Source organism: Pseudoduganella sp. jia 9 (assembly GCF_055502615.1).
The window spans coordinates 1-56,973 of the sequence record NZ_JBUPWE010000023.1 but is presented as its reverse complement, the minus strand read 5'-3'; the positions used below and the strand labels follow the sequence as shown (position 1 = coordinate 56,973).

Annotated in this window: 50 protein-coding genes (1 of these 50 only partly in view); 26 read left to right on the top strand and 24 right to left on the bottom strand. The window is 67.5% G+C overall.

All coding sequences use genetic code 11. The features are described from left to right. A protein-coding gene (locus ACY34H_RS26330; RefSeq protein ID WP_464980393.1) for a PAS domain-containing sensor histidine kinase crosses the window boundary here: on the bottom strand, nt 1-739 show its start. It extends 1,718 nt beyond the left edge of the window; only the first 739 of its 2,457 coding nucleotides appear in the window; it begins with the start codon at nt 737-739; its stop codon lies off the left edge, out of view. 64 nt (nt 740-803) lie between these two features. Further along, on the bottom strand, nt 804-1,355 hold the full coding sequence (locus ACY34H_RS26325) for a GbsR/MarR family transcriptional regulator (protein ID WP_464980392.1): 552 nt from the start codon (nt 1,353-1,355) through the stop codon (nt 804-806). Nucleotides 1,356-1,634: 279 nt separating this feature from the next. On the opposite strand from ACY34H_RS26325, the gene cydD reads away from it, so the two are divergent. From cydD to cydX, 5 genes are all read left to right on the top strand, one after another. After that, entirely contained in the window at nt 1,635-3,341 is a 1,707-nt protein-coding gene (cydD, locus tag ACY34H_RS26320; RefSeq protein ID WP_464980391.1) for a thiol reductant ABC exporter subunit CydD, read from the top strand. A gap of 35 nt (nt 3,342-3,376) precedes the next feature. Beyond that, on the top strand, nt 3,377-5,068 hold the full coding sequence (locus ACY34H_RS26315) for an amino acid ABC transporter ATP-binding/permease protein (RefSeq protein ID WP_464980414.1): 1,692 nt from the start codon (nt 3,377-3,379) through the stop codon (nt 5,066-5,068). 28 nt (nt 5,069-5,096) lie between these two features. Beyond that, nucleotides 5,097-6,689 (top strand): cytochrome ubiquinol oxidase subunit I, encoded by a 1,593-nt coding sequence (locus ACY34H_RS26310; protein WP_464980390.1) that lies wholly within the window; start codon nt 5,097-5,099, stop codon nt 6,687-6,689. Between the two features lie 4 nt (nt 6,690-6,693). Further along, nucleotides 6,694-7,851, top strand: a complete 1,158-nt coding sequence (cydB, locus tag ACY34H_RS26305) for a cytochrome d ubiquinol oxidase subunit II (RefSeq protein WP_464980389.1) — start codon at nt 6,694-6,696, stop codon at nt 7,849-7,851. A 65-nt stretch (nt 7,852-7,916) separates the two neighbouring features. Then, nucleotides 7,917-8,069, top strand: a complete 153-nt coding sequence (cydX, locus tag ACY34H_RS26300) for a cytochrome bd-I oxidase subunit CydX (protein WP_464980388.1) — start codon at nt 7,917-7,919, stop codon at nt 8,067-8,069. A gap of 101 nt (nt 8,070-8,170) precedes the next feature. Here cydX and ACY34H_RS26295 read toward each other — a convergent pair whose 3' ends face one another. The 3 genes from ACY34H_RS26295 to ACY34H_RS26285 all read right to left on the bottom strand — a co-directional run bounded on the left by ACY34H_RS26295 (nt 8,171) and on the right by ACY34H_RS26285 (nt 13,192). Continuing rightward, the gene (locus ACY34H_RS26295) at nt 8,171-10,237 is read right to left on the bottom strand and encodes a TonB-dependent receptor domain-containing protein (protein ID WP_464980387.1); all 2,067 of its coding nucleotides are present in this window, start codon (nt 10,235-10,237) and stop codon (nt 8,171-8,173) included. 200 nt (nt 10,238-10,437) lie between these two features. Continuing rightward, nucleotides 10,438-12,153: an amidohydrolase family protein gene (locus ACY34H_RS26290; protein WP_464980386.1), complete on the bottom strand. Its 1,716-nt coding sequence runs from the start codon at nt 12,151-12,153 to the stop codon at nt 10,438-10,440. Nucleotides 12,154-12,337: 184 nt separating this feature from the next. Beyond that, nucleotides 12,338-13,192 (bottom strand): amidohydrolase family protein, encoded by an 855-nt coding sequence (locus tag ACY34H_RS26285; RefSeq protein WP_464980385.1) that lies wholly within the window; start codon nt 13,190-13,192, stop codon nt 12,338-12,340. A gap of 198 nt (nt 13,193-13,390) precedes the next feature. Here ACY34H_RS26285 and ACY34H_RS26280 point away from each other — a divergent pair, with 198 nt between their 5' ends. Genes ACY34H_RS26280 through ACY34H_RS26265 form a run of 4 tightly spaced genes read left to right on the top strand, consistent with a single transcriptional unit; the run spans nt 13,391 to nt 16,022 of the window. Continuing rightward, nucleotides 13,391-14,092 (top strand): dienelactone hydrolase family protein, encoded by a 702-nt coding sequence (locus ACY34H_RS26280; protein ID WP_464980384.1) that lies wholly within the window; start codon nt 13,391-13,393, stop codon nt 14,090-14,092. A 36-nt stretch (nt 14,093-14,128) separates the two neighbouring features. After that, entirely contained in the window at nt 14,129-14,920 is a 792-nt protein-coding gene (locus tag ACY34H_RS26275; RefSeq protein ID WP_464980383.1) for a hypothetical protein, read from the top strand. 23 nt (nt 14,921-14,943) lie between these two features. Further along, entirely contained in the window at nt 14,944-15,498 is a 555-nt protein-coding gene (locus tag ACY34H_RS26270; RefSeq protein WP_464980382.1) for a cysteine hydrolase family protein, read from the top strand. Between the two features lie 11 nt (nt 15,499-15,509). Then, nucleotides 15,510-16,022, top strand: coding sequence for a DUF2306 domain-containing protein (locus ACY34H_RS26265; RefSeq protein ID WP_464980381.1), 513 nt, complete (start codon nt 15,510-15,512; stop codon nt 16,020-16,022). Between the two features lie 52 nt (nt 16,023-16,074). On the opposite strand, the gene ACY34H_RS26260 is transcribed toward ACY34H_RS26265, so the two are convergent. Beyond that, the gene (locus ACY34H_RS26260) at nt 16,075-16,419 is read right to left on the bottom strand and encodes a winged helix-turn-helix domain-containing protein (protein ID WP_464980380.1); all 345 of its coding nucleotides are present in this window, start codon (nt 16,417-16,419) and stop codon (nt 16,075-16,077) included. A gap of 58 nt (nt 16,420-16,477) precedes the next feature. After that, on the bottom strand, nt 16,478-17,920 hold the full coding sequence (locus ACY34H_RS26255) for a catalase (protein ID WP_464980379.1): 1,443 nt from the start codon (nt 17,918-17,920) through the stop codon (nt 16,478-16,480). 209 nt (nt 17,921-18,129) lie between these two features. Between ACY34H_RS26255 and ACY34H_RS26250 the strand changes: the two genes are divergently transcribed. Next, on the top strand, nt 18,130-18,834 hold the full coding sequence (locus tag ACY34H_RS26250) for an SDR family oxidoreductase (protein ID WP_464980378.1): 705 nt from the start codon (nt 18,130-18,132) through the stop codon (nt 18,832-18,834). On the opposite strand, the gene ACY34H_RS26245 is transcribed toward ACY34H_RS26250, so the two are convergent. Then, nucleotides 18,782-19,264, bottom strand: a complete 483-nt coding sequence (locus tag ACY34H_RS26245; RefSeq protein ID WP_464980377.1) for a winged helix-turn-helix domain-containing protein — start codon at nt 19,262-19,264, stop codon at nt 18,782-18,784. The genes ACY34H_RS26250 and ACY34H_RS26245 overlap by 53 nt on opposite strands. Before the next feature lie 232 nt (nt 19,265-19,496). Here ACY34H_RS26245 and ACY34H_RS26240 point away from each other — a divergent pair, with 232 nt between their 5' ends. From ACY34H_RS26240 to ACY34H_RS26220, 5 genes are all read left to right on the top strand, one after another. After that, nucleotides 19,497-22,625 carry a sensor histidine kinase gene (locus ACY34H_RS26240; protein WP_464980376.1) on the top strand — a complete coding sequence of 1,043 codons (3,129 nt, stop codon included), beginning with the start codon at nt 19,497-19,499 and terminating at the stop codon, nt 22,623-22,625. Nucleotides 22,626-22,723: 98 nt separating this feature from the next. Beyond that, nucleotides 22,724-23,245: a LuxR C-terminal-related transcriptional regulator gene (locus ACY34H_RS26235; RefSeq protein WP_464980375.1), complete on the top strand. Its 522-nt coding sequence runs from the start codon at nt 22,724-22,726 to the stop codon at nt 23,243-23,245. A gap of 107 nt (nt 23,246-23,352) precedes the next feature. Continuing rightward, the gene (locus ACY34H_RS26230) at nt 23,353-25,662 is read left to right on the top strand and encodes a DOMON domain-containing protein (protein ID WP_464980374.1); all 2,310 of its coding nucleotides are present in this window, start codon (nt 23,353-23,355) and stop codon (nt 25,660-25,662) included. Nucleotides 25,663-25,751: 89 nt separating this feature from the next. After that, on the top strand, nt 25,752-26,003 hold the full coding sequence (locus ACY34H_RS26225) for a hypothetical protein (RefSeq protein WP_464980373.1): 252 nt from the start codon (nt 25,752-25,754) through the stop codon (nt 26,001-26,003). A gap of 86 nt (nt 26,004-26,089) precedes the next feature. Continuing rightward, nucleotides 26,090-26,587, top strand: coding sequence for an arsenate reductase ArsC (locus ACY34H_RS26220; protein WP_464980372.1), 498 nt, complete (start codon nt 26,090-26,092; stop codon nt 26,585-26,587). A 46-nt stretch (nt 26,588-26,633) separates the two neighbouring features. Here the strand turns inward: ACY34H_RS26220 and ACY34H_RS26215 are convergent, their stop codons facing one another. Both ACY34H_RS26215 and corA read right to left on the bottom strand, forming a co-directional pair. Beyond that, a complete protein-coding gene (locus tag ACY34H_RS26215; RefSeq protein WP_464980371.1) occupies nt 26,634-26,921 on the bottom strand; it encodes a hypothetical protein in 288 nt (95 codons plus the stop codon). A 213-nt stretch (nt 26,922-27,134) separates the two neighbouring features. Next, on the bottom strand, nt 27,135-28,103 hold the full coding sequence (gene corA, locus ACY34H_RS26210; RefSeq protein WP_464980370.1) for a magnesium/cobalt transporter CorA: 969 nt from the start codon (nt 28,101-28,103) through the stop codon (nt 27,135-27,137). A gap of 498 nt (nt 28,104-28,601) precedes the next feature. On the opposite strand from corA, the gene ACY34H_RS26205 reads away from it, so the two are divergent. The 3 genes from ACY34H_RS26205 to ACY34H_RS26195 all read left to right on the top strand — a co-directional run bounded on the left by ACY34H_RS26205 (nt 28,602) and on the right by ACY34H_RS26195 (nt 34,672). Then, a complete protein-coding gene (locus tag ACY34H_RS26205; protein ID WP_464980369.1) occupies nt 28,602-31,814 on the top strand; it encodes a TonB-dependent receptor in 3,213 nt (1,070 codons plus the stop codon). A gap of 96 nt (nt 31,815-31,910) precedes the next feature. Continuing rightward, nucleotides 31,911-33,605: a glycoside hydrolase family 43 protein gene (locus tag ACY34H_RS26200; RefSeq protein WP_464980368.1), complete on the top strand. Its 1,695-nt coding sequence runs from the start codon at nt 31,911-31,913 to the stop codon at nt 33,603-33,605. A 20-nt stretch (nt 33,606-33,625) separates the two neighbouring features. Then, nucleotides 33,626-34,672, top strand: a complete 1,047-nt coding sequence (locus ACY34H_RS26195; protein ID WP_464980367.1) for a glycoside hydrolase family 43 protein — start codon at nt 33,626-33,628, stop codon at nt 34,670-34,672. A gap of 62 nt (nt 34,673-34,734) precedes the next feature. On the opposite strand, the gene ACY34H_RS26190 is transcribed toward ACY34H_RS26195, so the two are convergent. Further along, on the bottom strand, nt 34,735-37,317 hold the full coding sequence (locus tag ACY34H_RS26190; protein ID WP_464980366.1) for a family 20 glycosylhydrolase: 2,583 nt from the start codon (nt 37,315-37,317) through the stop codon (nt 34,735-34,737). A gap of 14 nt (nt 37,318-37,331) precedes the next feature. After that, nucleotides 37,332-38,690, bottom strand: a complete 1,359-nt coding sequence (locus ACY34H_RS26185; RefSeq protein WP_464980365.1) for a sugar MFS transporter — start codon at nt 38,688-38,690, stop codon at nt 37,332-37,334. Between the two features lie 321 nt (nt 38,691-39,011). Between ACY34H_RS26185 and ACY34H_RS26180 the strand changes: the two genes are divergently transcribed. Next, nucleotides 39,012-40,130 carry a glycoside hydrolase family 43 protein gene (locus ACY34H_RS26180; RefSeq protein WP_464980364.1) on the top strand — a complete coding sequence of 373 codons (1,119 nt, stop codon included), beginning with the start codon at nt 39,012-39,014 and terminating at the stop codon, nt 40,128-40,130. 48 nt (nt 40,131-40,178) lie between these two features. On the opposite strand, the gene ACY34H_RS26175 is transcribed toward ACY34H_RS26180, so the two are convergent. Together ACY34H_RS26175 and ACY34H_RS26170 are read right to left on the bottom strand one after the other, a co-directional pair. Then, nucleotides 40,179-41,477 (bottom strand): glycoside hydrolase family 28 protein, encoded by a 1,299-nt coding sequence (locus ACY34H_RS26175; protein ID WP_464980363.1) that lies wholly within the window; start codon nt 41,475-41,477, stop codon nt 40,179-40,181. Between the two features lie 126 nt (nt 41,478-41,603). Continuing rightward, complete coding sequence (locus ACY34H_RS26170) at nt 41,604-42,563, bottom strand: alpha/beta hydrolase (protein ID WP_464980362.1); 960 nt, start codon at nt 42,561-42,563, stop codon at nt 41,604-41,606. 306 nt (nt 42,564-42,869) lie between these two features. Between ACY34H_RS26170 and ACY34H_RS26165 the strand changes: the two genes are divergently transcribed. Then, complete coding sequence (locus tag ACY34H_RS26165; RefSeq protein WP_464980361.1) at nt 42,870-43,892, top strand: glycoside hydrolase family 43 protein; 1,023 nt, start codon at nt 42,870-42,872, stop codon at nt 43,890-43,892. Nucleotides 43,893-44,004: 112 nt separating this feature from the next. Here ACY34H_RS26165 and ACY34H_RS26160 read toward each other — a convergent pair whose 3' ends face one another. From ACY34H_RS26160 to ACY34H_RS26130, 7 genes are all read right to left on the bottom strand, one after another. Further along, nucleotides 44,005-44,295: a hypothetical protein gene (locus tag ACY34H_RS26160; RefSeq protein WP_464980360.1), complete on the bottom strand. Its 291-nt coding sequence runs from the start codon at nt 44,293-44,295 to the stop codon at nt 44,005-44,007. 194 nt (nt 44,296-44,489) lie between these two features. Then, nucleotides 44,490-45,161, bottom strand: a complete 672-nt coding sequence (locus ACY34H_RS26155) for a hypothetical protein (RefSeq protein WP_464980359.1) — start codon at nt 45,159-45,161, stop codon at nt 44,490-44,492. A 210-nt stretch (nt 45,162-45,371) separates the two neighbouring features. Further along, nucleotides 45,372-45,761 carry a hypothetical protein gene (locus ACY34H_RS26150; protein ID WP_464980358.1) on the bottom strand — a complete coding sequence of 130 codons (390 nt, stop codon included), beginning with the start codon at nt 45,759-45,761 and terminating at the stop codon, nt 45,372-45,374. Between the two features lie 206 nt (nt 45,762-45,967). After that, complete coding sequence (locus tag ACY34H_RS26145; protein ID WP_464980357.1) at nt 45,968-46,876, bottom strand: universal stress protein; 909 nt, start codon at nt 46,874-46,876, stop codon at nt 45,968-45,970. 64 nt (nt 46,877-46,940) lie between these two features. Continuing rightward, nucleotides 46,941-47,261 carry a nucleotide exchange factor GrpE gene (gene grpE / locus ACY34H_RS26140; protein WP_464980356.1) on the bottom strand — a complete coding sequence of 107 codons (321 nt, stop codon included), beginning with the start codon at nt 47,259-47,261 and terminating at the stop codon, nt 46,941-46,943. A gap of 39 nt (nt 47,262-47,300) precedes the next feature. Then, nucleotides 47,301-47,954, bottom strand: a complete 654-nt coding sequence (locus tag ACY34H_RS26135) for an N-acetyltransferase (RefSeq protein ID WP_464980355.1) — start codon at nt 47,952-47,954, stop codon at nt 47,301-47,303. 74 nt (nt 47,955-48,028) lie between these two features. Then, the gene (locus tag ACY34H_RS26130; RefSeq protein WP_464980354.1) at nt 48,029-48,889 is read right to left on the bottom strand and encodes a hypothetical protein; all 861 of its coding nucleotides are present in this window, start codon (nt 48,887-48,889) and stop codon (nt 48,029-48,031) included. Nucleotides 48,890-49,246: 357 nt separating this feature from the next. On the opposite strand from ACY34H_RS26130, the gene ACY34H_RS26125 reads away from it, so the two are divergent. Then, nucleotides 49,247-50,842, top strand: coding sequence for an ATP-binding protein (locus tag ACY34H_RS26125; protein ID WP_464980353.1), 1,596 nt, complete (start codon nt 49,247-49,249; stop codon nt 50,840-50,842). Further along, nucleotides 50,839-51,471, top strand: a complete 633-nt coding sequence (locus tag ACY34H_RS26120) for a response regulator transcription factor (RefSeq protein ID WP_464980352.1) — start codon at nt 50,839-50,841, stop codon at nt 51,469-51,471. Before ACY34H_RS26125 ends, ACY34H_RS26120 begins: the two co-directional genes overlap by 4 nt. A 17-nt stretch (nt 51,472-51,488) precedes the next feature. Here ACY34H_RS26120 and rnk read toward each other — a convergent pair whose 3' ends face one another. The 3 genes from rnk to ACY34H_RS26105 form a co-directional block, all read right to left on the bottom strand. Beyond that, complete coding sequence (gene rnk, locus ACY34H_RS26115) at nt 51,489-51,872, bottom strand: nucleoside diphosphate kinase regulator (RefSeq protein ID WP_464980351.1); 384 nt, start codon at nt 51,870-51,872, stop codon at nt 51,489-51,491. Continuing rightward, nucleotides 51,869-52,204 (bottom strand): hypothetical protein, encoded by a 336-nt coding sequence (locus ACY34H_RS26110; protein WP_464980350.1) that lies wholly within the window; start codon nt 52,202-52,204, stop codon nt 51,869-51,871. The genes rnk and ACY34H_RS26110 overlap by 4 nt, the downstream gene beginning before the upstream one ends. A gap of 373 nt (nt 52,205-52,577) precedes the next feature. Then, the gene (locus ACY34H_RS26105; protein WP_464980349.1) at nt 52,578-53,525 is read right to left on the bottom strand and encodes a LysR family transcriptional regulator; all 948 of its coding nucleotides are present in this window, start codon (nt 53,523-53,525) and stop codon (nt 52,578-52,580) included. A gap of 157 nt (nt 53,526-53,682) precedes the next feature. Between ACY34H_RS26105 and sdhC the strand changes: the two genes are divergently transcribed. From sdhC to ACY34H_RS26085, 4 genes are read left to right on the top strand one after another with little or no spacing between them, the layout of a single operon-like run. Continuing rightward, entirely contained in the window at nt 53,683-54,099 is a 417-nt protein-coding gene (sdhC, locus tag ACY34H_RS26100; RefSeq protein WP_464980348.1) for a succinate dehydrogenase, cytochrome b556 subunit, read from the top strand. Between the two features lie 3 nt (nt 54,100-54,102). Beyond that, a complete protein-coding gene (gene sdhD / locus ACY34H_RS26095; protein ID WP_464977291.1) occupies nt 54,103-54,465 on the top strand; it encodes a succinate dehydrogenase, hydrophobic membrane anchor protein in 363 nt (120 codons plus the stop codon). A gap of 3 nt (nt 54,466-54,468) precedes the next feature. After that, nucleotides 54,469-56,247 carry a succinate dehydrogenase flavoprotein subunit gene (gene sdhA / locus ACY34H_RS26090; protein ID WP_464977292.1) on the top strand — a complete coding sequence of 593 codons (1,779 nt, stop codon included), beginning with the start codon at nt 54,469-54,471 and terminating at the stop codon, nt 56,245-56,247. A 12-nt stretch (nt 56,248-56,259) separates the two neighbouring features. Beyond that, nucleotides 56,260-56,970 carry a succinate dehydrogenase iron-sulfur subunit gene (locus ACY34H_RS26085; protein ID WP_130184894.1) on the top strand — a complete coding sequence of 237 codons (711 nt, stop codon included), beginning with the start codon at nt 56,260-56,262 and terminating at the stop codon, nt 56,968-56,970. Nucleotides 56,971-56,973: the final 3 nt, after the last annotated feature.

Below are 56,973 nucleotides of genomic sequence, written 5' to 3'. Positions count from 1 at the left end.
CGTACAGCGTCCCGGTGGCGATCGCGTGATCGATCGCGGCCACCACGCGCGGACGGTCGTCCGCATGGATCATGTCGGTAAAGCGCACGAGGTCCGTGCCCGCGCGCGCGACGGCGGCGTCGACCTGGAACAGGCGCGCAAAGCGTTCGTCGACGTGGGTCGCCGCTGTTTCCAGGTCGACCGACCAGGTGCCGATATTGCCCGACGCCTCCAGCGACAACGCCAGCCGCTCTTCCGCATCCTTGTGCCGGGCCAGTGCCAGCACCTTGTCGGTGACCTCGATCACGGTGCACATCAGCCCGCGCACGATGCCGGCCTCGTCGCGCACAGGGCTGAACGAGAACGTGAACCACGTCTGTTCCGGCGCGCCATTGCGGTACAGCGTGGTGGCATAGTTTTCAAAGAAGAACGACTCGCCGGCCATCACCCGCGCCACGTAGGGCCCCAGGTCGGACCATACCTCGCTCCAGACTTCCTCGTAGGGCAAGCCCAGCGTGACGTCGGCCTTCTTGCCGAGCATCGGCAGGTAGGCGTCGTTATGGAACAGGTGATTCGCCGCGCCCCAGGTGACGAACGCCGGAAACGACGAGCCGAGCACGATGCCCAGCGTGGTACGCAGCGCCGAAGGCCAGCCTGGCAATGGTCCCAGCGCGTGGCCGGACCAGTCGCGCGCACGGATGCGCGCGCCGGTGGCGCCGCCGTTGAGGGTGAAGGCGAGAAGCTGGTCCTGGTCTGTCACGAAAATGGCCGGTGGATGGGAAGGCCCGATTCTACTGGACTGTTCGAGCGCGAGAGCACGGCGCTCACTCGTCCCGGGCGGCGGCGCCGAACAGCCTGTCCTTGGCCGACAGCAGCTTCTGCACCCTGCTGCCCATTTTCATCAGCTGCGCCATCGATTCGGGCGACAGTCGCTGCAGGTCGTCGAACCAGGTGTTGGCCATGTCGACCAGTTCATGCATCTCGCGCATGCGCTGCTGGGCAAACGCATCGTCCGGCGTGCCGGCCTTCACCAGCAGCGATTCGCGCAGCACGGACAGGGTCGGCAGGACTTCGCGGCGGCGCCGTTCGGCGGCCACCACGCGGAAGATTTCCCACACATCGCCCAGCGACGTGAAGTACTCGCGGCGGTCGCCCGGCAGGCGGCTCTGGCGCACCAGCCCCCAGGCCTGCAGTTCCTTCAGGCCGATGCTGACGTTGGAGCGGGAAATGCCGAGCTTCTCGCCGATGTCGTCGGCATGCATCGGCCGTTCGGTCGCGAACAGCAGCGCATAGATCTGCCCCACCGTGCGGTTGATGCCCCAGCGGCTGCCCATCTCGCCGAAGTGACTGACAAAGGTTTGGACAAGTGGCGTCACGGTTGTGCACTTTTCGAAGGTTCAGGAAATCCGATTATCTCACGGTACCGGCGGCACACGGCCCGATGGCCCCGGCAGCGCGCTGTCGGCTGCAATCACGGCCCGGCAAGATGGCCCGGCAAGATGGCCCGGCAAGATGGCCCGGCAAGATGGCCCGGCAATATCCGACTGTCCCGCTATGGCTTCCTGACAGCAATAAACAATTCAGGCATAATTTCACTAATTCCTGAAATTTCAGAATATTTGGCAAGTTCAAAACGATCAGTCGCGATACAAATCATGCGTACCCCTGCCCCAGATGTTCCCCCCGTGCCGCCAGTGACGACCGAAGCCGCGCAGCGCGCCACACTGGTCATCGCCGCCGCCGCACTGACGTGGATTCCCCAGGCCGCCCTGCTGGCCCATTCCGTGCAAAGCCTTGCCGACGGCGCCGGCCTGGCCGCGCTGGTGGCGCCGGCCATCGCCTACCTGCTGCTGGGAGTAGCGCGCGCCAGTGCCGAGGCCTGGGGCGGACGGCGGCTGTTCGCCGCGGCGCGCGAGCGCCTTGCCGGACTGCGCGCCACCGGCGCGCGGGCGCTGGCGGCCGGCTCGCCGCTCGACCGTTCGCGCCTGCCTTCCGGCGCGGCCGCCAGCACCCTTGCCGAGCAGGCCGAAGCCGTGCTGCCCTGGCTGGTGCGCTACCAGCCGGCGCGCTGGCGCGTCATGCTCGTGCTGCCGGCAATCGCGCTGGTGGTCGCCACGCAGTCCTGGGCCGCGGCGCTGATACTTGCCGGGGCGGCCCCGCTGATCCCCCTGTTCATGGCCGTCATCGGCTGGCGCGCCCAGGCCGCCAGCGCGGCGCAGCTGCAAGTGGCGGGCGGCATGAACGGCTTCCTGCTCGACCGGCTGCGCGGACTCTCCACGCTGCGCGCGCTCGGCGCCGTCGATGCCACGGCAAGGCGGCTGCGCGGCAGGGCCGAAGCGCTGCGGGCCGGGACGATGCGGGTGCTGCGCATCGCTTTTCTTTCCTCGACCGCGCTGGAACTGTTCTCCGCGCTGGGCGTGGCGCTGGTGGCCGTCTACATCGGCTTCCACCTGCTGGGCCAGATCGGTCCGGGCAGCTGGGGCGGCAGGCTCACGCTAGAACAGGGCCTGTTCATCCTGCTGCTGGCGCCCGCGTTCTTCGAACCGCTGCGCGAACTGGCCGCCGTCTGGCACGACAAGGCCGCCGGCGAGGCAGCCTTCGCGGCGCTCGATGCCCTGGGCCGCGACAGCGTGCCGCTGCCGGGTGCCCTGGCGGAGACGGCGGGCGCCACGACAGGTGCGCGGGACGCCGCACTGGCCAGTGCCGCGGCAGTGGACATCGACGACCTGCACTTCGCGCATGCCGGCGAAGCGCCGCTGTTCGACGGCCTGTCGCTGCGCATCCGCGCCGGCGAGCACGTCGCCCTCGTCGGCCCCAGCGGCAGCGGCAAGACGGCGCTGCTGTCGCTGCTTGCCGGCCTGCTGCCCGCGTCTTCCGGCACCGTGCACATCGGCGGTGTGGCACTGGACCAGGCCAGCGCGGCCGGCCTGCGGGCGCGCATGGCCTGGATCGGCCAGAAACCCCATGTGTTTGCCGGTACGGTGCGCGCCAACGTGTCACTGCACCGCCCCGGCGTCACCACGGCCGGCGTCGGCGCCGCCATCGATGGCGCGGGACTGGGCCATGTGCGGCACGCCACGCCGGACGACAGCCTGGGGGAAGGCGGCGGCGGCCTGTCCGGCGGCGAACTGGTACGGCTGGCACTGGCGCGAGCCGCCGTGGTGCCGCAGGCCGGCCTGCTGCTGGCCGACGAGCCCACCGCCCACCTCGACCGCGACACTGCCGCCGCCGTCATCGACGCGCTGCTCCGGCTGGCCGCGGGACGCACACTGATCGTGGCCACCCACGACCTGGCACTGGCGTCCCGCATCGGCCGCGTGGTCGATCTCGGCACGCTGCGCCGCATGAAGGAGGCGGCATGAAGAACCGGAACAAAGGCATCGGCATGAAGGAGGCCATGAAACACCTGTTCACGGGCGATGTGGCGCAGGTGCTCGCGCTGTTCGCCCGCGACGGCGGCCGGCGGCTGGCACTGGGCGCGTTTCTCGCCACGCTGGTGGTACTGGCCGGCATGGCCCTGCTGGGCACGTCGGGCTGGTTCATCACCGCCACCGCGCTGGCCGGCGCCGGCGCACTGTTCAATGTGTTCGTGCCCAGCGCAGCGATCCGCCTGCTGGCGCTGGGCCGCACGTTCGGCCGTTACGCCGAGCGGCTGGTGACGCACGATGCCACGCTGGCCGTGCTGGCAGCCCTGCGCGAACGCCTGTTCCGCGGCTGGGCCGAGCCTGACGCCGCGCGCGCCCTGCTGCGGCGTCCCGCGCGCCTGCTGTTCCGCCTGACGAACGACATCGATGCGCTGGAGTCGATCTACCTGCGCCTGCTGGTGCCGGCCCTCGCTGCCTGTGGCGCGGCACTGCTGGCTGGCCTGGTGCTGGGCGCCATCGACCGGCGGCTCGGCGCGGCGGTATTCACGTGGCTGGCCCTGTTCGGCATCGGCACCGCCGCCGCCGTGGCACGCCACGCACGGCCGGCGGCCCTGCGGCGGGCCCGCGCGCTGGAACGCCTGCGCGCCCAGGCGATCGACCTGGTCGCCGGCCAGGCCGACCTGGCAATGGCCGGCAGGCTGGCGGCGCAGTGTGACCTGCTGGACCGCCAAGAGGTCCGGCTTGCCGCCGCCGACGACGCCCTGCACCGCCTGGAAACCCGCGCCGGCTGGGCATTCGCGGTGGCCGGCCACTGTACCGTGGCCGGCGTGCTGCTCGCGGCAGGCGCCTTGGCGCAGCATGCCGCGCTGGGTGCGCCGGCCGCGGCGCTGGCCCTGCTGGTCGCACTGGCGGCGCTGGAACCGTTCGCGGCGCTGCGGCGCGGCGCCATGGAGGCGGGCCGCAGCTGGCTGGCGGCACGCCGCGTCGCCCCGCGCCTGCGTGCCCAGCCGGCCGCACCCGCGCCACTGGCGACAGGCACCGACGCCTTGACGCTGCATGACGTGACGGTGCACCACGCCGGCCGTGAAACCGCCGCCCTGCGCGGCGCCTGCCTGCGCATCGCCGCAGGCGAGCGCGTTGCGGTGGTCGGCGCCAGCGGCGCCGGGAAGTCCACGCTGCTGGCACTGGCGGCGGGCGAACTGCGGCCGATGTCCGGCACGGTGGCGGCGGCGCCCTGCACCTGGCTGACCCAGCGCACGGAGCTGTTCCAGGACACGTTGCGCGACAACCTGCTGCTGGCAGATACATGGTCCAACACGCATTCCAGTGACGAACGGCTGTGGGCAGCGCTGCGCGCCGCCGGGCTGGAACAGGATGTGCGCCGTTTTGTCCGCGGCCTCGACACGCCGCTGGGCGAAGGTGGCCTCGGCCTCTCCGGCGGGCAGTCGCGCCGGCTGGCGCTGGCCCGGCTGCTGCTGCGCGATGCCGCCTTCTGGCTGCTCGACGAACCCACCGAAGCGCTGGACGGTGCCACTGCCGCCGACGTGCTGGCGCGCCTGGCCCATCACGCCGCCGGCCGCACGCTGCTCGTCGCCACGCACCTGCGGCGCGAAGCCGAGCTGGCCGACCGCCTGCTGGTGATGCGCGATGGCCGGCTGGTCGCCGACGTGCGGCGCGGCACCGACGAATTTACCGTAGCGCTGGCAGCGCTGCGGCCTGATTGATTTTTGATAAACCTGGAAAGGATTCACCATGGATCTCGACGTTGTCGGGCTCTCCCGACTGCAGTTTGCGCTCACCGCGCTGTACCACTTCCTGTTCGTGCCGCTGACCCTGGGCCTGTCGATGCTGCTGGCCATCATGGAAACCGTTTACGTGATGACCGGCCGCCCGATCTGGCGCCAGATGACGAAATTCTGGGGCGTGCTGTTCGGGATTAATTTCGCGATCGGCGTGTCGACCGGCCTCGTGATGGAATTCCAGTTCGGCATGAACTGGAGCTACTACAGCCACTACGTGGGCGACGTGTTCGGCGCCCCGCTGGCGATAGAAGGCCTGATGGCGTTCTTCCTCGAAGCCACCTTCGTCGGCCTGTTCTTCTTCGGCTGGGACAGGCTCACGAAAACCCAGCACCTGGTCGTGACGTGGCTGACGGCTATCGGCACCAACTTCTCGGCGCTGTGGATCCTGATCGCCAACGGCTGGATGCAGAACCCCGTCGGCGCCGCGCTCAATCCGCAGACGATGCGGATGGAGGTGACCGACTTCTTCGCCGTGGTCACCAACCCGGTGGCGCAGGCCAAGTTCGTGCATACGGTGTCGGCCGGCTACGTCGTCGCCGCGCTGTTCGTGCTGGGCGTCTCCGCCTGGTACCTGCTGAAAGGCCGCCACGTCGACCTGGCGAAGCGCTCCATGACGGTGGCGGCCTCGTTCGGCCTGGCCGCTTCGCTGTCCGTCGTCGTGCTGGGCGACGAAAGCGGCTACCTGTCGACCGAGCACCAGAAGATGAAGCTGGCCGCCATCGAGGCGATGTGGCACACCGAAAAGGCGCCGGCGCCGTTTACCGCCTTCGGCTTCCCCGACCAGGAAGCGCGCGAGACCCATTACGCCATCCACATCCCGTTCGTGATGGGCCTGATCGGCACCCGCTCGCTCGATACCGAGATCCCCGGCATCCACGAACTGGTGGGCGTGGCCGAGACGCGCATCCGCGAAGGCATCCAGGCCTACGACGCGCTCGAGCAGATCCGCGCGCTGGGCGGCAATGCCCCGGTACCGGCCGCGCTGCAGGCCCGCTTCGAGGAACACGGCGCGGTGCTCGGCTATGCGCTGCTGCTCAAGCGCTACGTCGACGATCCGCGCCAGGCCACCGATGCGCAGATCCGCCAGGCCGCCAACGATACGGTGCCGCGCGTCGCCCCGCTGTTCTGGTCGTTCCGCATCATGGTCGCGCTGGGCATCTGGTTCATCGCCCTGACCGCCACGTTCTTCGTGCTGTCGGCACGGCGCCGGCTCGATGCGTACCCGTGGCTGCTGAAGCTGGCCGTGCTGTCGATCCCGCTGCCGTTCGTCGCCGCCGAAGCGGGCTGGATCGTGGCCGAACTGGGCCGCCAGCCCTGGGCCATCGAAGGCGTGCTGCCGACGGCGGTGGCGGTGTCGAACCTGGGCATCGGCACGGTGCTGGGCACGCTGATCGGCTTCGTGGTGCTGTACACGATCCTGCTCGTGATCGAGATGAAGCTGATGCTGAAAGCGATCCGCAAGGGCCCGGACGCCGAACTGGCGCCGGTGCCAGCCAGGCCGGCGGCCGTTCCCCATACCCCTGCATTGATGACTACGGAGTGACCCGATGATTCTTCATACCCTGCTCGACTACGACACGCTGCGCTTCACCTGGTGGATCCTGCTCGGCGTGCTGCTCGTCGCCTTCGCGGTGACCGACGGCTTCGACCTCGGCACCGGTGCCCTGCTGCCCTTCGTGGCGAAAACCGACCTGGAACGCCGGGTCGTCATCAACACCGTCGGCCCCGTGTGGGAAGGCAACCAGGTGTGGCTGGTGCTGGGCGGCGGCGCCATCTTCGCCGCCTGGCCGCAGTTGTACGCGGTGTCCTTCTCCGGCTTCTACCTGGCCATGGCCGCCGTGCTGCTGGCGCTGATCCTGCGCCCGGTGGCATTCAAGTACCGCAGCAAGCGCGACGAACCGCGCTGGCGCGCTGCATGGGACTGGGCACTGTTCGCCGGCGGGCTGGTGCCGGCGCTGATCTTCGGCGTGGCCATGGGCAATGTGCTGCAGGGCGTGCCCTTCCGCCTGGCGCCGGACATGCAGATCTTCTATGAAGGCAGCTTCTTCGGCCTGCTCAATCCGTTCGCCCTGCTGTGCGGCCTCGTCTCGGTGGCCATGCTGGTGATGCATGGCGCCGCCTGGCTGGCCCTGAAGACCGATGGCGCGGTGGCGGCTCGTGCACGCACCTGGGGCATCGGCGCCGCCGCGGCCACGGTCGTGCTGTACGCCGCCGCCGGTGCCGTGCTGTGGAATTTCATCGACGGCTACCGCATCACCAGCGAAGTCGTCACCACCGGTGCGTCGAACCCGCTGTTCAAGACCGTGCAGGCGGACGCCGGCGGCGCGTGGTTCGCCAACTACGCGGCGCATCCATGGACGATCGCCGCGCCGGCGGCCGGCTTTGTCGGTGCGCTGCTCGCCATGCTGGGCCTGGCGCGGCGCCGCGAAGGCGCGACGGTGCTGTGTTCCGGATTGTCGGTCGCCGGCATCGTGCTCAGCGTGGGCGCCTCGATGTTCCCGTTCATCCTGCCTTCGTCGCTGCAGCCGGCAGCCGGCCTGACGGTGTGGGATTCATCGTCCAGCCACCTGACGCTGTTCATCATGCTGGTCGGCACGGCGATCTTCCTGCCGCTGATCGTGTCGTACACCAGCTGGGTCTACAAGGTCATGTGGGGCAAGGTCGACCCGGCCGGGATCAGCGACGGCAAGCAGCATGCCTACTGAGCGTACCTACTTAGCGTGCCTTCTGTACACGCCTGCTGAACTCTCTCTACTGAAAGGAAATCATCATGTGGTATTTCGCCTGGCTCCTGGGCCTTCCCCTGGCCGCCGCGTTCGCGGTACTGAACGCAATGTGGTTCGAACTGGTCGACGATGCAAGGCGCCGCCCGCTCTCACCGGCGCCGCTGGAGGACGGCGAACCGCAACGCCTGCGCGCCTGACCCTGCCCGCAAGGCCGCCAGCCGCAACAAGCCCACGCGTTGCCGTCTGAAAAAGTTTCCAGAAACCGGGGTCTGACCCCGGTTTTGGGCAATATCTGCGGTCAGAAGCGTGAGGTAGCGCCCACGAACATGCGCCGGCCCGGCACGTAGTAGTCGACCAGTCCGTCGGCGGTCGGGCCCTTCTTCAGCAGGTTCTCGACGCCGCCGCGCACCGTCCAGCCTGGCGTCAGCTTGTACGACACCACGGCGTCGACGATGGTGTAGGCACGGTTGGCCGCCACGCCCGCATCGAGTTCGCGGCCGGTGTACTGGGCCGACAGTTCACCGAACAAGCGGCCGGTGGCCTGCCAGCCCAGGGCCGAGTACCACGACAGTCTTGGCGTGGACAGCAGGTTTGCCCCGGTGGTGAGGTTCTTCGCCTCGCGCATCCACGTCAGGTTGTTGCGCCACTCGAGGTTCTTCGCGAGCGGCACCGTCACTGTGCCTTCCAGCCCGCTGGTGCGGGCCTTCTGGATATTGGTCATCTTCGTCCACCAGCGGCCCTGGAAGAAACCCAGCGGCGCGTAGTCGATCTTGTTCTTGAAGTCGGTATGGAAGTACGTCAGGCCCACGTTCCAGCCGTCTCGTTCATACGCCACCGCGATCTCCGCGGCGGTACTGGTTTCCGGCACCAGGTCGGCGTTGCCGGCCATGTAGCAGCCGCCCCGCACGTAGCCGAGCGGGCGCAGCGAACCGCAGCCGCCGCCGCCGGACTGCGTGGCGGCGGCGGGCGAATTTTCCTTCAGGCTGGGGGCGCGGAAGCCGCGCGACACGCCGCCCTTGACCGTCCACGCCGGCACCGGATGATGGACCAGGTAGAGGCGCGGGCTGGTGTGGTTGCCGAACCTGCCGTGATGGTCGAGGCGCAGGCCCAGCGTGGCCGTCAGGTTCTCGCGCAGGAAGACCTGGTCTTCCGCGAACAGGGCCGACGTGTGGCCGGACAGCGTCGCCCCGCCGACCGGATTGCCGAGGTAGTCGGTGGGCACGGTGCCGATCGTGTCGGTGTTGGTCAACTCCTGGTCCTTCCACTGGCCGCCCAGCACCAGCAGGTGCTCCACCAGCAGGTGGCGGCGCATCTCGAACGTGGCGTCGAGGATGGTGTCCTTCGACCGTGCGACGGTTTCCGCCACCCGGTTGTCGAAGTCGTTGTGGTACAGGTTGACCTTGGCGGTGCCGGCGCCGAAGCGGCCTTCGTAGCCGAGGCCCGCGCTCTTGCGGATCAGCTCATTGGCACCCCAGGCAAAGAACAGCGGATCGCCGTCCGGATCGAGCGCCGGCGAATCGGATGCTTGCTGGCGGCCGTAGCTGGCGTCCAGCGCGAGGCTGTGCCGCTTGTCCACGGCCCAGCTCAGCTGCCCGGTGACCGACTGGTTGCGCACCCCGCCGATGCCGCCGGCGTTCGCGCGCACGGCCTCGTCGGCCTTCTGTTCCGTCTGCCCCACGCCGAACCGCATGCCGACCGATTCCGACAGCGGGCCGGCCACGTTGACGCCCAGCTGGTGGGCAGCGCCGCGGCCGCTGTCCCGCGGCTTCGTATAGTTGGCAGTGGCCGAGCCGTTCCACTTGCCGGGCACCTTGCGGGTGATGATGTTGATGACGCCGCCCATCGCGTCCGATCCGTACAGCGATGACATCGGCCCGCGCACCACTTCGATCCGCTCGATCATCTCGGGCGAGATCCAGTTCAGGTCCTGGCGGCCCAGGTCGGGCCGGTAGGCGGTGTCCGCCGAGCTGCCGATGCGCTTGCCATCCACCAGGATCAACGTGTACTTGTCGGGCAGGCCGCGCAGCTTGATCTTCGATTCCTCGCCGACCGGACTGGTGCCGCCGGTCACGCCGGGGATGCGGCGCAACAGCGTGTTCAGGTCGATGACGGGCTGGCGCTCGATTTCCTCGCGCGTGATGACGCTGATGCTGGCCGGTGCGTCGTGGATGTCGGTCGCCGTGCCGGAGGCGGTGACGACGACGGTGGGCATGGCGGCATCGGCCGCCAGCGGTGCAACGGCAGCGGCCAGCGCCGCCGGGCTGGCGCATGCCAGCGCGACAAGCGATGAGATTGCGGCGGGCCTTGAGATGGCAGCGCCCCGGCGGGAGCAGGGTGGCGAAACGGGAACTGGGGTACGGGTCATGACAGCTTTCCGGAAGGTGGTTGATACCTTGCTGCCTGCCGGGTCGCTGGGTAATGACGATCATTGATGATCATGCGGCCTGTGCCGCAATGCGAATGCTTATCATTACGATTGTAACAATTACATGACTAAATTAAAACCCTTTATAAAGTTCCTTCACCGGTAGTGACTTCGCTGCAACATCGCACCATGACGGCCATCTACTGCCGCAGGCTTTTCCGCACATAGCCCGGCAGGTTTGGATTGCCCAGCAAGCGTTCGACGAAACGTTCGTCGTCCACCGCGGTGATCGGGTCGAGCGCCATCGGCCGCACCGGCGCTTCCGCGGCGGCACGCGACACGGCGGCCGGCGCCTCGAACGCCGCGGCAAAAGCCGCGGGCGGGGATTGCCCCTCATCGTTCGCGCGACCGTGTCCATGGCCGTGCTCATGCCCGTGCCCGCCGTCTTCCATCTCGAGTTCCAGCCGCCACGCCAACGGCGCAGCCGGGCTCGCGCCATGCGCCATGAACGCGGCAGGCCGCGCCTTCGCCTGGGCCTGGATTTGCGCCTCCTCCCGCGCCAGCTCCGGCAGGTGAGCCAGCCCGTGCGCCAGCTTGGCCACGGCGTCGGCCAGCGTCATGCCGCCCATCGCATCGTCGCCCTCTTCCACCAGGTCGATATGGTATTGCTTGCCGCCGATGGTGAACTGCTCGCTCGTCAGCGGGTCGCCGGCGGTCAGCGTGTCCGCCTCGCCCAGCCGGATGCGGCCATCGATGAGGATGGCGCGGATCGCCGTTTCTTCCGCGTCGATCAGCGCGCTGTAGGGATCGGCGTGCGTGCCCTCGATGACCAGCAGGTCGGCGCGCAGGCCGGCGGCGATCGTGCCGACGTGGTGATCCCAGCCCAGCATGGCGGCCGGCACGGCGGTGACCATCTCGACCAGTTCGCGCGGCGTGAACAGGCCGTCGCGCTTGGCGCTGACGGCGCGCGCCACCTTCAGTTCGCCGAGCAGGTTCTTGCAGCCGCTCGGGCTCCAGTCCGCCCCCAGTGCGATGGGCACGCCGCGCTGCTTCGCCGCGGCCACGTCGGCGGTGCGGCCGTACAGCAGCAGGTTGCTGGTGGGCGACCAGACCATGCCGGCGGTGCGCGCCATCACGCTGAAATCGCGCGATTTCAATCCCACGCAGTGGATGCAGATCATCGATTTGCCGACGGCCCAGTTGCCGTCGTCCAGCAGCAGATCGCGGAAGCGCTGTCGCGCCCCGCGGTCGGTGCCTTCGCTCAGGTGGTAGAAGAACGGCATGCCCGTCGCCAGCGCCGGCACCAGCTTGGTGACGATTTCGTCGCGATGGTAATCCAGCGTCTGGCAGCCGGCCGTGGGCCAGCCCTGCTCGAGCGGCTGCTCGACGTTGCGCACCAGCCCCTCGAACAGCTTGCGCGTGCCGTTCGACGACGACAGCGACATGCCCTGCGCGGTGGTCACGCCACCGAACAGGCTGCGGCACTCGGCATAGCGGATGATCGCCCGCGTGTAGCCGGCGTCCGGGTGGCGCGCCAGCAGGCTGGCCGGCCGCGCCACGTCGGTCTGGTAGCTGGCCTCCTCCGTGCGCCACTGGTTGCGGTTGGTGTAGCGCTTCGGCACCTGCCACAGGGGCAGCATGTTGTAGGTGAGGTGGTTGTGCAGGTCGACCAGGCCGGGAAAGATCGTGCCGCCCGTATCAACCGCCTCGATGTCTTCGAAGCCGGCCGGCAGGCCGTCGTGCTGCCCGAGCACGGCGGCGATGACGGCGCCGTCGATGCAGACGCGGCCCTGCCGCAGGATCGTGCGGCCTCCGTCCATCGTGACGACGTCGCCGGCCAGGATCTTCCTGCGGCCGGGACGCCGCGATACGCTTTGCGCGCCGCCGCGCGGTCGAACGCCATTGAAGTGGATCATCGTGCCCTCCTTCACGCCATGAATGGCAAATATCGGCAAATGAATGCCGGCGAGGATGGCACGGGCGACGCGATACGACTTCAGGGGAATTGTCTGTGGATTGTCGCCATTCGGTTGCAACAAGGTTCAGCAGCGGTGCTCCTGCCCGCATACCGGCAGGCACCTTAGGGTGTTCGCGGTGGCCTTACCCGGCAATGCGGTAGAAGCTGCGGGCATTGCCGCCAAATACCGCCCGGCGGTCCGCCTCGTCCAGGTGCGCCAGCAATTCCTCGCTGGCGGCCAGCCAGCGGCCATAGTCGGCCGCCAGGTCGAGCACCGGCCAGTCGCTGCCCCACAGTACGCGCTGCGCGCCGAATGCCTCCAGCACGTGTGCCGCACAGGGGCGCAGCCGCTCCACCGTCCAGTCCCGCCCCGCTTCGGTGACGAGGCCCGACAGCTTGCAGTGCACCCGGGGCAGCGCGGCCAGCCGGGCGATATCGTCGCGCCATCCGGCACTCGCGCCGGATGCGATGTCCGGCTTGGCGACGTGGTCGATGACGACCGGCAGGTCGGGATGGCGCCGGGCGAAGGCCAGCAGCGACGGCAGGTGCCGCGGCAGGACCAGCGCATCGAAGGCGAGGCCGTGGCGCAGCATCGCGTCCACCGCGGGACCCAGCGCGGGATCGTCGATCCAGCGTTCGTCGTCGAGGTCCTGCAGCATCGGCCGCAAGCCGCGCAGCCGCTCGTGCGCGGCCAGCGCGGCGATGCGCCGCGGCGCATCGGGCGCCTTCAGGTCGGTCCATCCCACCACGGCCGCAATGAACGGGAAGCGGTCGGCCAGGCCAAGCATGAAGCGGGTATCGGCTTCGTCCGGCAGCGACTGCACCAGCACGGTGGCGTCGACGCCGTATTCGCGCAGCAGCGGCTGCAGGTCGCCTGGCTCGAAATCGCGGTGGATGGCGGTCAGCTCCGGCGGCGGCCATCCGCCGTTGCGGTCCGCCAGGCGCCAGAAATGCTGGTGGGCGTCGATCCTGCCCGATCGGCGAACGGGAACCGTCATGGGCGATCCGGCATCGGGGGGAACGGGTTCTTCGTGGGCATGCGCGCCTCCGGTCGTTGAACGGCTCTGATTGTACTGTATATATTTTGAACAATCAACCGCCTCGCGGCCGCATCGCATCACAAGTATTAACGCCTGCCGCGCCGCCGCGCGCCTATGCTTTCCTCACCGGCCAACGCATCGACGAAAGGACAGCCAATGAATGAGGAAACCGTGCAGGTCGCCGTGGACGACGGCGTATTCGATTGCCTGCTGGCGCGCCCGGCGGCGCCAGGGCCGGCACCGGCGATCATCGTGCTGCAGGAGATCTTCGGCGTGAATCCAGGCATCCGCAGCATCGCCGCGCACTATGCCGAAGCGGGCTACCTGGCGCTGTGCCCCGACCTGTTCTGGCGCAGCGAGCGCAACCTGTCGATGTCGGAAGCCGATCCCAGCGATGCCGAGCGCGGCTTCGTGCTGTACAAGGCCTACGACTTCGACAAGGGCGTGGACGATATCGCGGCAGCCATCGCAGTGGCGCGCGCCCTGCCGGGCAGCTCCGGCAAGGTGGGCGTCACCGGCTACTGCCTGGGCGGCCTGCTGACTTTCCTGGCGGCGGCGCGCACCGATGCCGATGCGTACGTCGCCTACTACGGCGGAGGCACCGAGCGTTTCGTCGACCGCGCCGCCGGCATCCGCGCGCCGCTGCTGTACCACCTGGCCGGGCAGGACGAATACATCGGCCCCGAGGCGCAGCGCGCCATCCGCGCCGCGCTGGCGGCCGTGCCGTCGGCCACGGTGCACGGCTATCCCGGCTGCAGCCACGCGTTCGCACGGCCGGGCGGCGAACACCACGACGCCGCCAGCGCCACGCTTGCCAACGAACGCACCGACCGCTTTTTCGCGCAGACGCTGCGCTGACCGCCCACTTTCACCATCGATAGACAAGGAACCCGCATGAAAACCGCAATCCGCAAGAAAGCCCTGTCCGCCGCCGCGCTCGTGCTGGCAATGTCCTGCGCCGCGACGGCCGGAGCGCACGAAGGCAAGGGACACGGCGCAAAGGACGCCAGGGAGCACAAGGGCGGCATCCAGACGGCGCCGGCCAAAGGCGTGAAGGCCGACTTCGACATCTTTCACACCAAGATCACCACCGAGGGCAACGTGGCCGTGTTCCACATCGCCGTGTCGGGCAAGGCCGGAGAATCCTACCCCAGCAAGGTCGGCAAGCTGGCCGGCAGTTCGGTGTTCTCGTACGTGTGGCCGACCACGATCGACCCTTCCGCGATCGGCTTCGAAGCGAAGAGCGGCATCCTGGCCTTCGCGGTCACGTCGCATCCCGACTTCGACGATACCCCGCTGTACGATGAAAACGGCGACGGCGACCTGGCCAACGACGGCAACCTGTGGCATTCGCACTGGGTGGTGCTGCAGCCGGACGATGCGTGCGGCAAGGGTGCGCTGAAGGTGGTCGACATCCCCGAGGGCACAAAGCCGAAGGTGCCGAAGACCTGGCCGAACCTGCCGATCCTGATCGACAGTCCGGGCTGGAGCCCCGTGTTCAAGGGCACGGATCTGACGGTGAAGGTGCCGTTCGACGACATCGGCGCCGTGGAAAGCGCCAGCTTCGACGGCGTCAGCGCCGCGCTGCGCGTCAATGCCAGCGTCCACAGCCCGCTGCTGTGCGTGGCCGACGTATTCAAGGTCGCCTCGGGCAAGCTGACTCTCCCAGGCAAGGTCAACCAGTAAGCGCTTTCACAGGAGAGAACATCATGAAACGACAGGCATTGATCGTCATCGACGTGCAAAACGATTATTTCCCGGGAGGGAAGTGGGAACAGGCGGGCATGGAGGCCGCCGCCGGCAACGTCGCCACGCTGCTGGCGCACTTTCGCGCGCGGCAGGCGCCGGTGGTGCATATCCGCCACGAGTTCCCCACCGCCGATGCGCCGTTCTTCGTGCCCGGTTCCGCGGGCGCCGCGATCCACCCGAAGGCGGCGCCCGCGCCGGGCGAACCGGTACTGCTGAAGCATCACATCAATTCCTTCCGCGATACGCCGCTGCTGGACACGCTGAAGGAGCATGGCACCGAGGAAGTGGTCATCTGCGGCGCGATGAGCCACATGTGCGTGGATGCGTGCACCCGCGCGGCCAACGATTTCGGCTTCGCCGTCACGGTCGTCCACGATGCCTGCGCATCGCGCGACCTGGAATTCGATGGCGTGCCGGTGCCCGCGGCGCACGCCCATGCGGCCTTCATGGCGGCGCTGGGCTTCGCCTACGCGCGCATGAGCAGCACCGGGCAATTCATCGATACGGTTTCCTGAGGGGAGGCATCATGTTCGGACTGACATCGCTGGGCACGATCCATACCGCCATCAGCCTGGTGGCGCTGGCCGCCGGCTTCAGCGCGCTGGCGCGCAGCGGCCTGATAGGCTGGCACACCCGGCATGGCCGCGTGTACGTCGTCGCCACGCTGCTGACCTGCCTGACCGGTTTCGGCATCTTCACCCGCGGCGGCTTCAACGAAGCGCACATGCTGGGCGTGGTCACGCTGCTGACGCTGGGCGTGGCCTGGCTGGCGGCGCGCGGGCGGCTGGGTGCGCGCTCGCCGTACATTGAAACGGTGGCGCTGTCGCTGACGCTGTACTTCCACTTCATCCCCGGCATCACGGAGACGTCGCTGCGCCTGCCGGCCGGCGCACCGCTGGCGGCCAGCACCGAAGAGCCGTGGCTGAAGGCGGTGGTGGGCGCGCTGTTCCTCGTGTTCCTGGTGGGTGCATGGATGCAGGTGCGGCACCTGCGCGCGCTGCACGGCACGGCGCCGCGTCCGCAAGCGAGCGCCGCGTAGCCGTCGCTCAGCCACCTCGTAGTCACCGCGTAGTCACCGCGTCGTCACCGCCTCAGCCAAGGCGCGCCACGCTGCCCACGAAGCTGTAGCCGCGTCCCGGCACGTTGGCGATGTAGCGCTCCTTGCCGAGCACCCGGCGCAAGGCCGCGATATGCACGCGCAGGCTGCTGTCCTCGACTGTCGTGCCGGGCCAGATGCGCGCTTCCAGTTCGCCGTGGCTGAGCACTTCGCCGGGCCGTTCGGCCAGCGTCACCAGCAGGTCCAGCGCGCGGCCGCCGAGCCGCAGCGCGGCATCGTTGCGGAACAGCAGGCGCTGCCCCGTGTCGAGGCGGAATTCGCCGAACAGCAGTACCGCCCGGGCGCTCTCCCCGCTTGCCTCCAGTAGATCGTGCGTCATGATGTTCTCCCGATGTGAAGCGGCGGGCGCCGTTGTCGGCCGCCCGCCGCCGGGGTTGTCAGCGCAATTCCGCCAGCTGCGCGATGGCGCGCGCCACGCCGTCGCCATAGTCAGGATCGCAGCGCGTGCAGTTGTCGATGTGGCGCGCCTTGACCGGTGCCGAGGCGGTGGCGATCGAGCGTGCCGTGTTCTCGAACAGCGCCTGCTGCTGGGCCGGCGACATCTTGCGGAACAGCGCGCGCGGCTGGCTGAAGTAATCGTCGTCGACGCGGTGGTTCCAGTGGTCGGCGGCGCCTTCGAGCGACAGCGGCGGCTCGCTGAAATCGGGCTGCTCGACCCATTCGCCGCGGCTGTTCGGCTCGTACGACGTGGCGCCGCCCATATTGCCGTCGGTACGCATCTGGCCGTCGCGGTGGTAGCTGTGCACAGGGCAGCGCGGCGCGTTCACCGGGATCACGTGATGGTTGACGCCGAGCCGGTAGCGCGCCGCGTCGCCGTACGAGAACAGCCGCCCCTGCAGCATCTTGTCCGGCGAGAAGCCGACGCCGGGCACTACGTGCGCCGGGTTGAACGAGGCCTGCTCCACCTCGGCAAAATGATTGTCCGGATTGCGGTTCAGCTCCAGCACGCCCACTTCGTGCAGCGGGTAGTCGGCATGCGGCCACACCTTGGTCAGGTCGAAGGGGTTGTACGGGCAGGTGGCCGCCTCGCGCTCCGGCATCAGCTGCACGTACAGCGTCCAGCGCGGGAAGTCGCCCCGCTCGATGCTGTCGTACAGGTCGCGCATATGGCTTTCGCGGTCGCCGCCGATCAGCGCGCCGGCTTCCGGATCGGTGAGATTCTCGATGCCCTGCCGCGTGCGGAAGGTGAACTTGACCCAGTGCCGTTCGTTGGCGGCGTTGATGAAGCTGAACGTGTGGCTGCCGAAGCCGTGCATGTGGCGGTAGCTGCGCGGGATGCCGCGGTCGCTCATCACGATCGTCACCTGGTGCAGTGCCTCGGGCAGCAGTGTCCAGAAATCCCAGTTGTTGTCGGCGCTGCGCATGCCGGTGCGCGGGTCGCGCTTCACGGCGTGGTTCAGGTCGGGGAATTTCAGCGGGTCGCGCAGGAAGAACACCGGCGTGTTGTTGCCCACCAGGTCCCAGTTGCCCTGCTCCGTATAGAACTTGACGGCGAAGCCGCGGATGTCGCGCTCGGCATCGGCCGCGCCCCGTTCGCCGGCCACGGTCGAGAAGCGCATGAACACGCCGGTAGTCTTGCCGGTTTGCGCGAACAGGCTGGCACGGGTGAACGGCGTGATGTCGTGCGTGACCGTGAAGGTGCCGTAGGCCCCCGCGCCCTTCGCGTGCATGCGTCGCTCTGGAATGACCTCGCGGTCGAAATGGGCCAGCTTTTCAAGGAACCAGACATCCTGCAGCAACGCCGGCCCGCGCGGGCCGGCGGTCAGCGTGTTCTGGTTGTCGGCGACGGGCGCGCCGGCGGCGGTGGTGAGATGCTTCATGATGGCTCCTCCTGGATGAGTGGCGGCGGGCACGACGATTCGCGCCGTCTCGATCATGGAATGCCGCCCGGGGCCGGACAAGTTAAACGGTGTTAATCCGCCGGCAAGCCCTTCACGGGTTTTAACTGGCCGCGCGCCGCGGCCACGCCTACCATGGCCGGATTGCACAACGTTTGCCAACAAGGTTTACCAACCACCAGGGAGCCACCATGAAAGTCAACGATTCGATCGCCCTCGTCACCGGCGCCAACCGCGGCCTGGGGCGCGCCTGGGCTAGCGCGCTGCTGCAGGGTGGCGCACGCAAGGTGTATGCCGCGGCGCGCGACCCGGCCACCGTCGACCTGCCCGGCGCGATCCCGATCCGGCTCGACATCACCGACCCGGCACAGGTGGCTGCCGCCGCCCGCGAATGCGCCGACGTCACGCTGCTCATCAACAATGCCGGCATCATTCGCGGCGGCGAGCTGCTGGCCGGCGACGGCGACGAGGTGCTGCGCGAAGAACTGCAGACCAACCTGTTCGGCACGCTGGCCATGTGCCGCGCGTTCGCGCCGGTGCTCGGCGCCAACGGCGGCGGTGCCCTGCTCAATGTGCTGTCGGTGCTCAGTTGGATCAGCATGCCCGGCGCCGACCCCTACTGCGTGGCCAAGACCGCCAGCTGGGCAATGACGAACGGCGTGCGGCACGCACTGCGCGCCCAGGGCACGCAGGTGATCGGCCTGCACGTGGCGTTCATGGAAACCGACATGGTCGCCCACTTGCCCGGCCCGAAGGCCGCACCGGCCGATGTGGTGCGCCACGCCCTCGCGGCACTTGAAGCCGGGGCCGAGGAAATCCTCTCCGATGACACCACGCGGCAGGTCAAACGAGGATTATCGGCTGAGCCGGGCGTCTATCTGCTGCCGCCGGCCTGAGCGGGGCCGGTCCCGGCGCGGCGTGTGTGAGTGCCGCCGGCGCTGGTACCGCCAGCAGCGGTGCCGGCTGCCGCGGCACGACCCGCGCGCCGGCCGGCACCAGGCGCGTCACGGGCGCGGTGAAGCAATAGCCGCGCCCCGCGTAGTTGACGATGTACGGGCAATGCCCGCCGCCGCCGAGCAGCTTGCGCAGTGCCGCGATCTGCACGCGCAGGTTGACTTCTTCCACTACCGTGCGCGGCCACACCGCGCGCATCAGCACGCGGTTTTCCAGCACCTCGCCGGCGTGGCCGGCCAGCAGTGCCAGCAGGTCGAGGGCGCGGCCGCCGACGGCCACCGGCACGCCGCCGCGCAACAGCTGGCGGCGTGCCAGCGTCAGTTCGAAGTCCAGGAATGCCAGCGTCTCGAACGGCGCTATTTCGGTTTCCATACGTATTCCCCCCAAACAAAATTCGTTACGCAGGTTGTGACATCGTTTGCAACCACGGAAACAGGCGTGCCATGCCGATGTTGATTTGACACCGGGAAAGGGCATAATGGCTAGCATAACGGGCACTGCCATCCCTGCAACAGGCTCGATCGGGGGTGGCGGGCGGCGCCATCGACCGCTACCGGAGCCCGGATAACACCATTACGCGACGACGATCGCCAGGGGATGTGTGATGAAACCGCTGCTTGCCGCCGTGCCCGGGCTGTTCCTGCTCGCGCCGGCTTTGCCTTTTGCCGCCGCGCCGGCGGCACTGTCCGCCGAAGCACTCCCCACCGAAGCGCTGCCGTCCGGGCAGCCGGCGATTCCGCTGCTGCATGCGCGCTGGCTGACCCGGGACGGCGCGCCGCCCAATATCCAGGCGATGGCGCAGACACCGGACGGCTGGCTGTGGCTGGCCAGCCCCACCGGGCTGTTCCGTTTCGATGGCGTGAGCTTCAGCCCCTACCGCCCGCCGCCGGGCGTGGACATGCCGGTCAACATCCGCCGCATGGGCACGCTGCCCGACGGCCGCCTGTGGGTGGCCCCCTACTTCGGCGACCTGTATGTCGTCGATGGCGACAAGGTCCAGGTCTTCCTGCAAAAGGATGGTTTCGCGGGCGGGCTCGTGCACAACATCGCCGGCACGCGCGACGGCCGCCTGTGGCTGGCTTCCGGAAGCGGCCTGCACGTGCTCGACAAAGACGCCCGGCAATGGCGCAAGGTCAACAAGGCCGGCTCGGTGCGCGGCGGCATCTTCGCGGTCAATGTCGACGCTGGCGGCACCGTCTGGGCCCAGGGCTCGCGCGGCAATTTCCGCATGCGGCCGGGCGAGACGAATTTCACCCTGGTAGCGCCGCAGATCGTGCCGGGCTCCCTGGTAAGGGCGCCGGACGGCACCGTGTGGGCATCCGACGGCGGCGAGCGGGGCTTGCGCCGCATGGATGCCGGCGCGCCGCCGGATGCGCCGCCCGCCGCACCGGCCAATGCCCCAGCCGTTGCCCCAGCCGATGCATCGCGCGCGGCACTCGACGATGTGCTGCGGCGGATCAAGCCAGCAGAACGCTTCAGCATCGACAGCCGCGGCAATTTCTGGTTCCCGGTGTCCAACGGCGTGCTGCGCGTCGCCGTCGAGGACGGGCAGCCGCGCCTGCAGGGGTTTACGGCGCGCCAGGGCCTGAGCGGCGACCGGGCCCTGGTGGCCTTCGAGGACCGCGAAGGCAGCGTGTGGATCGCCACGCAGAACGGCCTGGACCAGTTCCGGCCCAGCCGCATGCGCGAGATCGCCCTGCCCAACTACCTGAGCGACGCCCGCCCGCTGGTGGCAGGGGCCGGCGGCAGCTTGTGGATCGACCGCTCCTGGCTGCGCAGCGCGGAGGCACCGCCGGAGACGTTCGGCCCGCCGCCGAGCGAAGAAAACCTCGTCACGCAGCTTTACCGCGACCGGCATGGCACCGTATGGGGCGGCGGGTATGGCGCGATCTGGAAGATGGATGGCCTGCGGCAGGTGCCGATAGCGGTACCGGAAGCCGTCCGGCGACCGAAATGGCTCGGCGTCTTCTCGTTCGCCATGGCTGCGGACGATGCGCTGTGGGTGTCGTTCGGGCCGGGCGGGACGTATCGCGACGATGGCGGCGGCTGGGTGCCGCATGGCGGACATGAAGCGTTGAAAGGCCTGGCCGTCACCACGATGGCGGCCGGCACCGACGGCGCCCTCTGGTTCGGCTCCACCGGCAGCGCGATGGCGATCCTGCGCGGCGGCCAGGTCAGCAAGTTCGGCCCGGCGCAGGGCCTCGATATCGGCGGCATCCTGCAGATCGTTCCCGACGCGGCCGGCGCGTGGCTGGGCGGCGACGAAGGCATCGCCCGCTTCGACGGACGGCGCGGCCAGCGCATCCGCGGCGCGAACGGCGAACAGTTCGCCGGCGCCTCGGGGATCGTCCTCGCGCCGGACGGCACGCTGTGGGCCAACACCGCACGCGGACTGTTCGGCATTCCCGGCGCCGAACTGCGGCGCGCCCTGACCGATCCCGCCTACCGCGCGCGCTACCGCCGCTATGACGAGAACGACGGCCTGTTCGGCACTGCCCCGCCGATGCTGCCGGCGCCGTCGATGGTGCGCACCGCGGCCGGGGAACTGGTCATGTCCACCACCAGCGGCGTGTACCGCTTCGATCCGGCCCATGCGCCGCGCAATCGCGTGGTGCCGCCGGTGCACGTGACCGGCATCGATGCCGCCGGAAGGACCTGGCCGGCGGCGGCCCAAGTGCGGCTGCCCGCGGGCCCCGGCAACGTGCGCATCGACTACGCCGCGCTGAGCCTGGCGGTGCCGCACCGCGTGCGCTTCCAGTACATGCTGGAAGGCGTCGACGCCGGCTGGCAGGATGCCGGCGAGCGCCGCGCCGCGTTCTATACGCGGCTCGATCCCGGCACGTACACGTTCCGCGTCAAGGCGGCCAACGACGACGGCCTGTGGAACGAGGAAGGGGCACGGGTGCGTATCGAGATTCCGCCCACCGTCATGCAGAGCGCCTGGTTCAAGGTTTTGTGCGCGGTGCTGCTGGCACTGGCCGCGTTCGGCCTGCACCGGCTGCGCCTGCGCATGGCGCTGCGGCGCATGACCCGTACCTTCGAAGCCCGCGTGGCCGAGCGCGAACGCATCGCGCGCGACCTGCACGACACGCTGCTGCAGTCGGTACAGGGCCTGATCATGCATTTCCGCCGCATCGCACTGCGCACGCCGGAAGACGCGCCGACCCGGCCGATGATGCAGGAAGCGCTGTCGCTGGCCGCCGAGGTGCTCGAGGAAGGCCGCAGCAAGGTGGGCGAACTGCGCGTGGACGAACAGCTGCCGGCGCCCGATGGCGGCCTGGCGGCGCACCTCGACGCGTACGGCCGCCGCCTCGTCGCGCCGGGCACGGCGGCGTTCGAGGTGATCCGCGACGGCACGGCGCGGCGCCTGCATCCGCCGGTGCGCGACGAAGTGCTGGCGATCGCGCAGGAAGCGGTGCGCAACGCTTTCCTGCACGCCCGGGCCACCCGCATCGAAGCGACGCTGCATTACGGCGAGCACGAATTCGCGCTTGCCGTGCGCGACGACGGCACCGGCATCGATACCGAGCAGCGCCAAGGCCGCGCCGGGCACTGGGGCATTCCCGGCATGCGCGAACGCGCCGCCGGAATCGGCGCCACGCTGGAACTGGCCGGCGCGCCCGGCCAGGGCACCTGCTGGCGCCTGCGGATACCGGCGCGGCTGGCGTATGCCGGCGACGCCCCGGAGGATGCAGGCGACGCGTCCGCCGAGCGCGAGGGAGCACTGCGATGAGCGAGGCGGCAAAGCTGCGGGTGCTGGTGGTCGACGACCATCCGCTGATGCGGCGCGGCATCGTCGGCGTGCTCTAAGAAGCCGGCGACATCGTCGTCGTGGCCGAAGCCGGCGATGGCCTGGCCGCCCAGGACTGCTACCGCGAACTGCGGCCGGACGTGACGCTGATGGACCTTTCGATGCCGCGCTGCCACGGCGTCGACGCGATCCGCGCGATCCGCCGCGGCGATCCGCAGGCCTGCATCCTCGCCGTCAGTACCTATGCGGGCGACGGCCAGGTGCACCGCGCGCTGGAAGCGGGGGCGGCCGGCTACGTGCTGAAGAGCGAACTGTGCGCCGGCGTGGCCGACCTGGTGCGCTCCGCGCACGCCGGCAGGCGCGTGCTGGCTCCCGAGCTGACGCGCCAGCTCGCGGCAGGCCGGCAGGAACAGCTGACCGCGCGCGAACACGACGTGCTGGCGCTGGTGGCCCAGGGTCTCGGCAACCGCGACGTGGCGCACCGGCTCGGCATCGCCGAGGAGACCGTCAAGAGCTATCTCAGCAACGTGCTCCAGAAGCTGCAGGCCAGCGACCGCACGCACGCGGTGGTGATCGCGCTGCGCCGCGGCATGCTGGACTGAGGCGCCGGCGGCTGGCCCGCCACGAAACGCTGGAGTTACCAGAACAGCAATGCTAGACTTGCCGCCCGCGCCGGCCCGGCGGCATGTGTTTCACTCTCCAGCCTCCCATGGATTTCATCAGAAAAGTCTCGACCCTGCTCTGCCTCCTTGCCGCACCGCTTGCCGTCACCGCCGACGAAGGCACGGTGCTGCCCTCGCTGCCCGCGCTGCTGCTCGACCGGCACCAGCTCGTCACCGTCGATGGCGAGCTGGGCGAAACGCCGTGGCAGGCCGCGCCCGAGTTCGCCGACTTCCACCAGTTCCTGCCCGAGAACGGCAAGCCGCTGCCGGCCGGCCTGCGCACCAGCGTGCGCCTGCTGATCGACGGCGATGCGCTGATCTTCGGCATTCGCGCATGGGATGGCACGCCGGCCGGCATGCGCAGCTCGCTGGCGCGGCGCGACAAGGTCGCCCAGGACCAGGACTTCATCGGCATCTGGCTCGATCCCACCGGGCATGGCCGCGCCGCGCAGTTCGTCCGCGTCAACATCGACGGCGTGCTCAGCGACGGCATGTACCGCGCCGACGAGGACGAGGACGACCTGGGCCCGGATTTTCCGGTCGATGCGGCGGTACGGCGGCTGCCCGACGGCTACAGCATGGAGATCCGCTGGCCGCTGTCGAACCTGCGCTTCCCGTATGCGGACGGCAAGGCCTGGCGCCTGATGATCGAGCGCAGCGTGCCGCATGCGGGCGGCCTGCGGCTGACGAGTACGCCGCTGAAGACCGGTTCGCTCAGCTACATCGACGCGCTGCAGGAAATCGGCGGCATGGGCGGCACCGTGCAGGCCGTGCGCGACCGCGCCTTCCTCGAGCTGAAGCCGGAGCTCACCGTGCGCGCCAGCAGCGACCGGGACGATAGCGGCCGGCGGCACGGCAACCAGGCCAGCCTGGGGCTGGAAATCAATGCGCGCCCGCGCGCCGACTGGGTCTTCAACGCCACGCTCAATCCCGATTTCTCGCAGGTGGAAATCGACGAACCGGTGCCGACCGGGGCCAGCCGCATCGCCCTGTCCCTGCCGGAGAAACGCGGCTTCTTCCTGGAGAGTGCCGACGTGCTGGGCCTGCCGTTGTCGGCGTTCTATTCGCGCACGATCGCCAGCCCGCAGTGGGGCCTGCGCGGCACGTGGCGCAATGCGCAGGCCGATGCCACCGCGATGAGCCTGCGCGACGAGGAAGGCGGCGTGGTACAGCGCGGCAGCGTGTACGAAACGGCGGAGTACGCGCAGACCCGGCGCACGCTGGCCAGCCTGGTGCGCGCGCGCTGGCATCGCGACGGCATGCTGCTGGGCGCCTTCGTCTCGCAGCGCGGCTACGGCGATGGCGGCAGCAACGCGGTGGCCGGCGTCGACGGCCAGTGGCGCGGCGGCGGCAGGCAGGCGTCGTGGCTGCTGATGCACTCGCAGAACAGCGCCGCCTTCGCCGACAAGCCGCGGCAGGCCACGGTGAAGGTGCCGGCGCGCCGCGGCAGCTATGGGCAAGGCAGGTATGTGCACATCAGCGACGACTGGTGGAACGAGGCCAAGGTCGAGGCGATCGGCCCCGGCTTCGTCAACGACAACGGTTTCGTGCCGCAGGCCGGCGTGGTGAAGACGGACATCAACCTGAACCGCCGCCTCGGCGAGCACGACGTGCCCGCATCGGCATTCGGCGCCGGGCCGCTGAAGCTGTACGAACTGGAAGCGCACCTGGGCCTGCACGAGATCCGCACGCTGTCCGATGCCACGCTGGGCCAGCAGGCCAACCAGATCGTCGAACGCAAGGTACAGCCGGGCATCTGGTTCCGCGCCGGCCGCCAGACCGACCTGTGGGCCAACCTGGGCTTCGACCGGCAGCGCGCGCGCCGCGACGGCAGGCTGCACGACACGCGTGCGCTGCACTTCGGCTTCGCGTCGTCGCCGCTGCCGTGGATGCCGGTGCTGAAGGCCGAGGTCACGCTGGGCCGGCAGCTCGACGCGGATGCCGACCGGGTGGGCAATGGCGGCAATGTCGTCGTCGATGCCGGCTTCCGTTTCCCGCTGGGCCCGGCCGGCCGCGGCTGGGCGATGGAATCGGACGTGCGCGTCAACCGGGCATGGATCGAAGGTACGCGGGGCCGCCCCGCGTTCGCCGACAACGGCTGGCGCTGGCTCGGCATGCTGCACTTCACCGCCAGCGATTCGCTGCGCCTGCTGGCGCAGAATACCTCGTCGTCACGGCGCGACGACGGCGTGTCCGGCCTGGCGCCGTGGGCCGAGCGCGGCTCGCACCGCTCGCTGCTGTACCGGCACCTGTGGCGGCATGGCCGTTCGCTGTCGGTGGGCTACGCGCGGGACCGGGCCAGCGCGGCCAATACCGTCAACGGGGCGCTGACGTTCAAGATGCAGTGGGAGGTGTAGGGAGGCGGGAGCACGGATGGCGCCGTGTCATCCTGCCGTCACAATCCCCCTCTACGCTGCAAGCTGGCACTTCATCACGAGGCACCGGCATGAATCGAATCGCTTTCGCACTCCCCGCCGCCGGCGATGCGGCGGCCTGGATCGCGCTCGGGCTGGTCTCGGCCATGGCAGCCTGGCTGCTGCGCGATGGACTCCGGCTGGTTGCGCACCTGCGCGCCGCGGACAGCCTGATCGCCGCCGGCATGCCCGAGCGCGATGCGCTGCGCACGGCCGGCTGCCTGTTCTGGCAACTGCCCTGGTACCAGCGGCTGTTCCGGCGCTATCCCCAATTGCAGACCTGAATGTCATCGGGCGGTCAAGAATGCGGCTTATCGTTGGCAATCCGGTTGCCGGCTGCGCCGTGCGCCTCAATCCTGAAAGAATCGCGATGGAAGAAAAGGTATACAACGTTCTGTTTCTGTGCAGCGGCAATGCCGCGCGCAGCATCATGGCCGAAGCACTGGTAACGACGATGGGCAATGGCAGGTTCCGCGGTTTCTCGGCCGGCAGCCGCCCGGGCGCCAGCGTCGATCCGCTGGCGCTTGAACAGATCCGGCCCACCGGCTATCCGCTCGATGGACTGCGCAGCAAGAACTGGGATGAATTCGCGCCGCCGGATGCGCCGGTGATGGATTTCATCTTCACCGTGTGCGACGAAACAGCCGGCGAAGAGTGCCCGTGCTGGCCGGGCCATCCGATCACCGCGCACTGGGATGTCGAAGATCCGGCGATCGCGGGCAGCGAAGAGCAGATGCACGCCGCATTTCACCGCGCTTTTCACCAGATCCGCGCACGCATGGGCATTTTCGTCAGCCTGCCGCTGCACATGCTGGAAAAGAATGCCATCCACCAGCAGGTGACGGATATCGGTCGCGCCGCCGCTTGAGGCGCGGCGCAGTGGGCGGCGATCGGGCCAGCGGCCAGGCCAGCGATCAGGTCAGATTCACCGCCAGCACGAAGGAAATCTTGCCGACATCGGCGCCCTTCTTTTCCACCGTGACCGATTGCAGGACCGGCATCACCAGCGACGTACCCGGTTCATAGACTTCGCCATGCTGCAACAGGTAGCGCATATCCGGCTCGGCTACCTGGAAGGGTTCCAGCGAATATGGCACGTCGGCCAGTACGCATCCTGCTTCCAGCAACTTCTGCATTACCCGACGGCACGCCTCATCAACCGGCGCATCCGCTACCGCCACTTCCATTACCGTTGTTCTCATCTTCGACCTCCTCAGCGAGCTACCCGGCGCGCCACACGAGGTGATGCGCGCCTGCGGGATCTTCGCAACGGCTACCTGCTCCGATGACCGGTGCTGCTAGCGTTATCAGTGCTGCGTCTGGAGCATTACTTGGAGGGCTCGAAGTATGACGGATTTATGACAAATAGTAAATATTTCCTTACATCATGAGGGGCTTTTTGCGCACGCCGGCGGTCACAGCCAGCCCGCTTTCTTGAAGCGCCGGTACAGGTAGCCACAGACTGTCGCCATCGTCAGCAGCGCGAACGGATAGCCGTATTTCCATTTCAGCTCCGGCATGAATTCGAAGTTCATGCCCCACACCCCGGCAAATGCGGTAAATACCGCGAAGATCGCCGCATAGGATGCCAGCTTCTTGCTGATGTCGTTTTCCTCGATGGCCACCATCGACAGCGTGACCTGGATCGCGGTATTGATCGTGTCGCGCACCGCGTCGAGCCGGCCGGCAATGCGGAACAGGTGGTCGTGCACGTCGCGGAAGTAATCCTGCGTACTGGCCACCACGCTCGGCACGCGGCCGCCGTGCAGCCGCCCCACGGCGTCCATCAGCGGGATGACCGCATGGCGCAGCACCAGCGCCTTGCGCTTGAGCGCATACAGGCGCTCGACGTTGGCGCGCTGCGCATCCTGCTGGCTGAAGATGTGGTCTTCGATCGATTCGAGCTCCGATTCGAGCATGTCGACGATGGGGAAGTAACGGTCGACCACGGCATCGACCAGTGCATACAGCACGAAGCCGGCACCCTTGCCCAACTGGTGAGGCTCGCGCTCGGCGCGGGCGCGCACGCCGAGGAAATCCTGCCGCGAATCGCGCCGCACCGACAGCACGTAGTTCGGTCCCGCGAAGACGGCCAGCTGGCCGACCTTCAGCTCGTCGTCTTCCAGTTCGACGATGTGGACCACCATGAAGATGCTGGCCCCGTACTCCTCCATCTTGGGCCGCTGGTGACCGCGCGCGGCATCCTCGATGGCCAGTTCGTGCAGGCTGAATTCGTCCTGCATCACGGCGATTTCGTCGACGCCGGGATCGCGCAGCGCGACCCAGACGAAAGTCTCCGGTTCTTTCAGGTACTCGCTGATGTCCACCACGGGAACATCGGTCAGTTTCTTGCCTTCCTGGTAGGCAACGCAATTGATCAGCATGGATGACTTGCAAGCGGTTGTACAAAGCATGAGCTTACAGCATTGCTGATGTTGCAAAAAAGCGTCAACCCGCCCCCAGCCGGCAAAAAGACGCTGGAAGCGCTACCAATCAACATGATTGCGCTATTCATTTCAATCCAGTGACTTACAGGGCGCCGTCGAGAAATCAGGCAGTCTGATATCGAATTGGATATCGATCTGCCGTTATAAGTTATTGGATTAGCGATAAAACAAGGTCTAGATTCGCTTTCACGGCCAGAAATATTTCAGCGCACTGAAGATCGCGGTGAAACGCTCAGCCGCATGAGCGATGGTTGCGCATATCATTTTTGATGCTCGCTATCACGGCGAGACCAGTTCAACGAAAGGAGACCATGACAAACGACACGTAGTACCAAATGCAGATGTTGTTAATCCAGCAATACCAATCCAGTAGAACATGCGGCACGGACCACCGGCCGACAGCGCCCTTCGAGGCCAACAATAACGGAGACATGGATGAACAAAAAAGTTGCAGGCGCCGCCCGGCGCCGCTTGGGCCGCGACGCGCTCGTACTGAGCGTTATCTCGACAATCGTCGGCAGCGCCTTTGCCCAGTCGCAGGCCGACACGCCGCCGGGACCCGTTCCCGCCAACACCAACACCAACGCCAACGCCAACGTCAACGCCAGCTCCGGCACCACGCCGGCTACGGCCGGCAGCCCGGCCACGGTCGTGCCGACGGTGACCGTCAGTGGCTTCCGCAGCTCGCTCGGCCTGTCCGCCGCCGAGAAGCGCGACAACATCGGCCTGTCCGATACCGTGTTCTCCGAGGACATGGGCAAGTTCCCAGATCCGAACATCGCCGATGCGCTGTCGCGCGTGCCCGGCGTGCAGGTCACCCGTGCCTCGATCGACGGCGAAGGCATGAACATCTCGATCCGCGGCATGGGCCCGGCATTCACCCGCGTGCTGCTGAACGGTGCGCCGATGGCGTCGGCATCGGCCGGCAGCTGGGGCGGCAACATCAGCGCCAACCGCGAAGTGGACATGGATTTCCTGCCGTCCGAACTGTTCCGCAGCGCCAGCGTCTATAAAAGCCAGCAGGCCAGCGTGATCGAGGGCGGCATCGCCGGCACCGTCAACATGCGCAGCGTGCGCCCGTTCGACAAGCAGGGCCTGCGCTCGGCCTTCACGCTGTCCGGCAATTACCGCGACCGCGACGGCAAGTGGGGCAATACCGGCTCGGGCCTGATCAGCAATACCTGGAACAGCAGCACCTTCGGGCGCTTCGGCATCCTCGGCGGCGTGGCCTGGGGGAACACGAAATACAAGACCGACGCCTTCCAGACCGTGGACATGCGCAACCTGCAGCTGAAGGGGTTCCAGGCCAACCCCGCCGACAAGGCCAACAGCACCGGCGGCGGTTCGCAGTCGACGCCGGACACGGTGCCTTCCGGCCTGCCGCTGGCTTCCCTGCCCTCGTATGCGCAATCGGTGCTGGTGCCCGGCAAGCAGATCGATCGCGCCATGCTGCTGGCGCTGAATCCCGGCGCGACGATCCAGCAGATCGACAACGGCCTGATGGGCCGCCTGGGTCGCCACATCATCTACCAGGGTGAACGCAAGCGCGCCGGTGAAGTGATCAGCGTGCAGTGGCAGCCAAACGACCAGTGGGACATCTACCTCGACACGCTGTTCGCGCAAAAGGAGAACAGCATGCTGTCCGAAGGCATGAACGTGGGCACGCGCGCCAACACGCCGATCCCGATCGGCCTGGAATTCGACCGCAGCGACTGCACCACCGGCTGTGTGATCACCAAGGGCACGTTCGCCAACACCTTCTGGTCGCTGGAGTTCCGGCCGATGAAGGAAAAGACCCTGTTCCGTAGCTTCAACCCCGGCTTCGAATGGCGCCCGGCGGACAAGTGGACGGTCGACGGCCACGTGAACTACACCAAGAGCACGTTCTGGCGCGACATGCCGACCGTGCTGCTGGCCACCCGGTCGGCGAACTCGGTGATCGACTACGACAACACCACACCCGGACAGACGCCTACCTATACGGGCAACCTGGACGTCAACGATCCGTCCAACTTCGGCTGGTACCAGGCCGGCCAGAATCTGTCCGGACTGCGCATGGACCTGTACGAGCGCACCAATACCACCAAGGGTTCGCGCCTGAACGTGGCCTGGGGCGACAGCGACCTGTCGCTGAAAGTGGGTGCGGCGTGGGATGACATCGAACGGCGCTACCGTGGCTACAGCACGGCCGATGCGTGGATGAACGTCGCCTGCGGCAACAACGTCAACGCGCGGCTGTTCGGGCCGAACCCGCAACTGCGCACGCCAGGCTGCGACGGGCGCAGCACGCCGGGGCCGATCGCCGATGCGGCCACGGCATACCCGGGCTATGGTACCGGCTACACGGCTGGCGGCCCGCCGCTGGCGTACCTGGGCTCGGTGGTCCCGAATGCCGCGGTGCCGAACTACGCGCACGCCAGCGACCATGGTTTCATCACCGTCGACTGGCCAAAGTTCGCAAAGGATACCGATTACCAGTACTTCCGCGACAATATCTACAACGGCTTCAACAGCGGCAGCGGCGGCTACATCCGCGAAGTGGTGTCGTCCGCCTATGCGGAAGTCAATGGCCGCGCCCAGGTCTTCGGCCGCACGCTGCGCTACAACGCCGGCCTGCGCCATGCGCGCACCAAGCAGACCATCGGCGACCTGTCGTCGGTGGCCGATCCGCGCAACGCCGGGCTGCAGGCCGGCGGGCTGTATCCGAACGTCTCGTCGTGGGCTTACGAGACGGTTCACTACAGCAATACGCTGCCGTCGGCCACGCTGGCCTACAACATCACGCCGAACACGATCTTCCGGCTGTCCGGCTCGAAATCGCTGACGCGCGCCAACCCGGCCGACCTGCGCCAGACCCGCGTTTCCATCGGCGACCAGGGCGCACGCCAGGGCAACCTCACCAACCCGAACCTGAAGCCGTTCGCCGCCAACAACTACGATGCCGGCATCGAGTACTACTTCAGCCGCGAAGCCTACGTGGCGGGCAGCGTGTTCGCGAAGGACATCACCAGCCGCCCGGGCCTGCGCGTGCTGCAGTACACGCTGGCCGAACTCGATGCGATGTACGGCACCATCGGCCTGACGGATGCGCAGCAGGTAGCGGTCGACGCCAGCGGCGGCCGGGCCAACCACCTGGTGGAAATCACCGCGCCGTACAACATCGATACCAAGCTGAAGGTGCGCGGCGTGGAGCTGACATGGCAGCAGCCGCTCGACATGCTGCCCGTGAAAGGCTTCGGCTTCACCGGCAACTTCACGTACACCAAGCAGACCGACGAAGCGGTCAACGCGCCGCCCGTCTCCGGCGTGCCGCCGCGCACCAACAACTTCACGCTGTACTACGAACGCAACGGCCTGTCGGCCCGCGTATCGCGCCAGTACACGGCATCGCACGTGGTCAATACCAGCACGGGCCTGTCGGTGGACGGCGGCGCCTACGCGTACACGACGGAGCGCAAGCAGGTCGACCTGTCGCTGAGCATGAACCTGAAACGCATGTTCAATTTCGCCTACAACACCGACGTGACGCTGTCGGCCTGGAACCTGAACAATGCAATCAGCCAGACCTATACGCAGTTCAGCAATGCGATCTACGACGAGTACAAGCCGGGCCGCAGCTACACGGTGTCGCTGCGCACGGCGTTCTAGTTTCAGTATCAGTTTCAATGTAACGGTTCATGGTCTCGCTCCGGCGAGTTGGCGGCCCTGCCATCACGGGGCCGCATTTTTTTCTGGTATTAAATTATGAGACATCAGACAGCATTGCTGGCCGCACTGTGCATCACGACCATCCTGCGCGCGGAGGCCGCGGACAACCCCGCCGCCAGCGCGCGCTTCGAGCGCTTCGGCTACACCGGCCAGACGCAGGAGCGGGCGAAGCCGCGCGCCGGCGAATACGCCAATCCGATCCTCGCGGGCTACTACCCCGACCCGTCGATTGTTCGCGCGGGCGACGACTATTATATGGTCGCGTCGTCGTTCACGAACTTTCCCGGCCTGCCCATCATGCATTCGAAGGACCTGGTGACGTGGACGCAGGTCGGCAACGCGCTGGACCGCCCGGGGCAGATCGACTTCACCGGCGTGCGCGGCTCGCAGGGTATCTTCGCGCCGGACATCTCGTACCACGATGGCCGCTTCTACATCATCACCACCTGCGCCAGCTGCCCCGGCGGCGTCGGGAACTTCATCGTTACGGCCAGCAACCCGGCCGGGCCATGGTCGAAACCCGTCACCGTGCAGGGCCTGAACGGCATCGACCCGTCCATCTTCCGCGACGGCGAGAAAATGTATGTGGTCCACAACGATGCTCCCGAAGGCACGCCCCGCTATGATGGCCACCGCGCGATCTGGATCACCGAGCTGGACCCTGCTTCGCTGCAGCGCATCGGCAAGCCGAAGGTGCTGGTCGACGGCGGCGTCGACCCGAAGAAGAACCCGATCTGGATCGAGGCACCGCACATCTTCAGGAAGGATGGCTGGTATTACCTGATCTGCGCGGAAGGCGGCACCGCCGACAATCACTCCGAAGTGGTGTTCCGCTCGAAGGATGTGATGGGGCCTTACGTGCCAGGACCGGTGAACCCGATCCTTACCCAGCGCGACCTGGACCCGCAGCGCCCCAACCCTGTCACCACGGCCGGCCATGCGAAATTCGTGCAGACGCAGAACGGCGAATGGTGGGCCGCGTTCCTGGCCACCCGGCCCTACCCCGGCAATTTCTACAATATCGGCCGCGACACCTTCCTGCTGCCGGTGCGCTGGGAGAATGGCTGGCCGATGATCCTGGAACAGGGCAAGCCAGTACCGTACACCCACGCGAAGCCCAGGCTGCCGGCGCAGCCTGCGCCCGCGGTACCGATGAATGGCGATTTCGCCTATGTCGAGGAATTCGACGGGCCACTGTCACCGGCCTGGATGGGCTTGCGCACGCCGCGCGGCCGCCTGTACGATCTGCAGAACGGCGCACTGGTACTGCACGCCGGCCAGCCGCTGGGCGACCTGGCGGGCGTGCCGGGCTTCGTCGGCCGGCGCCAGCAGCACCATGACGCCACCGTGTCGACGGTCGTCGACTACGCGCCGCGGCACGCCGGGGAGCGCGCCGGCCTGCTGGCGATGCAGAACGATGGCGCGTGGATGTTCCTCGGGCTGGCGCGCGTGGAGGGAAAACGTGTCGTGGCGCTGTTCAAGTCCGAAGGCGGCAAGGAAACGCTGCTCGGCACGGCACCGGCGCCGGACGGGCGCGTCGAACTGGCCATGGAAATGCGCGGCGGACGGTCGGCCTACCGCTACGGTGACGGTGGCGGCGGACAACTGAAGACGCTGAAGACGGATGTCGACGTGACGTTCCTGTCGACGCAGAAAGCCAAGGGCTTTGTCGGCGTCGTGGTCGGGCCTTACGTGCAGGCGAACATCGTGCAGGCGAACACCAACAAATAAGAGGAGACAACATGATATCCATGACGAAACGGCCAGCCGGCCGCGCGCTGCGGCTCGGCGCGATTGCCCTGTGCACCGCGGCGATGACCGCAGCGATCGCTGCGCCGGCGGCGCAGCCCAAGGCGCCGCAGGCCAAGACAAGCTTCGCGCCCGGCTCGAACCCGATCATCCGCGACAAGTTCACCGCCGACCCGGCGCCGCTGGTGGTCGGCGACACGCTGTACCTGTACGTGGGCCACGACCAGGCGCAACGCGACGAGATGTTCAATATGCGCGAATGGCTGGTGTACTCGACGAAGGACATGAAGACCTGGACCGATCACGGCCCCATCATGCACGTGAAGGATTTCAAGTGGGCGAAGGCCGATGCGTGGGCATCGCAGACCATTGAAAAGAACGGCAAGTTCTACTTCTATGCCGCCGTCGAGCACGATGGCACGCACCCCGGCAAGGCCATCGCCGTGGCGGTCTCCGATAAGCCGACCGGCCCGTTCCGGGATGCGCGCGGCTCGGCCCTCGTGACCAACGAGATGACGCCGAAGGGTACCCACAGCTGGGAGGACATCGACCCGACCGTCTTCACGGACGACGATGGCACCACCTGGCTGGCCTGGGGCAACCGCCAGTGCTATATCGCGAAGCTGAAGCCCAACATGACGGAAATCGACGGCCCGATCCGCGAGATCACGCCGCCGCACTTCGAGGAAGGCCCGTGGCTGCACAAGCGCGGCAAACTGTACTACCTGACGTATGCGTCGCTGGACCGCACGACGCAACGCGACGAACATGTTTCCTACTCGACGGCGCCCAGCATCGAAGGCCCGTGGACCCACCGCGGCCTGCTCACCGGTTCCGGCAAGTACAGCTTCACGATCCATCCCGGCATCGTGCAGTTCAAGGACAACTGGTATCTGTTCCTCCACAACGCCACGCTGGCGATCGGCGACATGAACGGCGCCATCGGCCGGCGCGCCGTCACCGTCGAACACCTGCAATACAACGCGGATGGCACGATGAAGACGGTGGTGCAGACCGAGGCCGGGGTAACGGCGCCGCCACCCCGCTGAGTGTGATCCGTTCGCCGATCCGCTCGTCGATCCGCTTGCAGATCGGCTAACGGCCGGCGAACCTAGCGGTTCTCCACGGTTGCCACCAGCCCCTGCCGGCCGTTGCGGTCGAACGCGGCCACCTTGATGGTGCCCCGTTCGGCGATCGGGCCGGTCACGGCCTTGCTGGCGGCAGTCGGCGTGCTGCCGTCGCTGGTGTAGCGCAGCGCCATGCCGGGCAGCACATGGTTGACCAGCACGCGTCCGCCGTCGACCAGCAGGCCCGGCGGAGCGATGCGGTAGGCGACGCCAGCCTTCTCCAGGTCGAGGCGCGGCAGCACGCGCTGGCCCAGCGCATTGGCGAAGCCGGACCACGCGGTGCGGTACAGGGCCGCCGCCTTGTCCGCATCGGGTTCGGTGGCCCAGGCGGGATCCGGCGCCCAGGCGCGCTCGGCCACCGCCAGCAGGCGCGGCATCGCCAGGTAATCGATGCGGGCCGGGTCGCGTACCGTCTCCGTGAACAGCGTCGCCTGCATGCCGCGCACACGGCGCCGGCCGTAATCGGTCAGGCCATCCTTGCCGAGGCGCGCTTCGGCGCGGGCATTCTTCAGGTAGTCGAACGGAATGAAGCCGTACACGTCCTCGAGCTCCACGTAGGCGCCCCAGTTGACGCCCGGCTCGTCGGGATTCTGGTTGGCCGCCATGTCCATGTACATCTTCGTCACGGGCGCCAGCACGATGTCGTAGCCGGCATTGGCCAGCCGGTAGGCCAGGTCCTCGGCGCCCACCGTGTTGTTCCAGACGTAGGCGGAAAAGCCGCGCTGCGTGAAGCGGGGGTTGGGGATGAGCTTGTGGCGGCCGGCCAGCATGGTCTTGCGCGCGGCCATCTCTTCCCAGCCGGAAGCGTACAGCCCGTGCTTCTTCACGATGGCGTCGACGCGATCGTAGAAGTAGTCCCACAGGTCGGCGCTGGTTTCCAGCTTTTTCTCGCGCATCAGCGCCAGGCTGGCGGGCGATTTTTCCCAGGCGCCATCGGGCAGCTCGTCGCCGCCCATGTGGATCGTGCGCAGCGGCACGCCGGCCGCGCGGTGCAGCTTCACGACTTCCGCCACCACGTGGGCGATGAAGGTGAAGCTCGATTCCAGGCCGGGGTTGATCACGTGATCGGTATACAGCTGCGGCGACTTGTAGACCGAGCGGTCATTGAAATCGTTCAGCAGGTATTTCGCCGCATCCTTGCTGCCGGCGGCCTTCAGCCGGTGGTAGCGCGCTTCCATTGCCTGCACGGCGGCCCGTGCATGGCCGGGCATCTCGATTTCCGGGATCACGTCGATGTGGCGCGCTTTCGCGTAGCGCAGGATCTCGATGTAGTCGGCGCGGCTGAAATGGCCGCTGCCGCTGGCATCGCGCGGATCGGGGCCGGAGCCGTAGGCCGGCTGCAGCCGCACGCCCGGTTTCGCGCTGTGGCCGCGCACCGCGCCGATGGCGGTCAGCTCCGGCAGGCCGGCGATCTCCAGGCGCCAGCCTTCGTCGTCGGTCAGGTGGAAGTGCAAGGTGTTGAGCTTGTAGCGCGCCATCAGGTCGAGCCACTTGAACACCGTTTCCCTGCCGTGGAAATTGCGCGCCACGTCGAGCATGAAACCACGGTGGCCGAAACGCGGAGCATCGGTAATGTCCACTTCGGCCAGGGCCGGTTCAGGCGTGCCGGGCAGCGGCATCAGGTCGCGCAGCGTCTGCAGGCCGTAGAAAACGCCGGCCGGGCTGTTGCCGGCGATGGCGATGCCGCTGTCCGCGTCGATGGCCAGCCGGTAGGCTTCGGGCGACGCCTGCCCCTCCACCTTGCCGACGTCGAGCTTCAGCGCGGCGCCGCCGGCCTTGAACAGCTCGCGCGCCAGCGCCGCCTCGGCGGCCAGCGCGGCCGGCGCGCTCACTGTCGCCTGCCCTGCCAGGCGCAGCTTGCCGGCGCCGGGCTGCACGTGCAGCGGCGTCGGCAGCACGGGCGGCACGGCGGCCGCGGGCAGCGGCTCGACCAGCGCATTGCGGCGGTACGTGTCGGCCGGCGTGACCAGCGGCTTGATACCGGTCTTGCCGGTATCGACCTGTTCCGGCCGCGTGACCGGCAGCAGCGCGTAGTCGGGAATGGGCAGGCCCGTGTCGGGCGCCGCGTCGTAGACCAGGTAGGGGCCGGCCGGCGCCTTGTCCAGCTTGACGATCCGGTATGGGTACAGGAAGCTGGCCTCCAGCGATTGCCCCGGTGCCAGTCCCGCGAAGCCGTCGCCGGGCAGCAGGCGGAAGTACCCTCCCGCGATCTGCTCCAGTACCAGGCCGCCACCGACGTCGCCGGTCTGCAGTGCATCCATGCTGTTGAAGTGCAGCGACCAGCCGCGCGCCGGCAGCGGCCGGCTGTCGTTATTGGTCACGATCAGCCGCGCCTGCGTGCGCCCGTGCGATGCCTGTTCCGTGAAGACGTTGCGTTGCAGTTCCCAGCGCAATTGCAGCCTCGCGGCGCTGGCCGCGCCGGCCGGCGCGGCCGCGGGTACCACCGGCGGTACCACCTTCTCCTGCGCGGCTGCCAAGGTCGCCGGCAGCGCCCCGACCAGCGCCGCCATGGCCAGCAGATGCGGTGCGGCCAGGGCGCTGCCCCAGGCCTTCGTGAGTTTTCCCAAGCGTGTCTCCCCGTTCATTGTTGTGTGGTCCGGCCCCAGCTGCGCAGCTTGTGACCGCTCGCGGCATACCACAGGATCAGCAGGTAGCACGGCAGCAGCAGCCAGTAGGCGCCGCGCGGCGTGGCGAGGTCGGACAGGTGGCCGTAAAGCAGCGGCAGCACCGCGCCGCCGCAGATGGCCATGATCAGCACCGCCGAGCCGCTGGCGGTGTAGCGCCCCAGCCCCTGCAGTGCCAGCGGCCAGATGGCCGGCCACACCATCGCATTGGCCATGCCCAGCAGCGCCAGGCACATCACGGTATCGGGCACCGGTGCGATGCCGGTCCAGCCCAGCAGCGCAGTCGAGATGCCGCCGGCCTGCGTGGAACCGGTGACCACGCCGACCGTAAACACGATGCCGGCCAGCGCGGACAGCAGCAGCGCGCGCTGCTGCGACAGCCAGCGCGGAATCGCCACCACGCCTACCAGGTAGCCAAGCACCATGCATACCATCGTGTACGAGGTCAGCACGCCGAAGTTCGCGACGCCCAGTTCATGGCCATACAGGCCGATGGTATCGCCGGCAATGACTTCCACGCCCACGTAGGCGAACAGCGCCAGCGCGCCCAGCACCAGTTGCGGGAACTGCAGCACGCCAGTCTTGGCCACCTGCCCCGCGTGCGCGTCCGGTGCATCCTCTTCCGGCGCGATATCGCGCAGGCGGGAGAAATGGATGAACACCATGATCGCGAACAGCACTGCCGCCATGCAGGCATACGGGAACACCAGCCGCTGCGCCAGTTCGGCGCGCATCGCGGCGCGCGCTGCCGGCTCCAGCGTGGCCAGCGCGGTGTGGGAAAACCGGTCGATATCGGCCAGCATCAGCGACGTGAACACCAGCGGCACCACCACCCCGGCGCCCTTGTTGAACAGGCCCATGATGCTGATGCGCATGGCGGCGCTGTCGCGCGGACCGAGGCAGACGATGTAGGGGTTGATGGCCGTCTGCATCAGCGTCATGCCGGTGGCCAGCGTGAACAGCGCGGCCAGGAACAGCTCGTAGCGCGTGCTCTGCGCGGCGGGGATGAACAGCAGCGCACCCGCCCCCATGATGCCCAGGCCGATCGTCATGCCGTTCTTGTAGCCGGTCCGGCGCAGCACGGCAGCGGACGGCAGCGCCATCACGGTATAGGCGATGTAGAAGGCGAACGTCACCCACAGGGCCTGGAAATTGTTCAGGCCGCAGACAATCTTCAGGAACGGTACCAGCGACCCGTTCAGCCAGGTGACGAAGCCCAGGATGAAGAACAGCAGGCCGACGAACAGCATGCCGGCCACCACTTCCCGCGCCGAATGGCCGGTGCGCCCACCGGCGCCTTCCACGCTCATTTCCATGGCTCGCTCGCAATGGGTGGCGCAGCCGGTGCGGCCGGGTCGGCCGGGTCGGGCATGGTGGTCTGGTGCATGCGACTCCCTTGAGTGATCGGTGAACGATGTTGTCCGGGAATCATGCTAGCAGTAGTACCGCTTTAAGACCAGTAGCAAGTGGTATGCACGCCCCCGCGCAGGAATCGGCCAACCCGGCGCGAAATGCCAGCGATGCGGCAGCGATGCGGCAGCGATGCGACCAAACCGGTCAGCCGATTGATCCGTTGCACCCTTTTCCGGTGTCGGCACGCTCGGCTACACTCGGCCGTCACATATTCCGGAGGCAACATGGAAGCACGCACCTTCACCACGGCCGCACCGGCTGTACGCTCGCCGACGCTCTTGGCCGCCCTTCTGCTGGCTGCGCTGGCGCTGCCGGCCGGGGCAGCCGAGCCGCGCGGGCTGGCGATGCCCGACATGCCGCTGCACGATCCGTTCGTGGTGGCCGACAAGGCCAGCGGCACGTATTACCTGTACACGTCGAACGTGCCGTCGGTGAGCGGCGAATGCGGCATCGGCATCATGGCCTACCGAAGCCGCGACCTGAAGACGTGGACGACGCCGAAAGTGGTATTCCGGCTGCCGGAAGACTCGTGGGCGAAGGGCGGCGCCTGGGCACCGGAAGTGCATGCGTGGCGCGGCAAGTACTACCTGTTTACCACGCTGCACGACGAGCAGGCCAGGATCGATACGCCGTCCGCCTCGGGCTGGCCGGCCTACCGGCGCGGCACCGTGATGGCGGTGGCCGAGCGCCCCGAAGGGCCGTTCACGGTGGCCAACGGCGGCGAGCCGGTCGCTCCGGCGAACCTGATGACACTGGACGGCACGCTGTACGTGGACCGCGCCGGCAAGCCGTCGTACGTTTATGCGCATGAATGGATACAGGCCGGCGACGGTACCATCGAAGCGCTGCCGCTGACACAGGACCTGAAGCCGGCCGGCCCGCCGAAGCTGCTGTTTAAGGCCTCCAGCGCGCCGTGGTCGAACGGCGAGCGGCCGGTGGCGCCGGACGGCACGCCGGCCAAGGCCAACGTGTACGTGACCGACGGCCCGCAGCTGTACCCGTCGAAGGATGGCAGCCTGCTGATGCTGTGGTCGAGCTATGACCGCAACGGCTACGTGCAGTCGGTGGCGCGTTCGGCATCCGGCGAACTGGCCGGCCCATGGGAGCAGCTCGAGCCGATCGTGCGCCGCGACTCCGGCCACGGCATGCTGTTCGATACGTTCGACGGCAAGCGCATGCTGGTGGTGCACCGGCCGTTCAAGAACGCTCGCGGCAAGCTGTATGAAGTGCGCGACACCGGCGGCAGGATCGAGATCCTGAACCAGCGCGTCGACCTGGACGGCGACCACGTAATGGCGGCCTCGCCGCCGCCGGAGCGCGACCACTGCAAGCCCGCGCGGTAGCAGGCATCTTGCGGGCATCTCGCCGGCTAGCGCGCCGGCGGCAAGCCGCTACGCCGCCAGCGGCTTGCCGTTTACGCGTACGTTCTCCAGCCGCAGCTTGCCGGCGCCGGTGGCGTCGAGCGTGCCGTTCGCCAGCGTCACGTCGATATCCTTGAGCAGGATGTCGCCGATATCGGTCTGGCCCGGGTTCGGCGCGATCTTGCCGAACGTGCCGAAGCGCCCCTTGACGCCGACCATGCTGATGTTGCGCACCACCGACTTCGGCGGCGGCGCGCCCTTCAGGTTGAAATACTGCGTCCATGGCCGGATCGCCAGGATCAGCCCGCTGTCCGAATCGAGCGTCAGGCCGCGGAAGTGGATATCCTCGTAGTGCTGCGGCGTATCGGCGCGCAGCTTCAGCACCGCCACGTTCTGCACCCGCGGCCCGACCCGGCAATTCTCCACCAGCACGTCGCGCACCAGCGTGGCTTCGCTGCCCAGCGTCATCACGCCATGGCCGCGCCGGAATTCGCAGTTGCGCACGCGGATATGCTCGACGGGCGGGCTGTCCTTATCCTCCAGCGCGTGCGGGCCCTTCGAGCCCTTGGCGGCGATGCAGTCGTCCGTCACCGAGAAATAGCAGTCCTCGACCGTCACGTGCTGGCAGCTGTCCAGGTCGATGCCGTCGGTGCTGGGCGCCTGCTTGTAATCGTCCGGCACCTCGAAGCGGGCACCGCGCACGGTCACGTCCCGGCAGCGGTACAGGTGCAGGTTCCAGAACTGCGAATCCTTGAACGTGACGCCTTCGACGGTGACGCCGCGCGAACGCTCGATCAGCGCCAGGCGGGCGCGCGGCACGCCGATGTTGGCGAAGTTATGCGGGTCCGGCGCCGCCTTGCGCAGCTTCCAGAACAGGTCCCAGATCGGCCGGCCGGCGCCATCGAAGGTGCCGGCGCCGGAAATCTTCAGGCCGTCGCAACCGTTTGCATTGATCAGGGCCGGATTGAAGCTCGGCGCGAAATGGCCTTCGATGCGCGTGCGCTGCGCGGGGAAATTGCTCAGGTCCGTCGAGCATTTCAGCACCGCGCCCTCGTCGAGATGCAGGTTCACCTTCGGCTTCAGGAACAGCGCGCCGCTGACGAACACCCCCGGCGGCACCACCACCGTGCCGCCGCCCTGCCCGGCGGCCTGGTCGATGGCCTTCTGGATCGCCACGGTATTGACGGTGTTATCGTCGGCCACGGCGCCGAAGGCGGTGATCGCGAAGCGCCGTTCGGCGGCCAGCGCGGCGCCGGCCGGCATCGCCAGGACCGGCGCGGCCAGCAGCGACAGGGTGAAGCTGCGGCGGGTGATGGAATGATGGGACATGCCGGCTCTCTCATGGATGGGAACAGGCCATGGTAGAGCCGGCAGTGCCGGCAGGCCAGCGCCGCACCGTATTCACTCAGGAACTTGATCGGTGCCGCCGCATGGCCTTGCGCCCCCCTTCCCGCGCTAGCCCTTGCGCTGCAGGTAGCCGTGCATGCCCAGCCAGCGCGCGAAGCCGTCGAACCAGCCGGTGCTGGTGGTGGCCTTCGGATACATGCCGAAGCCGTGGCCGCCCTGCTCGTAAAGGTGGAATTCCACGGGGCGCTTCGCCGCGCGCCAGCTGTCGACCAGGCCATAGCCGGCGTTGGCGAAGAACGGGTCGTCCGCCGCCAGCGCCACGAACAGCGGCGGCGCGTCGGCCGGCGGCGTCATCGCCGTCAGCGGGCCATAGATGTTGGCGATGAACGCCGGCTTGGCGTCCTGCCCGTACAGCGCGGTGGACATGGTCAGCATGGCACCCGCCGAGAAACCGGCCATGCCGATGCGGTCGCGATCGATGCCCCACTCCGCCGCGCGCGAACGCACCAGCGCAAAGGCGGCGCGGGCATCGGCGATCTGCGGGGCCAGTTCGACGGCCGGATTCTGCTGCGGCCGCGGGCGCGCGGCGCCGGAGAACATCTCTGCCATGCTGCGCTCGAAGGCGGGCATCTCGGCCGGGGTCTGCACCAGGCGGTATTTCAGCACGAATGCCGCGACGCCCTTGTCGGCCAGCGCGCGCGCCACGTCCCAGCCTTCGTTGTTCATCGACAGCGTGCGGAAGCCGCCGCCGGGGGCCACGATCACGGCGGCGCCGGTGGCCCTGGCGCGGGCCGGCAGCACCGGCGTCAGCGTGGCGACGGTGACGTTGCGGGCAAATACGCTGCCGTACTGGCGGTGCCACGATTCCTGCACCGTCGCTCCCGGCAGCGGGCCGGTGTCCAGCACGATCGCATCCGGCTGGGCCGGCGCGGCGATCGGCGTCATCCGGTCGTCCTGCGCCATCGCCGGCGCGGCAAGTGCCCATGCCAGCAGCAATGCGCCGGCGACCCTTCCTGCCGCCAGTGGAACGGGGCGGCGTTTTGTATCCATGCAAATCTTGGCTTGCATTCGATCTCCTCACAAGGTTCCGGCCATGCCGGGCTGGCATGGCCGGCCAATCCGGCGGCCGGGGCCGCAACACGATCGCGTGCTGCCCCGCGCCACCACGGTAGCGCAAACAGATGCCCTGCCGTTCGTGAATGGTCGCATAAACAGGCTCTTAAAGATAGCGCAAACATCGCCTGGCGCGCATACGGCGCGGCGCCGCCGGCGGTGCGCGATACCGATTCGGGCATCCTTGCGCCGGCAAATGTGATTGGCGCGCGCGGCGCCTGCGGTGGCACACTCGGCGCACTTTCACGACCTCCGGATGCCATGCCTTACCGTTTCGTTTCCCTGATAGGCGCCGCCCTCCTTTCCTTGCCCGCCTGCGCCGCGCCGGTGTTCGACAACCCGCTCGTGCAGCAGCGCGCCGATCCGCATGTGACGCTTCAGGCGGACGGCTACTACTACCTGGCCGCGACGGTGCCGGAATACGACCGTATCGAGGTGCGCCGTGCGCGCGACCTGAACGGTCTCGGCAAGGGAGAGAGCAAGGTGGTGTGGAGCCGGCATGCGGCCGGCCCGATGAGCGCCAATATCTGGGCGCCGGAAATGCACCGGATCGATGGAAAGTGGTACCTGTATTTCACTGCCGGGCGCGCCGACGCGCCGCTGGATATCCGCCTGTACGTGCTGGAAAACGAAGCCGCCAATCCGCTCGAAGGAAGCTGGAAGGAGCGCGGACAGCTGAAGACGGGCTGGGAATCCTTTGCGCTCGACGCCACCACGTTCGCCCATGGCGGCAAGCGCTACCTGCTGTGGACCCAGCGCCCGCCGGCGTCGGACCGGCACATGACCGCGGTGTATATCGCGGAGATGGACACGCCGCTGTCGATCAGGGGTGCGGCAACCCTGCTCACGACGCCCGAATACCCGTGGGAGAAGGTGAAATTCGACGTCAACGAAGCGCCCGCGGTACTGGTGAAGAACGGCCGCGTGTTCGTCACCTATTCCGCCAGCGCGACCGATGCGAACTACGCGCTGGGCATGCTGACGGCCGATGCCGGCGCGAACCTTCTGGATGCGCGCGCGTGGTCGAAATCGCCGCGGCCGGTCTTCGCCAGCAGCAAGGCCAACGGCCAGTACGGCCCCGGCCACAACTCGTTTACCACCACGCCGGACGGCAAGACCGACATCCTGGTCTATCACGCGCGCTCGTACGAGCACATTCCAGGCGATTCGCTGCATGACCCGAACCGCCACACGCGCGCGCAGGCGATCAGCTGGCGCGCCGACGGCACGCCGGACTTCGGCGAACCGGTGGCGGACAAGGCGACTGGCGTCAGCCGGCCCTGATTGCCGGCCCTGCTTGCCGGTGCGTGGCGGCGGGAAGTCATGCGCCGATGCCTGACCGGGCCCTGATGTTGGTGGATCCCCTCGGCGCCGGCCCTCGAACGGCCAGGCAGGATCAGACGGCCGGCGAAGGTGCGGCTGTATCGACGATCAGCTCCGGCTGCAACGCGCGAATACGCAGTTCCGTGAAGTAGCCGCCCGCCTCGTTGTAGCGCAGGTAATGCCGGCCACAGTTCAGGCAGCGTGCCACGGCGCAGCGATTGTAGGGGTAGAAATTCAGCGCGATCGGGGCAGTGTCGCTTTCGTAGCGCGTACCAGCAGGATGAAACTCGGCAAACGTCGGCTCGTCATAGGGGTCGTCGAACAGCACGCCGATCTCTTCAAAACGGTCCAGTTCCAGCGTCATCGGCAATGCACTCCAGGCGGCGACCGGCACCGTATTGCAGCTGCAGGGAACAGTAACGGCAGCGGATGCCTGTGCAAGGCGCATCAGTGTATCGAAAGAGAGTTTCAGCATCGTGTGACCAGTAAATCGGGTTGATGCGATTGTAAGCTCACCACGGTTGCTTTGCCTTCCCCTTCGCGCGAGCATCTCGAAAACTAGGATCCGGCAGGAGGATCTTCTGCAAACTGCAGTTCGATCACGCTATCGTCACTCCAGCGCTCTTCCCGCAAAGGCGGTGTAAACGAGTATCCATTCACCGGCACCGGCTCGGTCTTTCCGTTGAAGCTGATCGTTGCGCGGATCAGGCGCCGAGGCTCCGAGAAGCTGTATGTGCCCTTCTGCGACACGAAATTACACGGTCCACCCAGCGCATCGATCGAAGTTCTTGCTGCAAAAGGTAATGTTTCCTTATCAATTGCCCAATGAACTTCGCATGCCAGTCTCAAATCACCCATCCGGCGAACGGTATCGCTTGCCATGGGGCTCCTGACATATGGAAGCCATGTCACCGATCCAGCCTTCCGGTTCAGCATCAGCTCAGCCTTGTCTCGCGCCAGTCCTGGCTCGATAGGCAAAGCAAAGACATTTCCTTGCCCCAGTGCGATTTCCAGACTGGCTTTATCGCTCTGAAGCTTTAACTGAAGTGCGTTCATATCGACGCCTGAGCGGCGAGGCGCCAGGATGAATCGCAGTTCAGCCGCAGGGGCGAGGCCGTGCTTTTCCTCGAAGCGGCGTGCTCCTTTCAGCATCGAACTGTATGGCTTCCAGTCTGGATCCCTGATCCCTGTCACATTCACTACCGAATCTGCAGCTGGATCGGGTTGCATACCGAGTTCCTGGCTGCCTGCGGATGCCTCTCGTGGAATACAAAAACTGGAAATGAGCAAGAGGCCGAGCAACCTGGCTGCATGCATATCGATCCTACACATTGATAACATGGAATATCCGGACAGGGTTCGAGGCTATTGAATCTTCGTGGATGGAGACGGCGGTAGCCGCTCCATCCGTGCCGACGGCGTCCGCCGCAACCATCGATGTCACGGCACCCAATATAGAAACAGGTCGCGCCCCTCGCCCGAACGGTCCAGCGTGACCCGGCGGCGCTGTTCGACACCTTTCGAGATGGCCGACACCGTGTAGGTTCCCGCCGGCAGCTTCAGGTAGACCTGCGGACCACTGCCTGCCAGCGTGAACACACGCCCCTGCCTGACGTCGTCGACCGTCAGCGCCACATCGGCCACCATGGCGCCGCTATCGTGGACGGCAAAAGTGAGCCGCAAGTTGAACTTGTCGCGCATGGTTGCCAGCGCGGCGCGCTGGTCCACGTCGACGCCGCCGCTGGCATACGCCACGGTGCCGCTGGTGCCGGTCTGCAGCCGTGCCTGGGCCAGGGCAGTGCCGGCCGGGACCAGGCAGGCCAGTGCCACCCACAGGATTGCTCGAATGTATCTGATGCCGTTCTCCATGTCGCCGGGAAGAAGCCGGGCGCGGTACGATCACCGCCCCGCCATGGGCCTCCCCACCCGTCATGGTACCCGGAGCGCGGCAGCGTCGCCAGTCTCCGACAGCTCCGGCCGGCGCGCCTGCCTCAGCGGGCATCAGGCAGCGGGCATCGGGCATCGGGCATCGGCATTCATGCCGCCAGCCGCTGATCGTCGTCCCGGCCGTGCGGTCCCGGACCGACCAGCAAGTCGCAATCCCCCTGCGCGGCGAGCCGTTGCGCCAGGCTGCCCGGCCCGAACCGGCGGCCAGGCCGGGTCCGCTCCTTGCCGATGACGACCAGGTCGGCGCCCCAGCGCCGGGCATGGTGGACGATGCCGCCATGCGGCGTGCCATGATGGACCACGCGCGAACGCAAGCGCACATCCGGAAAGAACAGGTCGACATAATCGTTGAGCCGGTTGCGCGCAGCCTCCCAGCCCTGTTCGCGGTACGCGGCAATCACCCGTGCCGGCACCTCCAGTTCCCGCATCAACCCTTCGTCCTGCAAGCGCCAGGCGTGCAGGAAAATGACACTGGCGGCGGGCGCCATGCGCAGTGCCGCCCGGGCGGCCGCCAGCGAAGCCTTCGAGTAATCCAGCGCGACAAGGATCTTGCGGTATCCCTCCCGTGGCTCGGCATTGACCAGCAGTACCGGGCTGCGGCACAAGCGCGCCACCGCGGCACTCTTCGGTGGCCGTAGCCACCGGGTGACGGCCGAGCCGGCAGCGCCTTGCAGCACGACGAGGTCGGCGCCGATTTCTTCCGCGGTCGCCGCAACGGTGCCGGCGGCGCATGCTTCATGAACGGTCCATGCGTGAGGCAGGCTGGCGAGCCCTGCCGCGTCCGCGATGCAATGCCGCTCGCCGCCGATCACCACGGACAAGGCGCCACCGTCGACCCGCAGGCGGCTGCAGGCGGTGCGGCTGCCGATGCCGGCACCTGTCCGCCTGGTCGCGACCACGTCGATCGCGTCGATGCCGAGTTGCTGCGCCAGCAATACCGCGCGCAGTTCCGCGCGCCCGACCTCGGGCTGATCGATCGCCAGAAGTATCCTGCTCATCCGATTCACACGCACCTCCGTCAGCACACCATCCCGGCACCGGGCAGCATTCCTTCCTGTCCGGTCAGTTCGACGTCCTGCAACGCTCCAGCACCGCCACCAGCTGCCTGTGAGCGAGCTCGAGGCCGGCCCGCATCGCCTGGACGTCCTGCGTGTCGATGGCGAGCGCGGTTTCCAGCGCATCCCTGAACGGCAGGATCGCCCTGGCCAGGTCCGCAATGCCGTACAGGTCCGCCTGGCGGCAGTCATCCTGCGCGCGGCGCCGGGCGTACACCATGTCGGTGAATGCGGCGGTCAACCGCTCGTCGAGTTCGCGCATCTGCTCCTTGAGGGCGGCGAGCCGCCGTGCGTCGTCGCACGCGTCCACATACTCTTCAGCCAGCATCTCATTTCTCCTTTGTCATGGCGCCGCCAGGGCGGCGCATCAACGTTCGAACCGGTTTCCGTCCTGGCGCGACGGCTTGCCCGGCCACGCCGGAATCGCGCATGCCGGCTGCACGCCGGCCGCCACGCCGAGCCGGTCGCCATCCCAGCCCCTGCCGAACAGGATCATCCGGGTGCCCAGCTCCTCGCGTTCCCGCGCAGCCTCACGCAGCGACAGCCAGGCAAGCTTCCTGTCGCGCAGGCGCACATACGCGAGTGGATGGTCGCGCGCCAGTGCCAGCCACAGCGCGTGCGCGCCCGGCGACAGGCGCGCGCCGCTGATCATGCAGTTGCCGGCCGCCAGCCACCACCGGTGCACGGCCGTGGCGATGCCGCGGCGCTGCCATGCAGGGCGATACTTCGAATGCGGTGCCCGCAGGTAGCGGTCGGCACGCCGGTCGACCTCGACGAGGCGGTTGAACACCGTATAGCCGGCCAGCCGGCCACTGGCGGCATCGATCGCATAGACGTAGTGCTCGCCGTCGGCGACGCGATGGCGGAACACGAAGCCGGGCAAACCGATGGGCAAGGCTTCCAGGCCGTGCAGGCGGTCGCCGGCCCGCGCCATGCGCCGCTCGATCGCGTCCAGTTCGCGCTCGATATCTTCATGCCGCTGGTCGACATCGATGCGCAGCTCTGCCGGCCGCGATGGCAACCAAAACGGCAACTGAAGTGGCAACCGAAGCGGCCACTGAGGTGACCACTTCGCGGCGGGCCACGCCAGCGCGCTCATGCGTGCACCCAGAAGCCGCTGAACAGCCTTTCCGGCCGCCCCGGGCTCGATACCCGCGCACTGCTTTCCCAGCTGTCCTGCCGCACCATCAGGCCCGCGTACACGCCGTAGCCCTTGCCGGCCTCGATGGCGTCGGCATGCAGGCTTTCGCCTGCACGGATCGCGCCATCGGCGCGCATCGCGCCGCCGGCCCTGATGCCCCAGCCGGCTTCCAGGTGATGGCCGCAGGCGATATCGCCGCCGCCTTCGATGCCATGGCCTGCGCGGATGCCGGCGCGGCCCGTGATGCTGCCGGCGGCGCGGATGCCCTTGCCGAAGCTGGCGGCGCCATCCAGCACGATGTCCTGCCCGGCGATGCAATCGCCGTCCACCAGCGCGGCACCTTCACAGCCGATATCCCAGCCGGCGCGCACATTGCCGCGCACGCGCAGGTCGCCCGCCACGTCGATACCCCATTGCGCTGCGACGCTGCCGCCGGCATCGAGGGACCCGCCCGAGCGGATCGCGCCGCCGGCGCGGATCTCGCCGCCGCTGGCCAGCGATTCGCCGGCGCGCAGGCCCCCACCGGCGCGGATGCCGCCGCCGGCCGCAAGCACCGTGGCAACGTCGATGTTGCCGCGTACCTGGACCGATCCGGCGAATACCACCGCTTCCGCATCGATCGTGTCGAGCACCAGCACGTCGGACGTCGGTCCGAACTGCGCGAGCAGCCAGCACGCGTCGCTCACCCGCCCTGCCGCGACAAGCGCATCGAGCAGGGGCTGGTAATCGGCGCCCTTGGCGCAGTGCTTGAGGAACCAGCGGAAACCATCCGCGCAGGGCTGTTTTGTCTTGATGAAGTTCTTGGTCAGTTCCATATCGCTCGACTCATTTCCGCGCCTCGCGCGGTTCGTTATCCGGGCTGGATACGTGGCGCCAGTATCGGATAAAGCCGGGCGGCTGCCTATTCGGCATCGCCCGTAAGGGAAACCCTTAGGGAACGTCACTGGCGGCAGATCCGCTGGAAAAAACCATGGCCGAAGGCGCGTGCCGCACCATGCGGCAGGCGGCTGGAAGCCGGCTTGCGTGTCGTATAATTGCGCCGGCTTCCACGTCGACGACGGCCTGCCCGCAATGGGATGACTTCAGGCGAAGCTCCCGCCCGACAGCGCGGGAACGCAGTTTCGTGCTGGCGGGCGCCGCACGGCAAATTCGCCCAGGGAACGGGAATACACATGATCCATCTGCGTGCCGCGCGGGCCCTCTGGCTCGCCGGTGCTTTCGGCATTGCCTACATCGTGCTCGACATGCTGAGCGGCCCCGAAGCGCGCTACCAGTCCATCGCACCCGTCTGGCATCCGGCCGCAGGCCTGGCCCTGTACAGCGTGCTGCGCGGCGGTGTCCGGGCGCTGCCGCTTCTCGGCGCGACGGTCCTGGTGGCAGCCGCCATCACGCCGGCCCTGCCGGCACAGCCGGCGCTGTCGCTGTTCATCGGCGTGCTGCCGGTACCGATGTACATGGCAGTCGGCACGCTGATGCGCCGGTACCTGGCCGGCAGCGCATTCTTCGCCAGCCACCGCGGCCTGCTGCTGTGGGCCGGCCTCGTCACGCTCGGCAGCCTGTTCAGCGCGGCGGTCTATGCGTTCATGCTGCTCGGCCCCGGCGCCACCGGCAGCCAGGCCTGGTTCGACCTGCTGACGCGCTTCACGATCGCCGAAACGGCCGGCATGCTCGTCATCGTGCCCGCCCTGCACTGCCTGTGCGACAGCGGCTTGCGCGCCGACTGCCTGGCGCGGCTGGCCAGTTGGGAAACTGCAGCCTACGCGGCCTTGATCGCGCTGGTGCTGGCCGTCGGCCTGCAGCGGCCTGCATCGGAATCGCTGGTCTACTACCTGCTTATCCTGCCACTGGCCTGGTCGGCCGCACGGCATGGCATGGCTGGCGCCGTGACGGCCGCCATCGTGCTGGAAGCCGGTGTCACCATCGCGGCCCTGCGGCCGGTCGCGTATCCGGCGCAGGTACCGAACGTTCAGATGCTCGTGCTGACGCTGACGCTGTCCGGCTTCCTGATCGGTATCGCCGTCGATGTGGCGCGCCAGGCCAGCCATGAGCTGCGGCATTCGCTGCGGCTGGCCGCGGCCGGCGAGATGGCGGGCGCGCTGGCCCATGAACTGAACCAGCCGCTCACGGCGCTGTCGGTGTATGGCAGCGCATGCGAACGGCTGATGGCGCGCGGCGGCAGCGACGCGCTGCTGCAGAAGACGATCCGGTCGATGGTGGCCGAATCCGAGCGCGCTTCCACTGTACTGAGGCGCCTGCGCGATTTCTTCCGCACCGGCACGACGGCACTCGAGCCGCTGGCGCTGGCCGACCTGGTCGACGGTGCCGCGGCCTCGTTCGCCGGCCAGGCCAGCGAACAGGGCATCGCCCTCGACGTGGGCGCCATGCCGGATGCAACGCTGCTGGCCGACCGGGTGCAACTGGAGATCGTGCTGCGCAACCTGCTGTCGAACGCGATACAGGCACTGGCGCAGATGCCGGACGAAAGCGGGCGCCGCATTGCCATCGATGCGGGCCGCGATGGCGCCGCGGTGTGGATCAGGATCGCCGACAACGGGCCGGGCATCGCCGACAAGATCCGTTCGCGCCTGTTCGAGCCTTTCGTTTCACTGAAGTCCAGCGGCCTGGGGCTTGGGCTGGCCATCAGCCGGTCGATCGTCGAAACCCATGGCGGTACGCTGACGGCCGAACCAGGCAGGCACGCCGTACTGAAGATCACATTGCCGGCGCACCCCGCTGCCGGCCAGGGCCAATCCCATGAAATCCCATGAATAACGAACTGACTGTCTTCATCATCGATGACGATGCCGCCGTGCGCGATGCGCTCGGCCTGCTCCTGAGCCTGCACGGCTACCGGACCGCATTCTTCTCCGACGCCGCGTCGTTCCTGAGCATCTGGACGGCGAACCTGCGCGGCTGCCTGCTGCTCGATATCCGCATGCCGGGCATGGATGGGCTGGCGTTGCAGAAGAAGCTCGCGGAGATGGGCAGCACACTGCCCGTGTTGATCGTCACCGGCCACGGCGACGTGCATTCGGCACGCGAGGCATTCCGTATGCAGGCGGTGGATTTCCTGGAGAAGCCGCTGCAGGAAGCGCAGCTCGTGCGCGCCATCGACGAAGCCCTGGCACGGCAAGACAGTGCCGCGCGGGCCGGGCATGCGGCCGAGGAGTATGCCCGGCGCCACGCCTCGCTGTCGCCGCGCGAACGCGAGGTGATGGAGCTGGTGGTCAATGGCCGCCACAACCGCGAAATCGCGGTCGAACTGGCCATCAGCGTGCGCACGGTCGAAGTGCACAAGGCGCGCGTGATGGCCAAGCTGGACGTGGCAACGGTGGCGGACCTGGTGCGCCAGTACATGGAGCATGCACATTTGCAGCAAGCGTCCAGGCCCGCCTGATCACGGCGGGCCGCGCGTCACGCGACCTCGCGTATCGTGATGGTCTGCATGCCGCCGCCCGGCCGCGGCCAGTCGATCCGGGCGCCGGCCGGCAGCCCCAGCAAGGCGCTGCCGACCGGCGCGAGCACCGAGATCCGGTCCATCCTGCCCTGCACTTCATCCGGATAGACGAGGGTGAGCCGCAGGTCGTCCCCCGCCGCGCCGATCGAGAAACGGACGGTCGAGTGCATCGTCACCACGTCTGGCGGCATGTCGCGGGGGGCGAGGAGTTCGGCCCGGTCGAGCTCTTCGGCCAGCCGGCCAAGCCTGACGAGCTCGGCGGACGGCAGATCGTCGAGCATGGCCGTGAGCCGGTCGAAGTCGGTCGTCGAGACGAAAATGGCTGGTGGTGACGGGTTCATCGCGATCCTCCCAAAGTGATGACGGTTTCCACGGAAGCGAATACGGGCAAACATGCCTCGTTGCTGTCCGCCGCTGTTTCCATTGCCGGCGTGGCGCATGCGACGCCCCGGTCGAGAGGTGCCGCGGCAGCGGCGTACTCGCCCAGTGCCAGCTGGGCGGCAGCTACCGCGGCCAGCCCCGCGAGCATGGAACCGACCACGCGGCGCCGCCATGCCACGCGCCGTGCCAGCAGCTTGCGCGCCAGCCGGCGCCCGCCGCGACGGGCGCGTTCATGTCCAGCCGCATCGCTGCCCGATGCCGGCTCGTTGATTGATGTTGTTTGCTCATCCATTGCTACCTGCCTCCATGCTTGACTGTGAAGGCCGCGCGATCGGTACCGGCGCGCGGCAACGCAACAGGTCGCCCGGCGAGTTACCCGTTGCCGTCGTACCGGCACGGGCGCACCCGCCGAGCCAGGCAAAGCCGGGCGCGGCCTCCGATCGCGTCGGGCAGGCGGTTCAACCGTGCAGTCAATGGCAACATCGAGATGGAAACCCCGCAGGAAATGGAAAAGTGGAGAGAAAAAACGCGTGCCCCGGCCGGGAACGGCATGCCCACGGCACGTGCCGGTGCCGGTCGGCCAGCGTTGCGTGCCAATTATGCCAAGGCCTGGAGAAAGCCGAATCCGCGAACCGCGTAAGGGCAACCCTTATGCGTAAGCAGCCTCAGGCGTGGGAGCCTGGCCGCCGACGCCGCCCTGGGCCGCCAGCGGCCTTCGAGGTCGCCGCCGACCGCGCCTGGTCGGCCAGTGCCAGGAAATTGGCCACCTTCGCAGACGGCTCGGCATCGCGCGAGGCCAGCGCCAGGTTGGTGACGACCTTCATGCCGGCGATATCGGCATACACCACGCCTTCCGCGCGGATCTGGCTGACCGAGGCCGGCACGATCGACACGCCGAATTCTGCGGACACCAGGTTGACGACCGACGACAGCTGCGGCGCCTGCTGGCCCGGCACCGGTTCGAAGCCGGCCAGCCGGCAGGCGTTCAGGATCTCGTCGTGCAGCATCGGGCTTTCTTCGCGGGGAATCATTACGAAGGCTTCGCCGGCCAGCGCCGTCAGCGGAATGCGGCGGCTCTTCGCCAGCCGGTGTCCGGCCGGCAGCACCACCTTCATCGGTTCGCTGGCGATCTGGTACAGCGCGATGCCGGCAAACGAGTGGGTGCCGGGGCGCATCAGCGCCAGGTCGAGGCGGCCTTCTTCCAGCAAGGCCAGCAACTGGGTCGTTGTGCCCTCCGTCAAGGTCAGCGCGACGCCGGGATAAGTGGCCCGGAAGGCGCGGATCAGCGCGCGCACGATCGGGTGGAAGGCAGCGGACGCCGTCAAGCCCAGGTGCAGGTGGCCGGTCTCGCCGCGGCCCGCGCGTTGCGCGTTTGCAACAGCACTTTGCGCATCGTTCAGCAGCCGTTTCGCGTCGACCAGCAGCGCCTTGCCGGCCTCGGTCAGCGACATGCCATGGCCGGTGCGATGGAACAGCGGCACGTCGAGTTCCCGCTCCAGCGTGAGGATCTGCTGGCTCAGCGGGGGCTGGCCGATACCCAGCCGCTCCGCTGCCCGGGTCACGTTGCCCTCCTCCGCCACCGCCACGAAGTAGCGCAGCCGTCTTAATTCCATGACAATTTTCCGATCCGGTATCTGATTATCGTCTGGTATCCAAACGTTACATATATTGGACAGTATAGCGGCATTTCACGATAATCCACGCCTTGCAACCTGCGTTGATCATGGGCATGGTCACGCGCGGGATTTATAACCAGGTGAGAGGTCTCCAATGGCTGTACAAGAAACCCAAAGAAAACCGCGGAGAGAATACCGCAACATCCACGTCGGTGAACTAGGCAATTACCGCATGCCGCTGTCGGCCATCGTGTCGATCCTGCACCGTATCAGCGGCATGCTGCTGTTCGTGCTGCTGCCGTTCATCCTGTACCTGCTGCAGGAAAGCATCCGCTCCGAGATCTCGTTTGCCCACTTCCAGGGCATCGCCTCGCATCCGTTCAGCAAGCTGGTCATCCTGGCCCTGGTGTGGGGCTACATGCACCACTTCTGCGCCGGCATCCGCCACCTGGTGATGGACACCCACGTTGGCCTGGACAAGGATTCGGCCCGCAAGACGTCGGTCGCCGTGCTGGTCATCAGCCTGGCCGTGACCTTCCTGGTTGCCCTGAAACTGTTCGGAGTGTTCTAAGCCATGAAAAACAATATCGGACCGAAGCGCCTCGTCGTGGGCGCCCACTACGGCCTGGGCGAGTTCCTGGCGCAGCGCGCCACCGCGATCGTGATGGTGGTGTACACCGTCGTCCTGTTGCTGGCTTTCCTCACCGGCAGCAATTTCTCCTATGAAGGCTGGGCCGGCCTGTTCGCCCAGACCTGGTTCAAGCTGTTCACGCTGGCCACCCTGATCGGCCTGTTCTATCACGCCTGGGTCGGCGTCGTCAGCGTCTACCAGGACTACATCAAGAACGTCGGTGTTCGCTTCCTCATTCAAACCGCGTCGGCCATGTGGCTGATCGCGTGCGCCGTGTGGTCGGTGCAGATACTCTGGAGTGTGTAAATCGTGGCAGCAATCAAATCCTCCATTCCCGTACGCCGCTTCGACGCGGTGATCGTCGGCGCCGGCGGCTCCGGCATGCGCGCTTCCCTGCAACTGGCCGAAGCGGGCCTGAACGTGGCCGTGCTGTCGAAGGTCTTCCCGACCCGTTCGCACACCGTCGCCGCACAGGGCGGCATCGGCGCCTCGCTGGGCAACATGGCCGAAGACAGCTGGTTCTGGCACATGTTCGACACCGTCAAGGGCGGCGACTACCTGGGCGACCAGGACGCGATCGAATTCATGTGCCGCGAAGCACCGAAGGTCGTGTATGAACTCGAACACTTCGGCATGCCGTTCGACCGCAATCCGGACGGCACGATCTACCAGCGTCCGTTCGGCGGCCACACGGCCAATTTCGGCGAGAAGGCCGTGCAGCGCGCCTGCGCCGCGGCCGACCGTACCGGCCACGCGCTGCTGCACACGCTGTACCAGCGCAATGTGCGCGCCCGCACCCACTTCTTCGTCGAATGGATGGCGCTGGACCTGATCCGCGACGCCGAAGGCGACGTGATCGGCGTCGTGGCGCTGGAAATGGAAACCGGCGACGTGATGATCCTGCAGGCGAAGACGACGATCTTCGCCACCGGCGGTGCCGGCCGCATCTTCGCCGCATCGACCAACGCGTTCATCAACACCGGCGACGGCATGGGCATGGCGGCACGCGCCGGCCTGCCGCTGCAGGACATGGAGTTCTGGCAGTTCCACCCGACCGGCGTGGCCGGCGCGGGCGTCCTGATCACCGAAGGCGTGCGCGGCGAAGGCGGCATCCTGATCAACTCGCAGGGCGAGCGCTTCATGGAGCGCTATGCGCCGACGCTGAAAGACCTGGCGCCGCGCGACTTCGTGTCGCGCTCGATGGACCAGGAAATCAAGGAAGGCCGCGGCGTGGGCCCGAACAAGGACCACGTGCTGCTCGACCTGCGCCACATCGGCAAGGAAACCATCGAGAAGCGCCTGCCGTCGATCCTGGAGATCGGCCACAAGTTCGCCAACGTCGATGCAACGAAAGAGCCGATCCCGGTGGTGCCGACGATCCACTACCAGATGGGCGGCATCCCGACCAACATCCACGGCCAGGTCGTGGCACCGTCGGCCGATGGCGGCCAGAAGATCGTGAACGGCCTGTACGCGATCGGCGAATGCGCCTGCGTCTCCGTGCACGGCGCGAACCGCCTGGGCACGAACTCGCTGCTCGACCTGGTGGTGTTCGGCCGCGCGGCCGGCAACCACGTGGTGGCATCGAACCTGAAGCAGAAGGAACACAAGGACCTGCCGAAGGACGCGTCGGACTACGCGATGGACCGCCTGAACCGCCTGGAAACCTCGACCGGTTCGGAAAAGGTGCAGGGCGTGGCCAACGACATCCGCGCCACGATGCAGAAGTACTGCGGCGTGTTCCGTACCGACGACCTGCTGAAGGCCGGCTTCGACGAGATCATGAAGCTCGACGAGCGCCGCAAGCATGTGTCGTTCAAGGACAAGTCGAAGGTGTTCAACACCGCCCGCGTCGAAGCGCTGGAACTGGACAACCTGATCGAGACGGCCAAGGCAACCATCACGTCGGCCGTCGCCCGCAAGGAATCGCGCGGCGCGCACGCGCACAGCGATTTCCCGAACCGCGACGACGACAACTGGATGAAGCACACGCTGTGGTTCTCCGAAGGCAACCGCCTGGAGTACAAGCCTGTCGTCACCAAGCCGCTGACGGTGGAAACCTTCAAGCCCAAAGCACGCACTTTCTAAGGTAGCAAGAACATGGCACGTACTCTCAAATTCAAGATTTACCGCTACGATCCGGACAAGGATGCCAAGCCTTACATGCAGGACCTGACGGTCGAGCTGAAGGACACCGACAAGATGCTGCTGGACGCGCTGCAGCGCATCAAGTCCGACGTGGACGATTCGCTGGCCCTGCGCCGCTCGTGCCGCGAAGGCGTGTGCGGTTCGGACGCGATGAACGTCAACGGCAAGAACCGCCTGGCGTGCACGACGAACCTGAACGAACTGAGCGAACCGATCATCCTGCGCCCACTGCCGGGCCTGCCGGTGATCCGCGACCTGATCGTCGACATGACGCAGTTCTTCAAGCAGTATGAATCGATCAAGCCGTTCCTGATCAACGATTCGATCCCGCCGGAGAAGGAACGCCTGCAGACGCCGGCCGAGCGCGAGGAACTCGACGGCCTGTACGAATGCATCCTGTGCGCGTGCTGTTCGACGTCGTGCCCGTCGTTCTGGTGGAATCCGGACAAGTTCGTCGGCCCGGCCGGCCTGCTGCAGGCTTATCGCTTCATCGCCGACTCGCGCGACGAAGCCACCGGCCAGCGCCTGGACAACCTGGAAGACCCGTACCGCCTGTTCCGCTGCCACTCGATCATGAACTGCGTGGACGTTTGCCCGAAGGGCCTGAACCCGAACAAGGCGATCGGCAAGATCAAGGAACTGATGGTGCGCCGCGCCATCTGAGCC

Excerpts from the sequence above, each read along its gene's own strand:
- ACY34H_RS26195 (WP_464980367.1), top strand. The coding sequence starts at position 33,626 with ATGACGAAACGGCCAGCCGGCCGCGCGCTGCGGCTCGGCGCGATTGCC.
- corA (WP_464980370.1), bottom strand. The coding sequence starts at position 28,103 with ATGCTGATCAATTGCGTTGCCTACCAGGAAGGCAAGAAACTGACCGAT.
- ACY34H_RS26240 (WP_464980376.1), top strand. The coding sequence starts at position 19,497 with ATGAAACCGCTGCTTGCCGCCGTGCCCGGGCTGTTCCTGCTCGCGCCG.
- cydX (WP_464980388.1), top strand. The coding sequence starts at position 7,917 with ATGTGGTATTTCGCCTGGCTCCTGGGCCTTCCCCTGGCCGCCGCGTTC.
- ACY34H_RS26280 (WP_464980384.1), top strand. The coding sequence starts at position 13,391 with ATGAATGAGGAAACCGTGCAGGTCGCCGTGGACGACGGCGTATTCGAT.
- ACY34H_RS26285 (WP_464980385.1), bottom strand. The coding sequence starts at position 13,192 with ATGACGGTTCCCGTTCGCCGATCGGGCAGGATCGACGCCCACCAGCAT.
- sdhD (WP_464977291.1), top strand. The coding sequence starts at position 54,103 with ATGAAAAACAATATCGGACCGAAGCGCCTCGTCGTGGGCGCCCACTAC.
- ACY34H_RS26180 (WP_464980364.1), top strand. The coding sequence starts at position 39,012 with ATGGAAGCACGCACCTTCACCACGGCCGCACCGGCTGTACGCTCGCCG.
- ACY34H_RS26310 (WP_464980390.1), top strand. The coding sequence starts at position 5,097 with ATGGATCTCGACGTTGTCGGGCTCTCCCGACTGCAGTTTGCGCTCACC.
- ACY34H_RS26085 (WP_130184894.1), top strand. The coding sequence starts at position 56,260 with ATGGCACGTACTCTCAAATTCAAGATTTACCGCTACGATCCGGACAAG.
- ACY34H_RS26315 (WP_464980414.1), top strand. The coding sequence starts at position 3,377 with ATGAAACACCTGTTCACGGGCGATGTGGCGCAGGTGCTCGCGCTGTTC.
- ACY34H_RS26255 (WP_464980379.1), bottom strand. The coding sequence starts at position 17,920 with ATGAAGCATCTCACCACCGCCGCCGGCGCGCCCGTCGCCGACAACCAG.
- ACY34H_RS26260 (WP_464980380.1), bottom strand. The coding sequence starts at position 16,419 with ATGACGCACGATCTACTGGAGGCAAGCGGGGAGAGCGCCCGGGCGGTA.
- ACY34H_RS26205 (WP_464980369.1), top strand. The coding sequence starts at position 28,602 with ATGAACAAAAAAGTTGCAGGCGCCGCCCGGCGCCGCTTGGGCCGCGAC.
- ACY34H_RS26250 (WP_464980378.1), top strand. The coding sequence starts at position 18,130 with ATGAAAGTCAACGATTCGATCGCCCTCGTCACCGGCGCCAACCGCGGC.
- sdhC (WP_464980348.1), top strand. The coding sequence starts at position 53,683 with ATGGCTGTACAAGAAACCCAAAGAAAACCGCGGAGAGAATACCGCAAC.
- grpE (WP_464980356.1), bottom strand. The coding sequence starts at position 47,261 with ATGCTGGCTGAAGAGTATGTGGACGCGTGCGACGACGCACGGCGGCTC.
- ACY34H_RS26185 (WP_464980365.1), bottom strand. The coding sequence starts at position 38,690 with ATGGAAATGAGCGTGGAAGGCGCCGGTGGGCGCACCGGCCATTCGGCG.
- cydB (WP_464980389.1), top strand. The coding sequence starts at position 6,694 with ATGATTCTTCATACCCTGCTCGACTACGACACGCTGCGCTTCACCTGG.
- ACY34H_RS26145 (WP_464980357.1), bottom strand. The coding sequence starts at position 46,876 with ATGAGCAGGATACTTCTGGCGATCGATCAGCCCGAGGTCGGGCGCGCG.
- ACY34H_RS26290 (WP_464980386.1), bottom strand. The coding sequence starts at position 12,153 with ATGATCCACTTCAATGGCGTTCGACCGCGCGGCGGCGCGCAAAGCGTA.
- ACY34H_RS26225 (WP_464980373.1), top strand. The coding sequence starts at position 25,752 with ATGAATCGAATCGCTTTCGCACTCCCCGCCGCCGGCGATGCGGCGGCC.
- ACY34H_RS26215 (WP_464980371.1), bottom strand. The coding sequence starts at position 26,921 with ATGAGAACAACGGTAATGGAAGTGGCGGTAGCGGATGCGCCGGTTGAT.
- ACY34H_RS26200 (WP_464980368.1), top strand. The coding sequence starts at position 31,911 with ATGAGACATCAGACAGCATTGCTGGCCGCACTGTGCATCACGACCATC.
- ACY34H_RS26245 (WP_464980377.1), bottom strand. The coding sequence starts at position 19,264 with ATGGAAACCGAAATAGCGCCGTTCGAGACGCTGGCATTCCTGGACTTC.
- ACY34H_RS26130 (WP_464980354.1), bottom strand. The coding sequence starts at position 48,889 with ATGGAACTGACCAAGAACTTCATCAAGACAAAACAGCCCTGCGCGGAT.
- ACY34H_RS26110 (WP_464980350.1), bottom strand. The coding sequence starts at position 52,204 with ATGGATGAGCAAACAACATCAATCAACGAGCCGGCATCGGGCAGCGAT.
- ACY34H_RS26105 (WP_464980349.1), bottom strand. The coding sequence starts at position 53,525 with ATGGAATTAAGACGGCTGCGCTACTTCGTGGCGGTGGCGGAGGAGGGC.
- ACY34H_RS26120 (WP_464980352.1), top strand. The coding sequence starts at position 50,839 with ATGAATAACGAACTGACTGTCTTCATCATCGATGACGATGCCGCCGTG.
- ACY34H_RS26275 (WP_464980383.1), top strand. The coding sequence starts at position 14,129 with ATGAAAACCGCAATCCGCAAGAAAGCCCTGTCCGCCGCCGCGCTCGTG.
- ACY34H_RS26170 (WP_464980362.1), bottom strand. The coding sequence starts at position 42,563 with ATGCAAGCCAAGATTTGCATGGATACAAAACGCCGCCCCGTTCCACTG.
- ACY34H_RS26230 (WP_464980374.1), top strand. The coding sequence starts at position 23,353 with ATGGATTTCATCAGAAAAGTCTCGACCCTGCTCTGCCTCCTTGCCGCA.
- ACY34H_RS26175 (WP_464980363.1), bottom strand. The coding sequence starts at position 41,477 with ATGTCCCATCATTCCATCACCCGCCGCAGCTTCACCCTGTCGCTGCTG.
- ACY34H_RS26165 (WP_464980361.1), top strand. The coding sequence starts at position 42,870 with ATGCCTTACCGTTTCGTTTCCCTGATAGGCGCCGCCCTCCTTTCCTTG.
- ACY34H_RS26295 (WP_464980387.1), bottom strand. The coding sequence starts at position 10,237 with ATGACCCGTACCCCAGTTCCCGTTTCGCCACCCTGCTCCCGCCGGGGC.
- ACY34H_RS26265 (WP_464980381.1), top strand. The coding sequence starts at position 15,510 with ATGTTCGGACTGACATCGCTGGGCACGATCCATACCGCCATCAGCCTG.
- ACY34H_RS26270 (WP_464980382.1), top strand. The coding sequence starts at position 14,944 with ATGAAACGACAGGCATTGATCGTCATCGACGTGCAAAACGATTATTTC.
- ACY34H_RS26220 (WP_464980372.1), top strand. The coding sequence starts at position 26,090 with ATGGAAGAAAAGGTATACAACGTTCTGTTTCTGTGCAGCGGCAATGCC.
- rnk (WP_464980351.1), bottom strand. The coding sequence starts at position 51,872 with ATGAACCCGTCACCACCAGCCATTTTCGTCTCGACGACCGACTTCGAC.
- ACY34H_RS26160 (WP_464980360.1), bottom strand. The coding sequence starts at position 44,295 with ATGACGCTGGAACTGGACCGTTTTGAAGAGATCGGCGTGCTGTTCGAC.
- ACY34H_RS26155 (WP_464980359.1), bottom strand. The coding sequence starts at position 45,161 with ATGCAACCCGATCCAGCTGCAGATTCGGTAGTGAATGTGACAGGGATC.
- cydD (WP_464980391.1), top strand. The coding sequence starts at position 1,635 with ATGCGTACCCCTGCCCCAGATGTTCCCCCCGTGCCGCCAGTGACGACC.
- ACY34H_RS26125 (WP_464980353.1), top strand. The coding sequence starts at position 49,247 with ATGATCCATCTGCGTGCCGCGCGGGCCCTCTGGCTCGCCGGTGCTTTC.